Origin of the sequence: Caulobacter segnis ATCC 21756 (assembly GCF_000092285.1) — a bacterium.
Lineage (GTDB): Bacteria > Pseudomonadota > Alphaproteobacteria > Caulobacterales > Caulobacteraceae > Caulobacter > Caulobacter segnis.
Genome location: NC_014100.1, coordinates 3,434,026 through 3,489,291 on the forward strand (window position 1 = coordinate 3,434,026; position 55,266 = coordinate 3,489,291).

Sequence of the window (55,266 nt, forward strand, 5' to 3'; positions counted from 1 at the left end):
GGCCTCCTGGTCGAACGGCGCGGCTTCCTGAAGGACGGCCGGGCCGTCGAAATCTCTCATTCCTACTATCGCGGCGACGCCTACGACTTCGTCGCCGAACTGAACGACGCATCCTGATCAGCGCTCGCGCGCTGGCATGTTTCAAAGGACCACGAGCTTGGAGGCGACTGTCTTGAACCGTCCTGAAGGCCCCGCGACGGGGCGGCTGTCGCCGGAAAGCACGAAGATGTTCGCCGAGGCCAGCCAAGGCGCGGCCGTGGCCAAGGCGCTGCTGGCGGCCAACGCCGAGCGCGTCGCGGCCCTGGCCGAGCGCCTGCGCGCCAACCCGCCTCGCGTGGTGGTGACCTGCGCGCGCGGCAGCAGCGATCACGCGGCGACCTTCGCTCGCTATCTGATCGAGACCAAGGCCGGGGTGCTGACCTCGTCGGTCGGCCTGTCGGTCAGCTCGGTCTATGACGCCTCGCCAAACCTGGAAGGCGCGCTGTGCCTGGCGGTCTCGCAGTCGGGCAAGAGCCCCGACCTGTTGGCGGCGGTGACGGCCGCCAAGGCCGCCGGCGCCTACGCCGTGGCCCTGGTCAATGTCGAGGACTCGCCCCTGGCCCAGCTGGCCGACGCGGTGATCCCGCTGCACGCGGGTCCGGAGCTGTCGGTGGCGGCCACCAAGTCCTATATCGCCGCCCTGGTGGCGGTGACCCAGCTGATCGCCGCCTGGACGGAGGACGCCGAGCTGACGGCGGCGCTGTCGGGCCTGCCCGCCGCGCTGGAACAGGCCTGGAACCTGGACTGGTCGGCGGCCGGCAAGCGCCTCGAGACGGCGACCAACCTCTACGTGCTGGGCCGCGGCGTGGGCTTCGGCGTCGCGCTGGAAGCCGCCCTGAAGTTCAAGGAGACCTGCGGCCTTCACGCCGAGGCCTTCAGCGCCGCCGAGGTGCTGCATGGGCCGATGGCGCTGGTGAAGGACGGTTTCCCGGCCCTGGTCTTCGCGCAGAACGATGAGAGCCGCCAGAGCGTCGAGGACATGGCCGAAGGCCTGCGCGCTCGGGGGGCGGACGTTTTCCTGGCCGCGCCCGGCAAGACGGGCGACGACCTGCTGCCGACCCTCAAGGCGCATCCGATGCTGGAGCCGATCCTGATGGTCCAGAGCTTCTACCGCATGGCCAACGCCCTGTCGGTGGCGCGCGGCTACGATCCCGACAGTCCGCCCCACCTCAACAAGGTCACCGAAACCGTCTGATGCTGGTCGCGCTTATCAACGGCCGGGTGCTGACACCGGCCGGTCTTGTCGAAGACCAGGCCGTCCTCGTCGAGGGCGGCAAGGTGGCCGCCGTGGTTGCGATGGCCGAGGTCCCCGCCGGGGCCGAGCGCCAGGATCTGGCCGGCGGCCTGCTGGTCCCGGGCTATATCGACACCCAGGTCAATGGCGGCGGCGGCGTTCTCTTCAACGACGCCCCGACCGTCGAGACCATCGCCGCCATCGGCGCGGCCCACCGGGCCTATGGCACGACCGGCTTCCTGCCGACCCTGATCAGCGACGATCTGGATGTGGTCGACAGGGCCCTGCGCGCCACCGAGGCCGCCATCGAAGCAGGCGCGCCCGGCGTGCTGGGCGTCCACATCGAGGGGCCGTTCCTCAATCCCAAGCGCAAGGGCATCCACGACGAGGCCAAGTTCCGGGTCATCGACGAGGACGCCATCGCCCTGCTCTCGTCGCTGAAGCGCGGCAAGCTGCTGCTGACCCTGGCCCCCGAGCGCACCACGCCCGAGATCATCGCGCGCCTCTCGAAGGCCGGCGTGATCGTCGCGGCCGGACACACCAACGCCCGCTACGAGACCATGCGCCAGGCCATCGACCAGGGCCTCTCGGGCGTCACCCATCTCTTCAACGCCATGTCGCCGCTGACCAGCCGCGAGCCCGGCGTCGTCGGCGCGGTGCTGGAGGACCAGAGCGTCTGGGCCGGGATCATCGTCGATGGCCGCCACGTCGATCCGGTGACCTTGAAGATCGCCCTGCGCGCCCGGCCGCTGGACCGGTTCATGCTGGTCACCGACGCCATGCCGACCGTGGGCATGGCCGACAAGCGCTTCACCCTGCAGGGTCGCCAGATCACCGTCCGCGACGGCGTCTGCGTCGACGATCACGGCACCCTGGCGGGCTCGGATCTCGACATGGCGGCCGCCGTCCGCAACGCCGTTTCGATGCTGGGCCTGTCCTTGGCCGACGCCGTCATGATGGCCTCGGCCGCCCCCGCCGCGTTCCTGGGCCTTGGCCGCCAACGCGGCCAGATCGTCCCCGGCTTCGCCGCCGACTTCTGCCTGCTAGACGACGACCTCAACGTCGCGAAAACCTGGATCGACGGGAAGGAAAACCATGTCCGGAAAAAGCCTCTCCCCGTCTAGGCGAGTTCTCGCCCTCGCGGTCGCGCTGAGCCTGGGTTCGGTCGGCCTCGCCCGAGCCCAGTCGGCGCCGGAACTGCTGGCCAAGGTCGATCCGTTCGTCGGCGTCGATGGCGGTGGCGTCACCGGCGGCAACACCGTGCCCGGCGCCGGCGCGCCGTTCGGTTTCGTGTCGCTGAGCCCCGACACCACCAACGCCGACACCAACGGCTATGACTCCAAGAGCCCGATCATGGGCTTTAGCTATACGCACGTCAGCGGCACGGGCGGCTCGGGCAAGTACGGCAACTTCCGGGTCACCCCGACGGTCGGCCCGCTGCGCGTCAACCACCTGCACTACGGCAAGACCAACGAGCGCGCCTCGCCCGGCTACTACGCCGTGGGTCTGGGCAACACCGACGCCGAGCGGATCCAGGTCGAGCTGACGGCCTCGCGCCGCGTCGGCTTCCAGCGCCTGACCTATCCGGCGCTCGCCGAGAGCAACCTGATCTTCGACGTCAGCTCGGTGATCGCCATGCGCGGCCGCGGCCAGCGCGTACGCCTGGCCAAGGTCGAGCTGATCGACGACCACACCCTGGCCGGCGAGGTCACGGTCGAGGGCGGCTGGAACCCGACGCCCTACACCCTCTATTTCCACGCCGTGACCGACCGTCCCGCCAAGGCCTTCGGGGCCTGGAAAGCGGGCCAGGGCTGGATGGAGACCCAGCCCGGCGTCGGCCGCGCGGAAGGCGGCGTCCAGGTCAAAAGCCTGGCCAACCGCCAGGGCCTGATGATCGAATACGACACCGAGCGCGAGTTCTCCAACCGCCTCGGCGCCTATCTCACCTTCGACACGACGACGAACCGCCAGGTGCAGATGAAGCTGGCCGTCTCGTTCGTCAGCGCCGACAAGGCCCGCGCCAACCTGGCCGAGGAGATGCCCGGCTGGGACTTCGACGCCTATCATGCGGCGACGGCGGCCCAGTGGTCGGACGCGCTAGCCAAGATCAAGGTCGAGGGCGGCAGCGAAGAGCAGCAGCGGATCTTCTATTCGGCGCTCTACCGCTCGCACACCATGCCCCACGACCTCAGCGGCGAGAACGTCTGGTGGAAGTCCGACGAGCCGCACTACGAGGACTTCTACACGCTGTGGGATACGTTCCGGACGCTGCATCCGTTGCTCACCGTGATCCAGCCGCAGCGGCAGCGCGACATGATCCGGTCGCTGGTCGACACCTACAAGCACACCGGCTGGATGCCCGACTCCCGCATCGCCGGGGCCAACGGCATGACCCAGGGCGGCTCGAACGGCGACATCCTGATCGCCGACGCGGTGACCAAGAAACTGGGCGGCTTCGACGTCAACCTGGCCTATGAGGCGATCCGCAAGAACGGCGAGGTCGACAGCGACCAGCCCTTCCTGCAGGGCCGCGTGCTGAAGGACTATCTCACGCTGGGCTACGTTCCCTTCACCGTCACCCGCTCAGCCTCGCGCACCCTGGAATACGCCTATGACGACTACGCGATCGGCGTGGTCGCCAAGGCCCTGGGCAAGACCGAGTACGCCAAGCGCTACATCGCCCGCTCGGGCAATTGGAAGAACATCTGGGACGACCGGCTCGGCTGCGTTCGCCCCCGCTATCCGAACGGCGAGTGGGTCGAGAACTATAGCTGCACCTACGAGTATCCCGACCGCTCGGGGCCCTGGTGGGACGCGGTGTTCTATGAGGGCAACTCGCTGCAGTACTCGAGCTACGTTCCGCAGGACGTGGCGGGGCTGATGGCCAAGACCGGCGGACCGGAAGGGTTCGTCAAATGGCTGGATCACCTGTTCGACGGCCACTACTCGCAGGGCAACGAGCCGGACCTGCTGGCGCCCTATCTCTACATCCACGCCGGACGCCCCGACCGCACCAACGAGATCGTGCGCGGCCTGATGGCCAAGCACTATCGCCTCAGCCGTACGGGCCTGCCCGGCAATGACGACGCCGGGGCCATGTCCAGCTGGTACGTCTGGAACGCGATGGGGCTCTATCCGAACGCCGGCCAGCCCTACTACTACATCGCCTCGCCGGTGTTCTCGCGCAGCGTGATCGCGCTGGAAGGCGGCAAGACCTTCGAGGTCCGGGCGCCGACGACGTCGGAAGCCAACCGCTACGTCACGGGGGCGAAGCTGAACGGCAAGCCGCTGGATCGCGCCTGGATCAGCCACGACGAGCTGGCCAAGGGCGGCGTGCTGGAGCTGACCTTGGGTCCGGCGCCGACCGGCTGGGCCAGCCGCTTCACACCGCCGCCCAACGGGCTCTGAGCCGCCTTCGCCCTAACGACGGAGCGCGAAACCCACGAAGACCGTCCGCGGCGCGGCGTAGCTGGTCACGCCATCGGCGGTCTGGGCCACGGCGAGGTTCGCGTCCAAGACGTTGTCGGCGGCCAGATAGACCTCGCTGGTCGGCGACAGCGCCCAGCCGGCGCGGAGGTCGAGGCTGGTCCCCGCCTTCAGCGTCCGGAGGTTCAGGTCGTCCTCGTAGCGTTTGCTCTCGTAGCGCAGGTCGGCGTCCAGGCTCAGGCGCTCGATCGGTCTCCAGCGCCCGCCCGCCGTGACCGTCAGCGCCGGCGCCTGGGCCGGGCGCTTGTCGGTCAGCTGAGGCGCGAGGCTCCCGCCATCGACCCGCGCATGCGTCGCGGAGACAGCGGCGCGAACCGTCCAGGCCGGGGAGAGATCGGCGCTCACGTCGCCCTCAAGCCCGTAGGCGTTGATCTCTCCCGCGTTGCGCCGCTGACGCAGCACGCCGCCGGCCGGAATGAAACCCGCCACGGGAAAGGTCCCCGGCCCGATCCCGACCGTGACGTTGGTGATCGGGTCCTGCACCTGATTGTAGAACAGCCCCAGGCTCCACCGGACCGCCCCCTCCCCCGTGAGCCCCGTCTCGACGCCATAAAGGGTCTCGGGCTTCAAGGCGGCGTTGGCCTCGGTCACGTCGTTGCCGACGCGGAACGGCCGATGCAGTTCGTTCAGGGTCGGCGGACGGAAGCCGGCATAGGCGGCGGCCCGGATCCAGGTGTCGCCGGCCAGGCGCTGACGAACGCCCGCGCGTGCCGTCGGCGTCGTCCCCGAGGCGTCAGCGACGGGCGCGTCGAGGGTCTGCGCTCCCGTCGCCGCGTCTCGCTCGCGCCGGACGCCGTGATAGGACCGCCAGCCGTCCAGACGCGCGCCGCCCGTCAGCGAGAAATCCGGCCGGCTATAGGCCGCCTCGGCATAGACGCCGCCGACCATAGTGCGGCCGCCCGCCGTCCGCTGCCGGGTGAAGGCGCCGTTCTGGTAGCGGAAGCGTTCGTTCGTTCGTCCCTCGGTCGCCCTAACGTCGCCGCCCAGCTCCCAGGACCAGTCGCTCGACTTGCCCTGCCACGCGGCGTTAAGGCCGTAGCCGCTGGCGGGCGTGGAGTACTGGTCGTTGGCGGGTGTCGTCCCGGTCCGGCCGGCGGCCACCGCGGCCGAGGTGTTCTCAAGATCGCTGGACCGCGCCCATCCCTGCAGGCGCCAGCGATCCGTCGCCAAGGTGACGGCCAGCGAGCTTCCGGTCGCGTTCGACTTGGCGCCGAACAGGCCCGCGCCGCGCTTTTCCTGGAACACGCCGACCCGCGCCGCCCAGCGCACGCCCCCGGCCACGCCCTGGACGCGGGCGGCGATCGAGCCGTCCTCGAGGGTGGTTGGGACATCGGCGGCGCCCGACGCCGCGCCACGCACGGGGCGATAGCCGTCGGTGCGCGAGCTGCTGGCGGTCAGCAGCAGGTGATCGGTTCCGAAGGTCCCGGCCGCGCGCCAGCTGTCGCGCTCGCCGGCCTGCACTGAAAGACTGGAAAGTCCGCCGCCGGTCGCGCGCTCACGCAAGGCCACCACGCCGGTCAGCGCACCGGCGCCATAGGGCCCCGCGCCCGCGCCGCGCACGATGGTCGCTCCTGACAAACCCTCGCCAGGAAGCGCCGTCCAGATGACCCATCCGCCGAACGGATCGTTCTGCGGCGCGCCGTCCAGCGTCACCAGCGCGCGGCCCGCGCCCGACGGCGCCACGGCGCGCAAGGACAGGCCCTGGATCGTCGGATTGGCCGCGTCGCTGCCCGTGCGCCGGAAGAGCGAGACGCCGGGAGTCGTCTTGAGCACGTCATCCAGCCGCGCCGAGGCGCCCAGCTGAGCGGCGTCGTAGCTCGCGGTGGAAAAGGCCTCCTGCCCGGCCAGCGGCGGGAGCCGGGGCGCCTCGACGACGACGGCGGAGACCGGGGGCGGCGGGACGTCCAAGGGCACGGAAACCTCTAAGCGGGGAACAGCTACGGTTTAGCCAAAGCCTTCGCCCCCGGCTATCGTTCCCAGCCCCCGCCCAAAGCCAGAAAGAGATTCACCTGATCGGCGGCGACCTGGCTGTCGGACGCGGCCAGCGCCGCCTCCGCGCCGGCCAGGGTGCGCTGGGCGTCGAGGCCCGCGAGGTAGGGGCTGCGGCCAGCCTGATAGAGCCTGCGCGCCTGATCCTCGGCCAGGGCGGCCTGATCGCGCGCGGCCTTCAAGGCGGCCTGGCGCCGCAGGTCGTGAGCATAGGCGTCGAGGCTGGTCTCGGTCTCCCGCAACGCGGTGAGCACGACGCCATCGAACCGGGCCAGGGCGGCGTCCGCGCCGGCCTCGGCCTGGCGGATCCGTGACCGCTCGCCTTCGCCCGGCAGGGTCCAGGAGATCAGCGACGTCAGCCCCCAGCGGTTGGCGGCGGGCTGGCCGATGTCGGCCAGAAGGCCCGTCGAACCCGCGCCCGCGCCCAGGGTAATGCTGGGATAGAGCGCTGCGGTCGCCACGCCGATGCGGGCGGTCGCGCCGGCCAGGGTTCGCTCGGCTTGCCGCACGTCCGGACGGCGCTTCAGAAGGGCCGCGCCGTCGCCGACCGGGATGGGCCGCTTGAGCGCGGGCGGCGTCACGCAGGCCTCCACCGCCTTCGGAAACTCGGCGGGCGGCTTGCCGGTCAGCGTCGCCAGACGATAGAGCGCGGCGCGGCGGCGGCTCTGAAAAGTCGGCAGGGCCGCGCGCGACTGGTCCAGCAAGGCCTGGGCGCGGGTCAGGTCAACGGCCGTCCCCTTGCCGGCCCCGACCAGCCGGCGCGTCACCTCCAGGTTGCGGCTTTGCAGATCGACCGTGCGCTGCGCCACCGCCAACTCGTGCCCATTGGCGCAGGCCTCGACATAGGCTCGGGCGACGTCGGCGGCGACGCTGACCCGGGCGAGGTCAAGCGCCGCCTGGGACGCGTCGGCGTCGGCGTGCGCCGCTTCGGAAGCGCGCTTCAGCCGGCCGACCAGGTCCACCTGGTAGGAGACCTTCACGCCCGCGTCCGCCAGGTTCTCGACGGGCAGAGGTTCGGAGAGCAGGAACTGCTCGCCCGACTCCCGCGCGTGCATGGCGGAGGCCGAAGCCCCAACCTTGAAGCCCCCGGCGTCGTCGGCTTCGCCAGCCACCGCGCGGGCCCGGGCCAGGTTGGCGGCGGCGACCCGGAGGTCGGTGTTGGCCTTCAGCCCTTCCTCGACCAGAGCGTTGAGCACGGCGTCGTCGTAGAGTTTCCACCAGCCGGCCGGGACGGGATCCTGGCGGACGGCGGCGGACTGGGCGCCAAGGAACGCCCCCTGGGCCGTGGGCGCGTTCAGCTTGGCCTCGTCGGGCGGCTTGTAGTTCGGGCCGACGGTCGTGCAGGCCGCCAGGGCCAGCAGCGAGCCGGCCAGAGCAAGCGCTCTCACCGGGTTCATCGACGGGCTCCCGTCAGCACCGACACCGTCGCGGTCCGGCCGGCGATCAGGCGCAGGTCGCGCGGCGTCTGGTCCAGGGCGACCCGCACGGGCACCCTCTGAGCCAGTCGCACCCAACTGAAAGTCGGATTGACGTTGGGCAGCAGGTTGTCGCTGGCGGCGCGGTCACGGTCCTCGATCCCGGCCGCGATCGACTGGATGTGGCCCTTGAGGGTTCTATCCTCGCCCATGATCTTGACGCTCACCGGTTGGCCGATCCGCAAGCCCGAGAGCTTGGTCTCCTCGAAATAGCCCTCGACCCGGAACGAGTGGGAATCGATCAGCGCCAGGACCGGCTTGCCCGCGGTGACGTAGTCGCCGGTGCGCAGCGTCAGGTCCGACAGGAAGCCGTCGGTCGGCGCCAGGACCTCGGTTCGCTTTAGGTTCAAAGCGGCCACGTCGCGGCTCGCCACCGCCTGGGCCAGGGCGGCCTGGACCTGCTCGACCTTGGACTGGCTCTGTTCGGTCACTTCGGCGGCGACGAGGTCGCCGAGCGCGCGGTTGCGCGAGAGCTCGCGGCGCGCCTGGATCAGGCTGGCGCGTTGGGCCTCGACGGCGGCGTCGGCTTGGCGAAGCGCCAGGGCGTAGCGCTCGCGATCCACATAGAACAGGGGCTGGCCGGCCTTGACGGCTTCATCGTTGGCGGCGGCGACCCGGGTGACGAGACCGGACACGTCTGGCGCCACCTTCACGACGTCGGCGCGGACGCGACCATCCCGGGTCCACGGATCGACCTGGTAGTGGGTCCACAGCGCCTTGCCGCCGACGGCGGCGGTGACGAGGACGGCGCCGGTGACGGCCATGCGGCCGGCATAGGGTAGAAAGGTCTTCAAGGGGGGCATGATCAGAACTTCAGGGGAGACGGGACCGTCACGACGGCGGCCCAGAGGATGACGAACAGGGCGGCGTCGAACAGCGCCGGATGCCAGACGAGGCGATAGGCGCCGAACCGGGCCAGCAGGCGTCGCAGAACGAACGCCGCGATCAGGGCGATCACCGCCGAGACCAGGACGGACGATAGGAAGACGCCGTCGATAGCGATTTCGCCGGTCATCGGGCGACCTCCGGAACGAAGGCCGGAGCCTTCGGGAACAGGTTGCGGCGCAGGCCCACCAGGCCTGAGACGCCCTGCACGGCCGAAGCGGCGGGCGCTTCGGCCAGGTCGCGCAGGGCGGTGTCGATGCGAGCTAGAAGCTCAGCGCCGGGCGCGGCGCGGGCGCCGGCGGCCAAGGCGGCGAAGTGGTCGCCGACGCCATCCAAGGCGGCGTCGACGTGCGCCTTCCCATCGCGCGGCAGGTCCGGGCGCGCGGCCTGCACGGCGACCAGGTTCATGCCCACCCGCAGGTCGCGCAGCGCGTCGACGCCGACCAGGTCATGCGCGTGACCGACTTCGGCCAGCTTGGGCGTCAGAATGCCCAGGCGATCCACCAGCACGGCGGCGAAGGCGGCGGGTTCCGGCGCTTGGCGCGCGCGGGCCAGGCGCGCCAGATTGCGCCAGGTGCGTGTCAGCAGCCGCCGGGCGCTGGCGTCCGTCCCCATCGATCGCAGGGCGGCCGTCACGGTGATGGCCAGCAGCAAGCCCACGAACTGGCCAAGGTTGCCATTGAGGAAGCCGGCGAAGTCGGCGCTGAACGTCTCCTGCAGGGCCAGGGCGTTGCAAAAGCCCATCAGCACGGCCAGGGCCGCCCCCATGCGGCGCGGATCGGGGATGTAGAGGCCCAGGAACAGCAGCGGCGGCCCCATGGCGGCGACGAGCATCGGAAAGCCGTCGATCGCCGGCAGGATGGCGAACATGTAGAGCGCCGCCAGCGGCAGCGAGAGCAGCGAGAACAGGCCAAAGTCCTTGATGGCGGGCACGGGATCGTCCAGCGCGGCGAAGAAGCAGCAGAACACGGCGGCCATGACCGGCGCGGCGATCCCGTCGCCCCAGCCGAATTGAATCCAGGCCGCGCAGGACAGCATCACCGCGATCGCGGCGGCCCCGCCCGACAGAAGGGCCAGCGGCAGGTCGGCGTGCATCCTGTGGCGGGCGCTCTCCCGCGTCGCGGCGTCCAGCGCCGACGACAGCGGCGCATCGGGATCGTCGATGCGGGCCATCAGGGCGTGCCCCTCGGCCAGCGCCCGCACGGCCTCCGATAGCCGCACCAGCAGGCTTTCGACCAGCAAGCTCGACCAATTGGCGTCTGACCGGAGGGCGGCGAGGGTCCGGAGCTCGTCGACCAGGTCGAGTCCCGCTTCGCGTGGCGCGCCGGCCTCGATCCAGCCGATCACCGCATTCAGGGCCTCGCGCACCCGCGGTTCGCGAACATCTCGGAGGGCCTCCATGCGATCGCCGAGGCCGGACAGCAGGGGAATCAGCAGCAGCATCCGCTCCTGCAGCGCGCGCACGACGCCAGTGGTCTCACGCAGGCGCGAGGTGTCGAACGGGAGGTGGACGGCCAGCATGCGGATCTCGCTGGCGGCGGCGGCGAGATGGCGGCGATCGCGCGCGATCGTCGCCGGATCGGCCTCCTCGCGCAGGACGTCCAGCGCCCAGCGATCGGCCTCGCCCAGCCAGTTGGCGAGGCGGGTCTTCAGCACGCGCCCGACGGGACGGGGAAACACGAGGCTGTGGACCATCGTCGCGCACAGGATGCCAAGGCCGATCTCGATCACGCGCGAGGCGGCGACGTCGAAGATCGCGCCGGGCTGCGAGACGCTGGGAAAGCCAATGATCGCGGCGGTGTAACCGGCCAGCATCATCACATAACTGCGCGGCGTGCGGTCCAGCAGCGAGATGGTCAGGCAGCCGCCAACCCATAGGGCCAAGGCCAGCGACAGCAGCCAGGGGGCGTTCACGAGGTTAGGGACCAAGGCCACGGCGGCGGCGGCGCCCAGGATGGTGCCGAGCACACGGTAGACGGCCTTGGAGCGCACGGCTCCGGCCAGGGGCTGGCTGACGATATAGGCGGTGGTCATCGCCCAGTATGGGCGCGGCAGGCCCAGGGCGAACCCGATATAGAGGGCCAGCATCGCCGCCGCGAAGCTGTTCGCCGAGAACAGCAGCGTATGCCGATCGAACTTGGGCAGCATGGCGAGGGTCTCAGATCCCCTGCCCGGCCGCGAGCTCCAGCGCAGCCTCGAAGGCGGCGAAGGTGCGCAGGGCGGCCGCCAGATCGTCGTCCCCGACACCCGTTAGCATCTGGGCGCGCACGACCTGCACCGCGTCCTCGACAACGGCGGCCAGGGCTTGGCCCTCGGCGGTCAAGTGCAAGGTCTTGGCGCGCTTGTCGGTCGGATCGTCGCGCCGCTCGACGAGGTTGGCATGGCAGAGCTGGTCCAGGATCCGAACCAGCGACGGCCCCTCGACCCCGATCTCTTCCGCCAACGCGCCCTGGCGAAGCCCGCCGCCGGCGCGGGCGATGTGCAGCACGGGCATGGCCTTCGCATCCGAAATACCGTGGGCGGCCAGGGCGCGATTGACCTCCCGCCGGTAGACCCGCGCCAGGCGCAACAGCGATTGGGCGAAGGCGCGTTCGTTCAGGATGCGAGCAGAGGTCATGGAACAACGATCTACTAAATAGGTAGCTTCCTATTTAAATTAGATAGCATCCTACCTTTTTCCTCGCAAGATCGGCCGCCCTAGAAATTTGACACAGCGCAAAAAGCAAAAGGGCCCGGCGCCTAGCCGAGCCCTTCGCGATCGCGCTACCCCAAGGCCTGCTTGTAGAGCGCCAGCAGGTTGCTCCATGCCCGCTCGGCGGCTTCCTCGTTGTAGACTTGGCTGCCCTTCACGGTCCAACCGTGGTTGGCGCCCTCGAAGACCTCGACCTGGGCCGGAAGCTTGGCCTCGGCGAAGGCGACCTTCAGCTTGTCCTTCACCGTTGGGTCCTGCTTGTCGTCGTTGTCGGCGATCTCGATCAGGTACGACGCCTTGGTCTTGGGCAGCAGCAGGTGCGGGCTGTCGGGCTTGGCGGTCAGCAGCCCGCCGCCATGGAACGAAGCCACGGCCGCGATGCGCCCCGGCACGGCCGCCGCGGTCTGGAACGACAGCGGTCCGCCCATGCAGTAGCCCTGCACGCCGGCCTTCTTGGCCTTGTTGGTCTGCGGCTGGGCGTCGAGGAACGCGATGTAGGCGACCGCGTCCTTGGCCGTGCCCTCGGGCGTGACCGTGGCGCGCATCGGCATCAGCTTGGCGCGGTCCTCGGGGTTGGCGAAGTTGAAGCTGCCCTGGATCACCGGCGCCTTCTGGACACGGTAATAGAGGTTGGGGACCAGCACGACATAACCAGCCGCGGCGAGGCGACGGCCCATGTCGCGGAACACCGGCCGCAGGCTCATCACGTCGGGCCACAGCAGCACGGCCGGGAACTTGCCCTTGGCCTTCGGATAGAACAGCGCCGCGTCGGCGGTCCCGTCCGGCGTCTTGATCTCGACATCCTTCTCCACGACCGTGTCGTCCGCGCGGGCGACGGTCGCGACACCGGTCAAGGCGACCGTCATCAGGCCGAAGGCGCGGCGGGAAACGCTGGGATCGTGCACGAGGCCTTGGTGGATATCGTCATCGCACATGGCGGTCTCCTCCGGATGATTGGGCGGGCACGCTATAACCGCGTTATCCGTTCGCCTATCCACTTTACGTCGTAGGTCAGGTTCCGGACGTGTAGGTCGCCTTGCCCGGCAGCAGCAGGTCCTGCTTTCGACCGTCGCACAGCGCGTAGCTGAAGCCCGACTGGATCGCCCAGGCGCCGACCTCGCCCTTCTTGTTGATGGCCAGGAAGCCGACCTGGATGTCCTTGGCCTGGGGCTTCTTCTTCAGGATGCGCTCGACAGCCTCGCGACACGCCGCCTCGGGCGAGCGACCTTGGCGCATCAGTTCGACCACGAGAAAGCTGCCGACATTACGGATCACTTCCTCGCCGACGCCGGTCGAGGTCGCGCCGCCGACCTCGTTGTCGACATAGAGGCCCGCGCCGATGATCGGGCTGTCCCCCACTCGGCCGCGCATCTTCCAGGCCATGCCGCTGGTGGTGCAAGCGCCGGCGATGTTCCCTTTGGCGTCGATCGCCAGCATGCCGATGGTGTCGTGGTTGTTCGCGCCGCCCGGCGTGCCCAGCTGGCCCGTGGTCTTGCCGTAGTCGCCGACCTCGCTGTTGGCCTTGGGCCGGTACTTGGCCTCTTTCTTCCAGGCCTCCCAGGCGGCCTTGGATTCGGGAGTCAGCAGCTCTTCGCGCGGGAAGCCCTGCTCCAGGGCGAATTGCAGCGCGCCCGCGCCGACCAGCATCACGTGGGGGGTCTTCTCCATGACCCGGCGGGCGACCGAGATCGGGTGGGCGATGTGCTCCAGCGCCGCGACCGAGCCGCAGTTGCCCAGCTCGTCCATGATGCAGGCGTCCAGTGAGACATGGCCGTCGCGGTCAGGATAGCCAGCGCGGCCAACGCTGTGGTTCTTGAGATCCTGCTCGGGCACGCGGGCCCCGGCCTCGACGGCGTCCAATGCCCGGCCGCCCTTCGAGAGCACCGCCCAGGCGGCCTGGTTCGCCGGCACGCCGAAATCCCAGGTCGAGATCACGCAGGGCCCTTGCAGTTGAACGCTCTCGCCCGCCGCCGCGGCTGCCCGCCCACTGATCATCGCCGATCCAGCGAGGGTCGCGCCAATCAGGCCTCTACGATTCATCATGCCGGTGTGCTCCAAGAAGACCGCCGAATCCGTAGCACGGCAGGAGAGAGACGATGATCGCTGACCGCGTCCTGCTGGAAGTCTGTGTCGATACGCCCGCCGGATTGGCGGCGGCGATCGCTGGCGGGGCGGATCGGGTCGAACTTTGCGCGGCCCTGACCCTGCAGGGCCTCACGCCCGCTCCCGGCCTGATGGCGCTGGCGGCCGCCTCGCCCATCCCGGTCTATCCGATGATCCGGCCACGCAACGGCGACTTTTGCTACGACGGCCGCGACCTGGACACCATGAAGCGCGACGTCGACGCGGTTCGCGCCTACGGCCTCGCGGGGGTCAGCATCGGCGCCAGCCGCCCCGACGGCGAGCTGGACCTCGAGGTGCTCCACGCCCTTGTCGAACATTCCACGGGCCTGGGCATGACCCTGCACCGCGCCTTCGATCTCGTGGCGGATCAATCGGCGGCGTTGGAGATCGCCGTCGAGATGGGCTTCGAGCGCGTGCTGACCTCGGGCGGGGCGATCAGCGCGCTGGTCGGCGCCGAGCGGATCGCCGCCCTGGTCGACCAGGCGAGCGGCCGCATCGGCATCCTCGCCGGCGCTGGGGTGCGCGTATCAAACGTGGCGGACCTCGTTAGAAGCACGGGCGTGCGCGAGGTGCACGGCTCGTTCGGCGGCGCGCGACCGGGCGCGGACCCGGCGTCGAAGCTGGGCGCCATGGGATTTGTTCCGCCGACGTTGCAGGACACCGACCAGGCGACGGTGGCCGAGGTGGTTCGGATCCTGCGCGGCCTGCCCTAGCCCTCGATGATGTGCGGCACGAACCGCGAGCGGTCGCGCGTCACGCGACCCCGGTCCTCGCGCACGCCGATCCCGGCCGGCTGGTCCCCGATCACCCAGGAGCCGACGACCGGATAGTTCGCGCCGAAGCGCGGCGGCGGCTTCAGTTCCTGGCGGATCCAGCCTTCGGCGCCATAGCCCTGGTCCAGCACCCGACCCTTGCGACCGTTGGTCCAGAGCTCGACGTTCGCGCCTTCACGGCTGAACAGCGGCTTGCGGGCGTAGCTTGATCCCAGGCGCTCGACCTTGGGATCGTCATCGAAATAGGTCTCGAGCAGATTGGGGTGCCCCGGATGCCGCTCCCACAGCAGCGGCAGCAGCGCCTTGTTGGACAGCAGCGCCTTCCAGGGCGGCTCGATGAACAGGGTCTTGGAGCCGGCGATGTTGGCCGCGTACGGCTCGCGCAGCATGTCCTCCCACGGGTACAGCTTGAACATCGCGCCGATGAGGTAGTTGTCCTGGTCGACGAAGCGGCCGTCGGCGTCGAGGCCGATCTCCGTCGTCGGCACGAACTTGGGCTCCAGCCCCGCCAGCCGCGCCATGTCCTCAAGGAACCGCACCGTCTGGCGGTCCTCCACGAAGTCCGGGTCGCTGGCGAAATGGACGAAGCCGCCATTCGGGAAGATCTCGCGGAAGCGTTCGGCCAGCCGGTCGTGCAGGCTGTTGAACTGGTCCGTGCTCTCGGGCAGCGCGCCGCGCTGGATCAGGTCTTCCAGCCACAGCCACTGGAACACCGCCGCTTCATAGATGCTGGTCGGCGTGTCGGCGTTGTACTCGTAGAGCTTGGGTGGCCCCGCCCCGTCGTAGAAGAAATCGAAGCGGCCATAGAGCGATGGATCGCGCGCCTTCCACGAGGCGGCCACGACGTCGCGCGAGGCCTCGGGGATCTGGAGCTTCGCCATCAAGGCGTCGCTGCCCACGGCCTCCTCGACGACGTCCAGACACAGCTTGTGCAGGGCCTCGGTCGCCGGCTCCAGATGACCCTCGACCTCCTCCAGCGTGAAGGCGTAGGCCGCCCGCTCGTCCCAGTAGCGACGGCCATCGGCGTGATGCCAGGTGAAGCCGACGGCCTCGGCCTTGGACTTCCAGCCCGGCCGAGGCGTCAGGGAAAGACGGCGCATCAGGCGTCCTTGGACCCGGCCTTCACCTTGTCCTCGATGGCCAGCATCGGCGCGGGCAGAGCCTCGTCCTTGGGCGCCATCAGGCGGGCCAGCACGTCCTCGGCCCCGCCGCCGCCCGGCAGGATGCCCGCCGCGGCCAGCTTGGCGTCGAGATCGGCGCCGGTCTTGCGGTCCTCGGTCTCGCCGTGCAGGCGGAACTGCTCCTCGCGCACCGCCTGACGCTCCTTGATGCGCTTGAGGCTGTCGGCGGCCGAGCCGACGACGCCACTGGCCGAGCCCGAGCGCGAGATCACGGCGGCCTGGGCCTTCTGAACGCTCTCGTTGACCTTGACGATCTCGATCTCGCGGCGCAGCGCCTCGACCTTGGTGTCGGTCTGGGCGATGATCGTGCGCAGCTTTTCCTCGGCGGCGCGAAGCTCGGTCATCTGGGTCGACTTCTGCGTCGCGTCCTTCTCCAGATCGGCGATGCGCTGGGCCACTTCCAGGGCCAGGGCCTGGTCGCCCTTGCCCATGGCCGCGCGGGCCGAGGCCTCGTACTTGCGGATCTGGTCCGTCAGGCCGGCGACCTCGGTCTCCAGCGACCGGCGGCGGGCCACCAGCTTGGCCAGTTCGTCCCGGGCCTTGCCCTGGGCGTTGTCGGCGTCGCGGATTTCCTGGTCCAGGATCCGCAAGGCGTTGGCGTCCACGATGGTCTGCGCCCCGTCGTGCGCGGTCCCGCGGAACAGGGCCGAGAGCTTGCTCCAGATCGACATTAGAAGGTCTCCAGGTCTTGTTCGTTAGGCGGCCGCGCCGCGGCTCTTTTCGAAACTGTCGCGCAGATCGCTGGCGGCGGCGATGGCGTTGTCGGCCAGGGTGCGCAGCTCGATCAACAGGGTCTGCAGGGTCGTCTTGGACGAGATCTCGCCCATCAGCTCGTAATAGTCCCGGCCTTCGATGGTCGTGATGCCGAAATTCGACAGCGGCACGATCTTCTGGGCCTTGAGCAGGAATTCATTGAAGGCCGCGCGGTCGTTCTGCTCGTCGCAGGGCCAAAGCAGGGTTGAAACCACCAGCTGCAAACCGCCGCCGCTGACATAGATCGGCAGGTCGCCGAACTCGTGCATCACGACCAGCAGCACGGGCTCGACGCCCTCGACGACGGTGACGGTCATTTCGCCCTCACGGACGAGCGAACTCTCCACCAGCCCGTCACGCAGGGTGTGGATCGTCCAGGCGGTGTCGATAACGGAATCCATGTGTCTGACGCCCTTGGGAGGGTTGGGGTTGGTCTTCAGCGCCGGCCCGCGGGCCGACTCCACGACGATGGCTTGGACAGCCGAAAGGATGTCGGGCTTGCACGCCGCCGGCGCCCACACTTCGATCTTCACGAAGCCGGCTTGCCGACGGGCTTCACGCCACGCGCGGGTTCTTTCGGCGGCCTGGGCGCCTCTCGTCGGTTTGGCAGGCATGCGTTACATGTACGCATAACATGTACGCTTGACAAGACGCCGTCCGGCGCCATCCTGCGCTCGACTTCACCAAGGGACAAGCGCGTCCGGCGGTAGAGCTGGCTTGGTCGCTTAGATGGGCTCGCCGGCCAGGTATTCGAGGGCTCGCGAACGGCGATGTTCGGAAAGCTTTTCGGCAGAAAGGACGCCCAGCGTCCCGCCCTGCCCGTCATCCGCAACGTGACCATCGGCCGGACCGTGGTTCTGGACCCTCTAGCCTGGCGGCGCTTCAGCGGCGAAGCGAAGTTCGCCCTGGATCGCGACACTCTGGAGATCACGGCCCAAGGCCTGATCCACCTGAACGACGGCGCGTTCGTGCACCGCTTCTATACGGACGACGAAATCCTGTTCCAGGTGGTCTCAGACGACCGCGAGGGCCAGCGCGCCAATGACTTCACGGTCTTCGTTCCGTGGTCCAGCGCGTACCCGGCCGATCGCGCCGATCGCGACCTGTGGGCCGAGCGGCTCCGGGCCCGCGCGTTCCAGGCCGAGGGCCTGCCCGAGTACCGCCGCTTCTGGTTCGGCGAGGACGCCGAGCGGCAGGATCCCGTGACGCTGTGGGAAGACGTCTATTATGACCGCGAGGGCGCGGCGCCCGACCGGCGGCTCTTCCAGACCACCATGCTGTTCCACCGCGAGCTTTCGGGCGGCGAAGGCCGCGAGCTTTTGCTGGCGTTGACCGCCGAGCCCGAGGATGGCGACGTGACACACGAGACGATGATCGGCCTGCCGCTGTCGGTAGGCGAGTTCAAGGCTTAGGGAGAGGCCGATGTTCGACTTCACGGCGTTCCAGGACGGGGCGATCGCGTTCCTGGTGGCCTTCGTGGCCGCCGGCCTGTTCACCATCGCCTTCAAGTACATCTATCAGTGGGTGACGCCCTACAACGAGAAGGCGCTGATCCGGCAGGGCAACCTGGCTGCCGCCATCGCCCTGGCCGGCGCCTTGATCGGCTACGTCCTGCCGCTGGCCTCGGCGCTGAGCCACACGGTCAGCCTGCCGGAGTTCGCCGCCTGGGCGACCCTGGCCGGCGTCATCCAGATCGCCGCCTTCACCGGCGTGCGCCTGGTCGCCCTGCCCGACGTCAAGGCGCGGATCGAGAATGGCGAGACCTCGATCGGCGTCTATCTGGCGGGCGTCTCCATCGCCGTCGGCGTGCTGAACGCCGCCTGCATGACGACCTGAGGAGCGGAGCCATGAGCACCCGTAAGCGCTCCACATCGCTGCGACTGACGACCATGCTGGCCGGCGCGGCCAGCCTGACTCTGGCGGGCTGCGACGATCCTGGCGCCGGCGCTCAGGCCGGCTGGGATCCCAATCGCGGAGAACAGGTCGAAGCCTTCAGCTACAAGTCCCTCGAAGAGTGCAAGGCCGCCAACGAGGTCTCGGACCAGCAATGCGACACGTCCTGGGCGACCGCCCAGAAGGACGACCAGAAGAACGCGCCGCGCTATGAGGCCCGCGCCTCCTGCGAGGACGTCTATGGCGCCGGCAACTGCGTGCCGCGCAGCGAGCAAGGCGGCGGCAGCTTCTTCACGCCCCTGCTCACCGGTTTCGTGATCGGCCGGATGCTGGACGGTGGAGGCTACCGCGGAACAGGGCTCTATCGTGGGAACGACGGCTACTACTCCACCTGGGGCGGACGCCTGGGACGGGACTACGGCACGGGCCGGACGGTCATCACCCGCGAGAGCATCGACCCGCCGGACGTCATCCGCAACGCGCCCCCCAAGGTCCAGACCCGCACCTCCGTCGTGTCGCGTGGGGGCTTTGGCGGCGGCCGCAGCTACGCGCATAGCGGCGGCTTCAAGGGCGGTTTCGGCGGTTAGATCGCCGACGCATTTTTGCGATTGACTCGCAACTAGACATCCCGTTTAGTTGAGAAGTGTTCGCAAGAACGCGTCGGGCCGCTCACCGAAGTCGGTTCGCCAGGGCGGGTGTCGGCCCCCTGCTCGGCGAGGAGATTTCCGGCGTGCGGTCCGACCTTTTCCCCGATCTCTTCCACGGCGCTTGCGTCGACGATTGCGGCCCGATGGAGCTGACGCGCGGCGAGCGCGTGCTGCTTTGGATGCTGCGTCAGTGGGTGACGGCGCGCGTGCTGGACCAAGAACCTGGCGCGCGCCTCTCGCGAGAGGCCGGCGCCCTCGTCTCCCCGCGCGTGGCGTCGGCCTTCATCCTGATGATGACGACCATCGAAGGCCAAGTGCGCCGCCCCCTGTGCGTCGCCGCCCCCTGCCGCCAGGGTTACGCCGAGGACGAGCAGCGGCTGATCACCGCCTGCGGGGTCTGTCCGGCCTCGCCGGAGATCGCCGGCTGGCTATTGGAGGACATGGTGACGACGCCGGAGCCGGTGATCGTCGCCGCGCGTTTTCTGAACATGGCCCTGGCTCATGAAGCGCTAGCCCTGCCGCTGCGGTTCGACGAGCCGGCGCGCGCGCCGACGGCGCGGCCGACCTTGCACTGACCTATCGATACCCTTGATGAGCCAGGCGCTGGGCCAAGGCCCGCGCCGCCATCTCGACGTCGCGCCAGGTCACGTCGAAATCGCTGGCGTCGCCGTAATAGGGATCGGCCACCGCCTTGCCCTCATAACCGGGCACAAGATCCAGCAACAAACCCAGCTCAGCCGTCGCGTTCTGCGGCGCCAGGGCCCTCAGGCCGTTCAGGTTGGCCTCGTCCAACGCGTAGATATGGGTGAAGACGCGGAAGTCGTCCTTGGTCACTTTGCGTGCCCGCTGACGGGCGATGTCAACGCCGTTGCGGCGCGCGGCGGCGATCGCGCGAGGATCGGGCGGCTCGCCCGCGTGCCAACCGCCGGTGCCGGCGGAGTCGATGAGGACGTCCAGTTGCATCCGCTGGGCCTCGGCCCGGAACGCGCCTTCGGCCAGGGGAGAGCGACAGATGTTGCCCAGGCAAACGAACAGAACCGAAGCCTTCGCCATCAAGCCCTTCCCCAACCACCGCCGCCCGGCGTCTCGATCACGATAGCGTCGCCTGCGCCGACTCGCACCAGATCCGTGGCCGCCAAGGATTGAACCTCGCCGTCGGCGCGTTCGATACGCGCCGCGCCCAGCGCACCGGGCTGGCCGCCTTCCATGCCGAAGGGCGGGACGCGACGACGGTTTGAGAGCAGGGTGACGGTCATCGGTTCTCGGAAGCCGATCTTGCGCACGACCCCGTCCCCGCCGCGATGCGTCCCTTCGCCGCCGGAGCCGCGCCGGATCGAGAAGGCTTCGACCAGCACTGGATAGCGCGCCTCCAACACCTCGGGGTCGGTCAGGCGGCTGTTGGTCATGTGGGTCTGGACCGCGTCGGTCCCGTCGAAGTCAGGGCCGGCGCCGGAGCCGCCGCAGATGGTTTCGTAGTACTGCCGCCGCGCGTCGCCGAAGGTGAAGTTGTTCATCGTCCCCTGCGCCGCCGCCATCACGCCCAGCGCGCCGTAAAGCGCGTCGACCACCACTTGGCTGGTCTCGACATTGCCGGCCACCACCGCCGCCGGATAACGCGGCCGCAGCATCGAGCCCTCGGGGATCACCAACTCCACCGGTCGCAGGCAGCCGTCGTTCATCGGGATCTCGTCGTCCACCAGCGTGCGGAAGACGTAGAGCGCCGCCGCCCGGCAGATCGAGGCGGGCGCGTTGAAGTTGGTCGGGACCTGGTCGCTGGTGCCGGTGAAGTCGACGCGCGCGGTGCGGGCCTGCTGGTCGACCGCGATCGCGACCTTCACGACCGACCCGTCGTCCAACTCATAGGCGAAGCTGCCGCTCTTCATCGTCGCCAGAACCCGGCGGACAGCCTCCTCGGCGTTGTCCTGGACGTGGGCCATGTAGGCTTCGACGACGTCCTGGCCGAACTCGGCGACCATCGCTGTGAGCGCTTCGGCGCCACGCGCGCAGGCGGCGATCTGGGCCTTGAGGTCGCCGATGTTCTGGTCGGGATTGCGGGCCGGCCACGCGCCAGAGGCCAGCAGGGCCCGGGTCTCGGCTTCGCGGAACCGACCGCCCTCGACCAGCAGGAAGTTCTCGATCAGGACGCCCTCTTCCTCGACCGTGCGGCTGTTCGGCGGCATCGAGCCCGGCGTGATCCCGCCGATGTCGCCTTGGTGCCCGCGCGCGGCGACGTAGAACAGCAGCGCGCCCTCAGCATCGAAGACAGGCATGACGACGGTCACGTCCGGCAGGTGGGTGCCGCCGTTGTAAGGCGCGTTCAGCATGTAGACGTCGCCGGGCTTCATGCCGCGACCGTCCGAGAGGCGCGCGTCGCGGATCGCCCGCACGCTGTCGCCCATCGAGCCCAGGTGCACCGGCATGTGCGGGGCGTTGGCGATCAGGGCGCCGTCCCGGTCGAACAGGGCGCAGGAGAAGTCCAGCCGCTCCTTGATGTTGACCGAATAGGCGGTGTTCTGCAGGGCGAAGCCCATCTCCTCGGCCACGGCCATGAAGAGGTTGTTGAAGACCTCCAACATGACCGGATCGGCATCCGTCCCGATCGCCTTGCGGCTCGGCAGGGCGACGACGCGGTCGAGGATCAGGTTCAGGCGCGCGTCGACCGTCGCGCGCCAGCCGGGCTCGACGACCGTGGTGCCGGTGGCCTCGCGTATGATCGCGGGCCCCACGACCTCCGCGCCGACGGCGAGAACTTCGCGGTCGAACACGGGCGCCTCATGAGACACGCCCGCCATCCAGGCTTGGACGGTGGCGATCGCCTGGGGAGCTCCAGATGTCTTGGTCTCGCCGAAGCTTGGTTCTGCGCCGGCGTCCGCGTGGCCGATCGCCTCTACCGACAAGGTCTCGGCGACCAGCGGCGTCGTCGGCGAGACGAAGCCGAACCGCCGTTGATGTTGCTCCTCGAACGCGGCGCGGACTTCGGCCGGCTCGCCGAATGGCACGACCAGCGGCGTGTCCGTGCCCGCGTACTTCACGCGCAAGCTGGCGACCGTCTCGACCGACACCAGGGGGATGTCCTGAGCGCGCAACGCGGTCGCCGCCTCGCCGGCCAGCGCCGCCGCGCGGGCCGCCAGATCGCCCGCATCGTCCAGAGCCCGCTCGACCGTCTCCTCACGGATCAGGCGTAGGTCCGCCAACCCCATGCCATAGGCCGACAGCACGCCCGCGAACGGGTGGATCATCACCTTGGTCATGCCCAGCGCGTCGGCGACTAGGCAGGCGTGCTGGCCGCCAGCGCCGCCGAAGCACGCCAGGACATAGCGCGTGACGTCATAGCCGCGCTGGATCGAGATCTGCCGCACGGCCTTGGCCATGTTCTCGACCGCGATGGTGACGAAGCCCTCGGCGACCGCCTGAGGAGTCATGGCCTTGCCGGTCGCCGACGCGACCTCCGCCGCCATCGCCTCGAAGCCGCGCGTCACGGCCTCGACGTCCAGCGGCTGATCGGCGTTGGGGCCGAACACCTTGGGGAAGAACTCCGGACGCAGCTTGCCCAGCATGACGTTGCAGTCGGTGACCGTCAGCGGCCCGCCTCGGCGATAGGCCGCCGGTCCGGGAACCGCGCCGGCAGAGGCCGGACCGACGCGCAGGCGCGCGCCGTCGAAGCTGCAGATCGAGCCGCCGCCGGCCGCCACGGTATGGATGTTCATCATCGGCGCGCGCATCCGCACGCCCGCCACCACCGTCTCAAAGGCCCGCTCGTACGTTCCCGCGTAGTGGCAGACGTCGGTCGAGGTGCCGCCCATATCGAAGCCGATCACGCGCTCGAACCCAGCCTCGCCCGCCGTCCGCGCCATGCCGACCACGCCGCCGGCGGGCCCCGACAGGATGGCGTCCTTGCCCCGGAAGGCTCGCGCGTCGGTCAGGCCGCCGTTCGACTGCATGAACAGCAGCCGCGTGTCGTGGCCCCCTCTTTCCTTTGCTTGAAGGGCGCCGGCGACCTGGTCCACGTAGCGGCGCAGGATCGGCGAGAGGTAGGCGTCGACCACCGTCGTATCGCCGCGCCCGACCAGCTTCATCAGCGGGCTGACCTCATGGCTGACCGAGACCTGTGTGAAGCCGATCTCGCGGGCGATGGCGGCGACGCGCGCCTCGTGATCCGTGAATCGGAAGCCGTGCAGCAGCACGATCGCCACGGCGCGGAAGCCGGCGTCGTAGGCGGCTTGCAGTCCGGCGCGCGCGGCGGCTTCGTCGAGCGGCCTCAGCACCTCGCCCTCGACACTCATGCGCTCGTCGATCTCGACGACGCGGTCATAGAGCGCCTCGGGCTTGACGATATGGCGCTCGAACAGTTTGGGCCGCGCCTGGTAGCCGATGCGCAAGGCGTCGGCGTGGCCCCGGGTGATCGCCAGCACCGTCGGCTCGCCCTTGCGCTCGAGCAGGGCGTTGGTCGCCACCGTGGTGCCCATCTTGACCGCGTCGATGGTCGCGCCTTCGGGAAGCAGAGCCCGGACGCCCGCCACGGCGGCGTCGGCGTAGTGCTCGGGATTTTCCGACAGCAGCTTGTGGGTGACCAGCGACCCGTCCGGCCGCCGCGCGACGATGTCGGTGAAGGTGCCGCCGCGATCGATCCAGAACTCCCAGCCGCGCGGTTCTTGGGTCATGAGGGGCGGAACTCCTTGCTCCGCCACCTCATAGCGGTTGAAGCCCCTACTTCAACAGCCCCAGCAACTCCGCCGCCTGCCACAGGCCCAGCAAAACGAAGATCACCGCCGCGCCGACGCGCACATACTTCAGCGGCACCACCTTGGTCGCCGCTTCACCCAGATACACGGCCGGGACGTTGGCCAGCATCATGCCCAGGGTGGTGCCGGCGGCGACCCAGGCGATCGAGTGGAACTTGGCGCCCAGGGCGACGGTGGCGATCTGGGTCTTGTCGCCCATCTCGACCAGGAAGAAGGCGATCGTAGTGGTCAGAAACACGCCATAGCGGCCTGCGTTCTGGCCTTCCTCGTCATCGGCCTTGTCGGGGATCAGGGCCCAGCCCGCCATGGCGATGAAGGAGATGGCGATCGCCCACTTGAACCCGTCGCCGCTCAGGAAGTCCGACACCCAGTAGCCCGCCGTGGCGGCCAGGGCGTGGTTGGCCAGGGTGGCGACCAGGATGCCGAGGATGATCGGGACAGGCTTCTTGAACCGCGTGGCCAGGATGATGGCCAAAAGCTGAGTCTTGTCGCCGATCTCGGCGATGGCCACGACCAGGGTCGAGACGAGCAGGGCTTCCACTGAAACAAATCCTCCGGGCCGGGCGCATGCCAATAGCGTCGACGCCCACCCGGCCCGGATGGAAATCGGCGCCATTGGTCTCGCCAAGGAAGCTTCACGTCCGCTTCCCTTCCCCGCGCCATGCTTCCGGAGAAGCAAGTGTGTTGACGGCGGGGCCCGCTGATAGGCGCGGGCGGCTACTCCCCAAAGGTGGGGCGCGTGTAGCGGTTGAGGGGATCCGGGTCAATCTCCCTTCCCCATCAAGGGGGAGGGATTAGACGGAGGCCGGCGCGTCGAAGCGCATCACGTGGATCGCCACCCTCACCTTGCCGCCGACGAAGTTCCCCCCGATCGCCGTCAGCACAACCGGCGTATCGGCGTAGTAGGCTGTCGGTCCGACCACGCCGATGTTGCTGGAATTCTTGGCCACGCCCAGCGAGCCGCCGAACTTGCTGGCCTCGCCCGCGACGCCGCAGTTATAGGCGGTGGCGCCGGTGACCGCCGCCGTGGTCCGGGTCGAGACCGCCAGGACGATCGCGCGGTTCGGGATGACGATGCTGGTCGCGGTCGAGGCGCCCGACAGGGTCACCTCCTGCTCCAGAATCTCGAGCCGCGTCGTGGCGAGGTTCGGCGAGGCGGCGGCGGTCAGGCTTCGGAAGGTTGTCGACAGCGGCGTCCAGGCCGCGCCGTCGAAGGCGACCATCTGGTTCTCGTCCTTGACCCACGCGAGCACGCCCTCGGCGGGCGCGAGCGCCTCCCAGGCGCCGGCCTCGAAGCGCATCAGGGTCCCGGCCGGCTGGCCGCCCCAGGCCGCGCCCGTGGCGCCCGTCGGCAGGATCCAGACGCCGCCGGCGACAGGACTGGCGGGCTGGACCCCGAGGCTACGGCTCTCGACGGCCAGCTGGACGAGGCCGTCGAGCCGGGCGAGGCTTTCGTTGATCGGGATATGTTTCTGCGCCTGGGCGGCGACCACATAGGGCAGGCCAAGGCGGGGCGTGACGTCGTCGAACATGGAGCGGCTCCGGGAGCGATGGAAGACGCTCCCAGCATCATGCCGCTGACGACGCCGGGGACGGCGCGGTCTCCGTCCCCGTCGAACGCCCGTCTACTCGGCGGCGAAAGCCAAATGATTTCCGGAGGTAAGCGCCGTCTTGGCCGCGAGTTCGGCCTTGGCTTGCTCGTACTCGGCCGCGAAACGCGCGATGAGTTCGGCGGCGGGCAGCACTTCCTTGATCGCGCCGATGCCCTGACCCGAGCCCCAGATGTCGCGCCAGGCCTTGGCTTCCTGGTTGCCGCCGGAGCCGAAGCTCATCTTCGACGGATCGCTTTGCGGCAGGTTGTCGGGATCGAGGCCCGCGGCGACGATCGACGAGCGCAGGTAGTTGCCGTGCACGCCGGTGAACAGGTTCGAATAGACGATGCCGTCGGCCTGCCCTTCCACGATGGCGCGCTTGTAACCTTCCACCGCGTTGGCCTCCTCGGTCGCGATGAAGGCCGAGCCGATATAGGCCAGGTCCGCGCCCATGGCCTGGGCGGCCAGGATCGAGCGACCGCAAGCGATCGAGCCCGACAACGCCACCGGGCCGTCGAACCATTGGCGGATTTCCTGGATCAGGGCGAACGGCGACAGCGTGCCGGCGTGGCCGCCGGCCCCGGCCGCCACTGGAATCAGGCCGTCCGCGCCTTTTTCGATCGCCTTACGGGCGAAGCGGTCGGTGATCACGTCATGGAGCGTAATGCCGCCGTAAGAATGGATCGCCTGGTTCAGGTCCTCGCGCGCGCCCAGCGAGGTGATGACGACCGGGACCTTGTACTTCACGCACATGGCGATGTCGTCTTCGAGCCGATTGTTCGTCTTGTGGACGATCTGGTTGACGGCGAACGGCGCCGAGGGCGCGTCCGGATTGGCCTTGTCGTAGGCGGCCAGCTCCTCGGTGATCCGCGCCAGCCACTCGTCCAGCTGCGACAGCGGGCGTGCGTTCAGCGACGGGAACGAGCCCACGATGCCCGCCTTGCACTGGGCGATCACCAGGTCGGGATTGCTGATGATGAACAGCGGCGAGGCGATGACGGGAAGGCGCAGGCGGTCACGCAGGATCGGCGGCAGGGCCATGGGCGAAGGTTCTCCCCTTTGGAGATCGGCTTGAGCGCCGAATATATGATCACCGTTCAGCTTAAACGCTCGTTTGGCGCTCGCGCAAGGCTTGACGGCCGTAGCGGCAGGGGCGCATCACGATCAAAAATAATAATGCTGCAGTGCAGGAGAGAGACGCTTTGACCGAGGCGACCACGCCCCTTGCCGAGGATTTTGGTCCCCAAGGCGACGACGCCACGCGCGCGCGCTGGATGGCCCTGGTCGAGAAGACCCTGAAAGGTCAGAGCTTCGGGGACGCCCTCACCACCGCCACGCCGGACGGCGTGACGATCCAGCCTCTCTATACCGCCAAGGACGGGGTCGCCGTCGCCCGCGACCTACGTCTCCGCGACGCCGAGCGGCCGTGGGACCTGCGGGTCCGCGCCGCCCATCCCGATCCCGCCCGCGTCGCCAAGGACGTGTTGACCGACCTCGAAGGCGGCGCGGCCTCGGTGCTCCTGCAGATCGATCCCACGGGCAAGAACGGCGTCGCCGTCGGATCGGCCGACGATCTGGCCAAAGCGCTCTCGGGCGTGCTTTTGGACCTGGCCCCCGTGGCGCTGGACGCCGGTTTCCTGGGTCCGAAGGCGGCCGACTGGCTGGGCGCTCTGGCCAAGGCCGCGCCCAACGCGCCGCTGGCCTTCCACCTCGATCCGCTGACCGCCTTCATGCGGGCCGGCGAGAGCCCCGGTCCGATCGAGAGCCACGTCTTCAACGCCGCCACGGTGGCGACGCGCCTGGCTTCGACCTACGCCAAGGCCAGCCTGTTCCTGGCGACCGGACGCGCCGTCCACGAAGCTGGCGGCTCGAACGTCGAGGAGCTGGCCGCCATGACCGCCGCCGCTCTCGCCTACGCCAAGGCTCTGACGCGCTCGGGCCTGTCCACGCAGGAGGCTTTCGACCGCATCGTGCTGGGCGTCAGCCTGGACGGCGAGTACTTCACCGGCGTCGCCAAGCTGCGCGCCGCCAAGGCGCTGTGGGCGCGGCTGACGGAGGCCTGTGGGGTCTCCGTCCCCGCGCGGATCGAGGCGCGCTCGTCGCGGCGGATGCTGGCCAAGGCCGACGCCTGGACGAACCTGTTGCGGCTGACCTCGGCCGGGTTCGCCGGGGCTGTGGGCGGCGCCGACGCCATTGTCCTGGACGCCTTCACCGACGCCATCGGCCTGCCCACCGCCTTCGCCCGCCGCCAAGCCCGCAACACCCAGCTGGTGCTGATGGAAGAGAGCAATCTGGGGCGCGTCGCCGATCCGGCCGGCGGGTCCTGGTACCTCGACAGCCTGACCGACCAGCTGGCCCGCGCCGCCTGGAACAACTTCCAGGCCATCGAGGCCGCCGGCGGGATCATCAAGGCGCTGGAGAGCGGCTTCGTCGCCAGCAGCGTCGCCAAGACGCGCATGGCTCAGGAAGCCGCGTTCGCCGACAAGACCCGCAAGATCCTGGGCGTCACCGTCTTCCCCAACGCCGACGACAAGCCGCCGGAGGTCGAAGCGCCCGATCCGGCCGCCTTCGCCGTTGCGGGGCCAGACGTCCGCTTGCCCGGGCCGGACAGCAAGTGCGCCGCGCTGACGCCCATCCGCTTCGCCGCCGCCTTCGAGGGAGCCTGAGCCGTGAGCAAGTTCCCCGACTTCACCCAGATCGACTTCGCCGAGGTCGCCCCCGGCGCCGCGCCGGACGGCAAGGCGTGGAGCACGCCCGAGGGAGTCGACGTCGCCCCGGCCTTCGACGCCAGCGACATCCAGGGCCTGGACTTCCTGGGCGGATTTCCAGGTGTCGCGCCCTATGTGCGCGGCCCCTACCCGACCATGTACGTGACCAACCCGTGGACCGTGCGCCAGTACGCGGGCTTCTCGACGGCCGAGGACTCCAACGCCTTCTATCGCCGCAACCTGGCGGCCGGTCAGATGGGCCTGTCGGTAGCCTTCGATCTGGCCACCCACCGCGGCTATGACAGCGACCACGAGCGGGTGAAGGGCGACGTCGGCATGGCGGGCGTGGCCATCGACTCGATCCTGGACATGCGCACGCTCTTCTCAGGCATCCCGCTCGACAAGATGAGCGTGTCGATGACCATGAACGGCGCGGTGCTCCCGATCCTGGCGCTCTACATCGTCGCGGCCGAGGAACAGGGCGTCAGCCCCGACAAGCTGTCGGGGACGATCCAGAACGACATCCTCAAAGAGTTCATGGTGCGGAACACCTACATCTATCCGCCCGCGCCCTCGATGCGGATCATCTCGGACATCTTCGCCTTCACCTCGGCGAACATGCCCAAGTTCAACTCGATCTCGATCAGCGGCTATCACATGCAGGAGGCCGGCGCGACGGCCGACCTGGAGCTGGCCTACACCCTGGCCGACGGCGTCGAATACGCCCGCGCCGGCGTCGCGGCCGGCATGAGCATCGACGTCTTCGCCCCACGCCTGTCGTTCTTCTGGGCGATCGGCATGAACTACTTCATGGAAGTGGCCAAGATGCGCGCCGCGCGCCTCTTGTGGGCCCGCCTGATGAAGCGCGAGTTCGATCCCAAGGACGACCGCTCGCTGTCCCTGCGCACCCACAGCCAGACCTCCGGCTGGTCGCTGGCGGCCCAGGACGTGTTCAACAACGTCGCCCGCACCTGCGTCGAGGCCATGGCGGCCGTGAACGGCCAGACCCAGAGCCTGCACACCAACAGCCTGGACGAGGCCCTGGCCCTGCCGACGGACTTCTCGGCCCGGATCAGCCGCAACACCCAGCTCTTCCTGCAGATGGAAAGCGGCACGACCCGCGTCGCCGACCCGTGGGGCGGCAGCTACTACGTCGAGCGCCTGACCTACGAGCTGGCCCAGAAGGCGCTCGCCCACATCGAGGAGGTCGAGGCGCTGGGCGGCATGGCCAAGGCCATCGAGCAGGGTCTGCCCAAGCTGCGCATCGAGGAAGCCGCCGCCCGCACCCAGGCCCGCATCGACAGCGGCAAGCAGAGCGTCGTGGGCGTCAACCGCTACAAGCCCGAGGTCGCCGACGACATCCCGGTGCTGAAGGTCGACAACGGGTCGGTCCGCGCCCAGCAACTGGAGAAGCTGGCGCGCCTGAAGGCCGAGCGCGATCCGGCCGCGACGGAGGCCGCCCTGAAGGCGCTGGAGGAAGGCGCGCGGGGGAACGGCAACCTGCTGGCCCTGGCCGTCGACGCCGCCCGCGCCAAGGCCACCGTGGGCGAGATCAGCTATGCGCTGGAGAAGGTGTTCGGCCGCCACCGCGCCGAGATCAAGTCGATCCAGGGGGTCTACATGAAGGAGGCCGGCAACGATCCGAAGACGGCGCGCGCCAAGGCCATGGTCGAGGCGTTCGAGCAGGCCGACGGCCGACGGCCGCGTATCCTGATCGCCAAGATGGGCCAGGACGGCCACGACCGGGGCCAGAAGGTGATCGCCACGGCCTTCGCCGACCTCGGCTTCGACGTCGACATCGGCCCGCTGTTCCAGACGCCCGCCGAGGCCGCGCGCCAGGCCGTGGAGAACGACGTCCACGTGGTCGGCGCCAGCTCTCTGGCCGCCGGACACCTGACGCTCGCTCCGGAGCTGAAGGCCGAGCTGGCCAAGCAGGGACGCGACGACATCCTGATGGTCGTGGGCGGGGTCATCCCGCCTCAGGACTTCCAAGCTCTGCGCGACGCCGGCGCGGTGGCGATCTTCCCGCCCGGTACGGTCATCGCCGAGGCGGCGATCGAGCTGCTGGATCAGTTGAACCGGCAGCTGGGCTATACGCAGGAAGCGGCCTAGGCCTGCTTGCGCCGAAACAGACCGCGCTTCTTCTGGCTCCGCTCGAAGGCCACTTCCTCGGGCAGCCCGTGACGCGCTTCGATGTCCCTCTGCAGCGCCTTGGCCGCCATCAGGTGACCTGGGAATATCGTGTCGACGGCCCAGCCCAGCACGGGCACGGTGTCGGACAGGTTGTCGGCGGCGAGATAGGCGGTCATGCGCCCCATCGTGGCGGGCGAGGCCTTTGCGTGGACGGCATGGAACAACAACAGCGCGCCCGCGCCGAGCCCGTAGGCGAGACCCACGCCCGGAACCCAGGCCAGCACGCCGTCCAGGCCGATGCCGATCGGGCCTACGCCGATCAAACGGTCAGAGAGACGCTTGATCGTCTCCGCGGCGCGCCATGCGCGATGCGCCTTGAACCGCGCGTCATCCACCGGGCCCGTTTGCGGGCCGGCGTAGGCGGCAGCCATGGAGACATCCTCGGTCATGCTCGCAGAACGCTCCGTCTCACACCTCGTTGCATCGGACTCAGATCGTGCGGCGCCGGCGCGACGACAAGTCCCAGGCCTTTCACATCCTCTACCCGGTTGGGTTTCGCGATCAGCCGACGTCGGCTAAGCGAGGACGCGTGAACCCCGGTCTCGACATCGACGTCCTCGAGCAGCGCCTGGTCGCCGGCGACCGCGCCGCCCTGGCCCGCGCCATCACCTTGGTCGAGAGCCGCCGCGCCGATCACCAGGTCGCGGCGCGGACCCTGCTGTCCCGGCTCATGCCGCTGACCGGCCGCGCCCAGCGGATCGGGATCACCGGCGTGCCCGGCGCGGGCAAGTCCACGACGATCGAACGGTTCGGCTGCGACCTGATCGAGGCCGGCCACAAGGTCGCGGTGCTGGCCGTCGATCCGTCCTCAGGCCGACACGGGGGCTCGATCCTGGGCGACAAGACCCGGATGGAGCGGCTCAGTGTCCAGCCGAACGCCTACATCCGCCCCTCCCCCTCCGGCGGCGCTCTAGGCGGCGTGGCGCGCAAGACCCGCGAGGCCATGCTGCTGTGCGAGGCGGCAGGGTTCGACGTGGTCATTGTCGAGACCGTCGGCGTCGGCCAGTCCGAGACGGTCGTCGCCGACATGGTCGACATCTTCCTGGCTCTGCTGATCCCCGGGGGCGGAGACGAACTGCAGGGCATCAAGAAGGGCCTGATCGAGCTGGCCGACCTGCTGGTGATCAACAAGGCCGACGCCGATCCCGCCAAGGCCGAGCGCTCGGCGCGCGACTATCGCAACGCCCTCCACATCCTGAACCCCGCCCATCCTGACTGGACGCCGCCCGTGCTGACCGCCTCGGGCCTGACCGGACAAGGATTGGACATGCTGTGGGTTCAGATCCAACGCCACCGCGAGATCATGACCGCCAACGGCGCACGCGCGGCCCGGCGCGCGGATCAGGACGCGCGGTGGATGTGGGCGATGGTCGAGGATCGTCTGCGCGACGCCTTCAGAACCGCGCCGGCCGTGGCGGCTCTGGCGCCCGATCTCGAAGCCGCCGTGCGGGCGGGACAAGTCCCCGCATCGGCGGCCGCCGACAGATTGCTGGCGGCTTTCGGATTGGATTGAGACCTAGCGCTCGGCCAGGCCAAGGCTCTCAATCACCGCGGAGATCGTCGCGCCACGCGGCACGACCGCCCAATCCCCCGGCGCAGACGCTCGCACGGCCACCACCGCGCCCTTGGGGCAGACATCCAGGCAATCGACTTCGATCACCCCCGACGCCGCCTTTCGCCCCGCGCCCTTAGCCCCCAAGGCCCTCCGCAGGGCCTTCGCCAGCTTCTGGTCGCCATTCTCGCCAAAGCCGCCCTTGAGCTTCTTCGAACATTTTCGGCACACCAGAACCACTTCGGCCCAATCCGCCTTCACTCGCTTGATCGGCTTTTCACTCATGTCTCGCAGATGGGAACGGCGGGCCAACGGTGCTAGGACGGGCCATGGTTCGCAAAGTCACCGCCAAGATCGTCCCCGCCAAGGACCCCGCCGCCGAGGCTGACCGCGCCTGGTTCGCGGCCAACGCCGAAAGGCGTTTCCGCCTTCGTGATCCGGCGCCCCTGGAGTTCAAGGACCCGTTGGGCGATCCAGGCGACGGCTTCTCATGGCGCGTGCTGGTCGCCCTGCTGCCCGACGGCGGCCGCCTGCGACTACCGGTCTCGCTGTCGTGGGAGCTCCACAACGATCACGCCAAGGATCAGCACCTGAGGATCCTGTTCGACCAGATCGCCCCCGCCGAGGCCAAGGCGCGCCTGGGCTGACTCCCATTGACGCGACGCGGCGATCGCGCACCCTCGCCGCATGACCCGTACGATCCTCGTTTGGGCCCTGGTCCTCGCGATCGGCGCTTTCGCCCTGCAGTGGCTTGAACAGCAGTTCGTGCTGCGCGTGCTGTCCTGGAAGATCTATGCCGGCCTGATCGGAACGACCTTCGCGGCCGCCGGCGTCTGGATAGGGTGGAAGCTGGCCGCGCGCGCACGTCCCGAGACGTTCCAGCGCAACGACGCCGCCCTTCGCGCCCTGGGCCTCACCGGCCAGGAAGTCCGGGTTCTGGAGCGCCTGGCCGCCGGCCGCTCGAACAAGGAGATGGCCCGCGACCTCGGCCTCTCGCCCAACACCGTCAAGACGCATGTGGCCAATCTCTACGGCAAGCTCGAGGTCAGCCGACGCACCCAGGCGATCGGCAAGGCGCGGGACCTCGCGCTCATCCCTTGACTGACCGCCGAGGGGGCGAAACCGTCGAATTCACCCTTTCGGGCGATACCGTCTCGGCCGCGTCGACGGCAAGCCTCGGGGTGCGCCGCAGGGGGCGGCGCGGAGGAGGAAAACATGTCCCGCACCATTCTGACCTACGGCCTGATGTCCGGCGCCGTGATCATCCTGGGCATCATCATCAGCATCGTGATCCAGGGCGACGCGCCGCATTCCAGCGTCTGGCTGGGCTATCTGATCATGCTGGTCGGCCTGTCCTCGATCCTGCTGGCCATAAAGCAGCATCGCGACAAGGTCCTGGGCGGCGTTATCAAGTTCTGGCCCGCCTTCCTGATTGGCCTCGGCGTCGCGGTGGTGGCGTCCCTGGCCTACGTGCTGATCTGGGAGATCTACCTGGCCGTGACCCACTACCGTTTCATGGACCAGTACGCCGCCCAGGTCCTGGCGGCCAAGAAGGCCGCGGGCGTCAGCGGCGCGGCCTACGCCAAGCTGGCGGCCGAGATGGAGGCGATGAAGCGTGACTACGCCAATCCGCTCTATCGCCTACCGATGACCTTCGCCGAGATCTTTCCGGTGGGTCTGCTGGTCGCCTTGGTCAGCGCCGCGTTGCTGCGGAACCCGCGGTTCCTGCCCGCGAAGGCCTGAGCCCGTAAGCAGGCGGCCTTTAGGCCGCCTGCAGCTGCTGCTTGACCCGCTCGGCGAGAGTCTTGATGTCGATCGGCTTGGGCAGGAAGGTCACGCCGGTCTCGCCTTCCAGCAAGTCGCTGAACTCGGCCTCGGCGTAGCCCGAGATGAACATCACCGGCGCCGTTCCGAGATAGCCCCGCGCTTTCTTGAGCAAGGTGGGACCGTCGATGCCGGGCATGATGACGTCGCTGATCAAGAGGTCGATCGTGCCGGCGTGTTCCTCGGCGATCAGCAGCGCTTCCTCGCCGTCGGCCGCCTCCAGCACCTCATACCCGCGAGCTCGGAGCAGTCGGGCGGCGACGCTGCGGACGGCGTCCTCGTCCTCGACGAACAGGATGCGGCCGGCGCCGGAGAGGTCGCGCGCCGCGCGCGGCTTCACCGGCTCGGCGGCGGCGGCCTGGGCCGCCACCACGCCGACGGGAGCGTCGTAGACGGGCAGGAAGATGCGGAACGCCGCGCCCTCGCCCGGGCGGCTATGAACGTGGATCCAGCCGTCGCTTTGCTTGACGATGCCGTAGACGGTGGCCAGGCCCAGGCCCGTGCCCTCGCCCACCGGCTTGGTGGTGAAGAACGGGTCGAAGATCTTGCCCATCACGTCAGGCGGGATGCCGGGGCCGTCGTCGCTGACCTCGATGAAGGCGCAGTCGCCGTCGGCGGCCGGGAAGCCCAGCTGGATCGCCTCGTCGCGGTTCAGCCGCGCGGTGCGGATGCGTACGACGCCGCCGCCCTTGGCCGCGCGGACGGCGTCGCGGGCGTTGACGGCCAGGTTCATGACCGCCGTCTCGAGCTGGCTCTTGTCGGCCCGCACCTGCGGCAGGTCGCGGCCGTAGTCCGTGATCAGCTTGACGTCCTCGCGCAGCAGGCGGCGCAGCAGGACCTCGAACTCGGAAATCAGCTCGCCCAGGTCCAGCACCTCGCGCTGGACGGTCTGCTTGCGCGAGAAGGCCAGCAGCTTGCGCACCAGGTCAGCCGCGCGCACGCCAGTCTGACGGATCTCGTTGAGGCCCTCGTACGAAGGGTCGCCGACCGGGTGGCGGTGCAGCAGTTCGTCCAGGCGCAGTTGGATGGCGGTCAGCAGGTTGTTGAAGTCGTGCGCCACGCCGCCGGCCAGCTGGCCGATCGCTTGCATCTTCTGGGCCTGGGCCAGCTGCAGCTCGATCTGCTTCTGCTCGGACACGTCGATCATGTAGGCCACGAGGCGGCCTTCGGCGCGATAGAGATAGAGATGGGCGATGCGGGTGGCGTCGCGGGCCAGGCGCACCTCGTAGGGACCGGCCCGCCCTTCGGCCAGGCGCGTCTCCGTGTCGGCGCGCGAAGCCGCGTCGATCAGGTCGCCGAACACCACCCCGGTCTTGGCTCCGGTCATGGTGGTCAGGGCCGGATTGGCCTCCAGCACGCGAGACTTGAAGGGCTCGAGGCCTTCCAGTAGGGCGGCGCCAAACGGCGATGCGCCCGCGAAGGCGTCCAGCGAGTTGGGCGGCGGCGCGGCGCGCTCGGCGACCGGCGCGGGCGCGAGCGTCTCGACCACGGGGTCGGGCTTGGCGACCGCGGACAGGCGGATCAGGAGGCGGCCGCCCGGCAGGCTGGAGACCTTGGCGACGTGATCGACCTCGGCCGCGCGCAGCGCGCCCTCGGCCATCTGGCCGTTGCGGGCCTGGATCATGGCCGCGAAGAGATCGGCGCCGGCCGCGCCCTTGGGCAAACGACGCTGCGAGCCCATCAAGGCGCGCCAGGCGGCGTTGGCGGCCAGCACCCGGCCATCCGGCGCCGCCAGGCTGGCCGGCTCGCTCAAGGCGACGATGAAGGTCTCGGCCTGATCAGAGTCGTCACCGCTGGCGGCGGTGCCGCGGATGGCCAGCAGGCCCAGCACGGCGACGCCCGCCACGCCCAGCAGCAACAGCAGGCCCGCCAGGGTGGCCGGGCCGGCCTTCAGCGCCGGCGCGGCCGAAAATCCGGCTGCGGCCAGGAAGAAGATCGCCGCGCCCGCCAGCCACGGATCGAAGCGCCGACGCGCCACGCCGGCCAAGGCTTTGTCCTGGAGGTGAAGATCGGCCATCGGCGGCATGAGTACCTTGTTTACGGTGAGGCTGCGACTCACCGGAGATCGTTGAAACGATAACCTTTCCCGAGGGCTAGGTCATTTTTACGGAAATGGGGCCTACAGCGGGCGAGCCCGGGACTGGGGCTTCTTGCCGTTGAGGATGAAACTGATGACCTTGGCCACGGCTTCGAAGTGCTCGACGGGGATCTCTTCGTCGACCTCGACGCTGGCGTAGAGGGCCCGCGCCAGGGGCGGATCCTCCAGCACGGGCACGCCATGCTCCTCGGCGATGGCGCGGATTTTCAAGGCCAGTTCGTCGACACCCTTGGCCACGCAGAGCGGCGCGGGCGTCTCGCCGGCCTCGTATTTCAGCGCCACGGCGTAGTGGGTCGGGTTCATGACGACCACGGTCGCCTTGGGCACCGCCTGCATCATCCGTTGGCGCGAGCGCTGCATCTGGATCTGGCGACGCTTGCCCTTGACGTGCGGGTCACCGTCCGACTGCTTGAACTCGTCCTTGACCTCTTGGAGCGTCATCCGCATCCGGTTCATGAAGCGCTGGCGTTGCCAGAACCAGTCGAAGGCGGCGGTGGCGGTCAGGAAGATGATCACCGCCATCAGCAGCGATTTCGACAGCTTCAGCGCCTCCGGCAGCATCGCCGCGGGGTCCATTCCAACCAGGTTGCGCACCTCGCCGACATGCGGCTTGAGCACCATCCAGGCGATCAGGCCCGTGACCAGGAACTTCACCGCCGACTTGGCGAACTGGACGAAGCCGTCGATCCCGAAGATGCGGCCCAGGCCCTTGATCAGGTCAAGCTTGCTGAAGTCGGGCTTCAGCTTCGAGGGCGTCAGCAGGAAGCCGGACTGGGCGATGTGGGCGATGGCGCCGGCGAAGGCGGAGACCAGCATCACCAGGATCAGCGGCGGCAGGGCGGCCATGGTCGCCTGCTTCATCACCACCATCGCGCCGGCGCTCGACAGGTCGATCGTTCCGGCGTGGGCGATGAACGGATAGAGGGCCGCGGACAGATCGCGCGTCAGCCAGCCGCCGGCCAGGATCACCACCGAGACGGCGCCAGCCAGCGAGGCCAGTTGCGGGATGTCGGCCGACTTGACGACGTCGCCCTTGGCGCGGGCGTCCGCTAACCGTTTCGCCGACGGTTCTTCTGTTTTCGACTCGGGATCCGTATCGTCCGCCATGCGCGCCTCCTAGGCGAAGACCTGCAGGAGCGCGCGGTAGCGGTCGGTCCAGACCATGGCGATGCCGCCCAGGGACAGGGCCAGCAGCGACAGGCCCAGGATCACGCTGAGCGGCGATGTCACGAAGAAGATCTGGAAGGAGGGCATGACCCGTCCGACCAGGCCGGTGGCCAGGTTGAAGACCAGCGAAAAGACGATCACGGGCGCGGCCAACTGGACGCCCAGCGAAAACGACTCCGCCACCGTGCGTACGGCCAGGGTGACGGCGTCGTTGACCGGCACGGCGCGGGTGAACGGGAACAGGGTGTAGGACTTGACGATCGCGCCGATGAACAGGTGATGCAGGCCGGTAGCCATGATCAAGGTCAGGCCCAGCATTGACAGGAACGTCGCCACGGCGGTGCTCGACCCCTGCATCGATGGATTGGTCGTCTGGGCGAAGGAAAGCGTGGTCTGAAGCGATATGATTTCGCCGGCCGTGGTCAGCGAGATCATGAACAGCCGCAGCACCGAACCGATCATCAGGCCGATCAGAATCTCATGGATGACCGCGCCCACCAACCCGCCCAGCGTGGTCGGGATCGGCGGGACTGTGTCCTGCACCAGAGGGCCCAGCAGCAGCGCCATCAGAAGGGCGAAGGACAGGCGGATGCGCGGCGGGACGGACTGATCGCCAACGCCGGGCATGGTCATGACCATGGCGCCCACTCGCGAGAACACGAGGGCGGCGACATAGACCTGAAACGCCGTGGCGAAGGAATTCACGCTGCCCGCCCCTTCGCTACAGGCCCGCGATGCGGGCGGCGATCTGGCGCATGAAGGCGCTCATCAGCGCGCCCATCATCGGCAGGAAGATCAGCAGCGACACGAAGATCGCGACGATCTTCGGCGCATAGACCAGGGTCTGCTCCTGGATCTGGGTCAGGGCCTGAAAAAGGCCGATCGCGACGCCGACGACCAAGCCGACGATCAGCACGGGCGCGCACAGTTTGAGCGTCAGCCAGATCGCGTCCCGGCCGACATCAAGAACCTCGGCGCCCGTCATCGAAAAGCCTCGTGGGAATCGGCCGCCAAGGCCGTGGAATCGACGGCTTCAGCTTGGGTGGAATATGGTTAACGAGGCGTTAGGAGTTGCTCCTCCGCGGGGGCGATCGGGCCGAGCGCGACGGTGCGTCGCGGCGCGAGCCTTGGGCCACAACACCGGCGGCCGTCATTGGACCATCGCATATTTCCCTTTTCCAAGATCGTCGCGACGTTCGCCTGATCGCGAGGTCCTGAGGATCGTGCGCTTCCATCCGGACAGCACACCGATGGCGGTGGGCCTTTACATCACCGCCGCCTGCTGGTTCACCGCCTCGACATCCTTCGCCAAATCCGGCGGTGACGCTCGCGCGGAGCCTGTCGGACACCTTCGCCGGCGTCGCGCCAGTCGCCGGCGTGTTCGACTGGCTTCTCCAGACGGAGCGCACCGCATGACGACGACCGACTTCCCGATCACGATCTTCCACAACCCCGCCTGCGGCACGTCGCGCAACGTCGTGGCGATGGTTCGGGCGGCCGGCTACGAGCCGGAGATCGTCGAGTACCTCAAGGCCGGCTGGACGCGTGACCAACTGAAGGATCTCGCCGCCAAGAGCGGCCTGTCGGTCCGCCAGCTCTTGCGCGAAAAGGGCACGCCCGCCGAGGCGCTGGGCCTGCTGGCGGACGGCGTGGCGGAGGACCGCATCCTCGACGCCATGATCGAACAGCCGATCCTGGTGAACCGGCCGATCGTCGTGAGCCCGAAGGGCGCGAATCTGTGCCGCCCCTCGGAGCTCGTGCTCGACCTGCTCGATCAGCGCCCCGCCAGCTTCACCAAGGAAGACGGCGAGGTCGTGAAGCTCTAGCGGATGCGGATGCGCACCGGGACCTGGATATAGGAGCCCGCGCGGCTCTTGCCGTCCGGACCCAGCAGGTCGACCTGGAACTGGGAAGCCATCGACAGAGCCGCTTGGCCCACGCCCAGCTCGCTCGGGGTCTCGTCCTGGACCGTGCAGGCCGTCAGGCGGCCATCGCTCTTGACCAGGCAATTCAGCAGGGCGACGGCCTCGCGCGGCTGCGACGCGGGGACGAGCATGTCCGAAGCGGTCTTGGCCGGAACGGGGGTGGCGACCACGGCGGCGGCCAAGGCGAGCGAAGCAATCACGAGTTCATCCCTTTACTTGTCGTTCTTTGCGGCGGGCCCCTCTTCCGCCGCGTCCCGTTTCGGGTCAGACGGCCGGAGCCCGCTGAAGACGTTGCAGGCCTTGTGCCGCCAGGTCGGTCAGCGACCGCAGGCCAAGCTCCGAGAAGATGTCGAAGGCCGCGGCCAGGGCGACGCCCGCCCGCGCCAAGCGGCCGTCGTCACGCCCCGTGATCTCGACCCGCGCTTCGTAGAGGCGCGCCAGATTCATCTGAGCGACCGCCCAGGTCGCGGGATCGCGTGCGCCCCGCACTTCGGCCAGCTCGGCCTTGAAGGCCAGTTCGGCGGCGTCCAGCACCGCCAGATCGGCGGTCAGTTCGGCGCAGCGCGCCAGGCACAGGGCGCGGTTGTTGGCGACGTGGGCGCGCAGCGCGAGGGCGGGCTGGACTCTCAGAATCTGCGTGGCGCGGTCATAGGCCGAGACCGCCTGTTCGAAGACCCGCTCGCTGGTGGTGGCCTCGCCCATCGTCTGGAGGGTCGCGCCCAGCAGGGCCTGGGCCCGAGCCCAGTCCATGGGGCTGTGATCGAGCGAGAGAACCTGACCGGCGTCGGTCACCGCGTTCACGCCCTCGCCGATGCGCGCGATCTCGCCGTCGAGGTCGCCCAGTTGCACCAGCGCGGCGCCGCGGAGGCACTCGAGTCGGGCCCACGCCTGCGGCTCGAAATCGGAGTCCAGGCCTTCCAGGGCGGCCTTGGCCTCGGATGCGGCGAGTTGCGCGAGCGCGCGGTCCTTCAGGCGCGCCGCGCAGGTGAGGATCAGATCGATGCGGTTGGCGCGCTGGTCGGCCAGCAGCAGCCGCGCCCCGCCGCCCTTGGCGCGCTTGGCGGCCGCGAGGGCGCGCAGCGGCGCCTCGAAGGCTTGGACAGCGGCCAGGGCTCGATCCATATCGCCGTCGGCCAGGGCCGCCCGCCCTTCCAGTGAAGCCGACAAGGCGCCGCAAAGCGCGGTGCGGTGGTTCGCGGGGGTCCGCGCCAAGGTCGACGTGGCCGCGGCCACCAGACCTTCGTCGCCGAACAGGTCCGCGCCCTGCAGCGCCAGCATGACCTGCTCGCAACGCGCCCGCGGCCAAGCCGTCCTGGCGTCGCTCGGTCTCGAAAACCTTCACGGCGGCTTCGGCCTGAGCCGCGCCCTTGCGCAGGGCCGTGGCGTCGCCCGTGCGACGCGCCAGCTCACGCCAGATCACGGCGGCTTCCAGCAATCGCGTTCCGCGATCCTTGGTCCCAAGGCGGCTGGCGGCGACGTCGGCGGAGCGGGCCTCGTTGTTCAACAGGCTCACGTCCAGCAGTTCCAGCAGCGACGTGTCGCCGCCGGTCAGGCCCTCGCGCCAAACGCTCTTGGCGTCGGCCTCGACACCAAACAGTCGCTTCAGATCTCGTCCGAATTCGAACATGGCCAGCGCACTCCACTTTGAGCGTCCCAAGCCGGGACAGCCGTCGAAGGTTCAACGCTCAAGGAGCAAAACCGGAGCCAGCAGCTTTAACAAGTGGTTAATAGGTCTTTACGGCGCGTTAACCATAAATATTTCCGAAGCCTTCACACCCCACCCACAACATCGCCCAAAATGGAGGAGGCTGGACGGATTTGGCACAGTTTTTGCTTAACCCGACGCGCCCACGGCATCCCACCCAACGAATTTATTAGAACGCCGTTCATCGAACTTAAAATGACGTTAACTATAAGTTTTAGGGCTCCGTTTACCTTCTGTTCGCACCCCTCCCCGAGCTTGAGCAAAGCAGGTTAGAACCGGCCAGGAATTGATTGGGAGCCCGCCATGGTCGCCGTCACACTCTGGATCGCCAGCCTCTGCCGCCAAGACCCGAGCTATGGCGGCTGGTCCTATGTACGCCGGATCGAAGGCGAGACCGGCGCCGCGGCGATCAAGGGCGCGGCCGGGGGCGAGCGCCGCACGACGGGCGCCAAGATGAGCCTGACCGCGCTGACCGAAGCGCTCGAAGGTCTTTCTGACCTGCCCGCCGACGCCGCCGTGACCCTGCGCTTTTCGGATCTGGAGCTTGCGGGCCAGCTTGTCGCCCCGGACGGTGAGTACGCGACGACTGAGCCCGACGCCTGGGCGGCCGCGCGCGCCGCCGTAGCCGCTCGCCCGGTGCTGGAAATGGTCCCCGCCTCAGCTGGCGACGGGACCAATGGCTTCCTGGCGGCCTGGGCGGAGTTTGGCCTAGACACCAGCAAGTCCCGCGGCAGCTTCAAGGCCGCGATCCCCAAGCCGAACCTGATGAAGTTCCCGGGCTAGCTAGTCGCGGCAAGCGACGATCAGGTTCGCCGTCGCCGGATTGCAGGCGAACGGGATATCCGCCAGCGTCGCCATCCGGATCAGCGCCTTGACGTCCACGTCGTGCGGCTGCGGCGACAGCGGATCGACGAAGAAGATCAGCACGTCCAGCCGCCCCTCGGCGATCATCGCGCCCAGTTGCTGGTCACCGCCCAGCGGGCCGCTCTTCAGCCGCACCAGATCGAGGCCAGGCAGCGCCTCCAGGATCCTGCCGCCGGTCGTGCCGGTGGCGAACAGCGCCTTGTCCCTCAGAAAGTCGACGTGCGCCTCGGCCCAGTCGACAAGAGCGGCCTTCTTGTCGTCGTGGGCCACCAATCCAATCGAGATGGGGCCGATGGCGAGGGGAGCGGGCATGGCGCGATTCCTGGCGGCTTGGAGGCGCACTCATTTCGCGCCTCGGGCGCTATGGCAAGACGGCCTCTGCTCGCGACTTGGGCAGGAGGCGCGCGATCGCCACCCGACCTCTTGCGTGATCGCGGGCGAAGGTTCGTCCTGAAGCTCTAGCCAGATGGGGAGCAGACGACGATGGTGACGCGCAATTCCGACGAGCCGGCGCTGGGACGCCGTTCCTTCCTGCGCAGCGCGGCGCTCCTCGCCGCCGCCGCGCCGATCGTGACCGAGGCCTCTCTCGCGCATGCCGCCCAGACCGCCGCCCCGCCGTCCGGCATGGCGCTGCACGGACAGAGCCCCAACGCCCCGCCCTCCGGCGCGGTGCTGATCAACGCCAATGAAAACCCTCTCGGCCCCAGCAAGGCGGCTTGCGACGCCATCGCTCGCGTCGCGCCGCTGGGCGGGCGTTACGACCTCAACGGGGAGACCGACCTGCTGACCCGCACCTTCGCGGCGCAGAACGGGCTGAAGCCTGAATATGTCGAGGTCTACGCCGGCTCGTCCGAGCCCCTGCACTACAGCGTGCTGGCCTTCACCTCGCCGGCCAAGAGCTTCGTCACCGCCGACCCGTCGTATGAGGCCGGCATGTACGCCGCCAAGACCAGCCAGGCCAAGGTGGTCAAGGTTCCGCTGACCAAGGACTACGCCCACGACGTCAAGGCCATGGTGGCCGCCGACGCCCAGGCCGGCGTGATCTATATCTGCAATCCCAACAACCCGACCGGCACGGTCACCACCAAGCAGGACATCATCTGGGCGCTGGAGAACAAGCCAGCCGGCTCCATCCTGCTTGTCGACGAAGCCTATATCCACCTCACGGACGAGCCAGACACGCTGGATCTCGTGGCCCAGGGCAAGGACCTGATCGTCCTGCGCACCTTCTCCAAGATCTATGGCATGGCCGGCATTCGCTGCGGGTTCGCGGTCGGGCGTCCCGACCTTCTGGCCAAGCTCAAGCCCTTCGGCCAGAACGCCATGCCGATCACCGGCTCGGCGGCCGCCCGCGCTTCCCTCGAGGACGCCAGCCTCGTGCCGACGCGGCGCAAGATCATCGGCGACACCCGCCGCGATACGATCGCCTGGCTGAAGGCCGGCGGCTATAAGGTCATCGGCGATCCGCAGACCAACTGCTTCATGATCGACACGGGCCGCAACGGCAAAGCCGTGTTCGCGGCGATGAAGGCCAAGAACGTCCTAATCGGCCGCACTTGGCCCATCTGGCCCAACGCCGTCCGCGTCTCGGTCGGCACGCCGGAAGAGATGGCCAAGTTCAAGATCGCCTTCAAGGAGGTCATGGACGCCAAGCCGACGGCCATCGGCGACCATGTCCAGCACGCGGAACTCGACTATTATGCAATCCTATAGCCGCCGCACCGTGCGCACCCGATAGAGAGGGCCGCCCCCAAGCGAGGGCGGCCTTCGCGTATCCGCTACGGACAGGGCGTTACGTATCGATCCTTGATGTCAGTGCGAGAACCCCAGCTATAACCGGCTCCATCGCAGCCTCTGTAGCTTTCGCCGACCTGGATCGTCTTGGCTTCGTTGGCATAGTACATGACCAGGATCTCCTGATCGAAAGGTCCCGACGAAGCCGGCCCGGCTACGGCCATGGCGGTCAACACGGCCGCTACGGCCGCCTTCATGATCAACGTCCTCATAGCGCTCTCCTTGCCCAGCGACAGTCGGAGCAAAGCTGACACAACCCCAGGATAAGAAAAGTCTAAACTCGCGCCAAAGCTACACTCGCTCGCAGGCCTTCCGATCACGCCACCTTGAACCTTGGCGGCGGCAGGCTCAGACGCGTGTCGGCCACGGCTTCACCGCGGAAGAACCGCACCAACAGGCCCTGCACGTCGGGATGGGCCTCGAAGACGTTGTGGCCGGCGTTCTCGACGATCACGCGGGACTTGCGCGTGAACTGGGCCGCCACCTCGTCCTGCTCGGACATCGGCGTGCGGCCGTCCAGCGTGCCGGCGAGCAGAAGGGCCGGATGGCCGATCCGGAGCGGCGTCCGAAAGGTTTCGCCCAGGTCCACGCCTGGGACCGCCCCCAGCAGTTGCGGCATCGGAAAGTTCAGCGCCTCGCCCAGCACGGCGGTCTTCGCCTCGCGTCGCACCTGGGCCAGCCGGCCCGGCGAGACGCCCGATGCAAGGTCGGTCGCCTCGGGCATGCCGGCGATGCCGAGCTGGCTCGCGAACTCGCCCACAAACGGCTTGAGCACATCGGTGTTTCCAGCGTCCAGCGCCAGATAGAGCCCCGGCAGCATGACCAGGGTCTGTGGATTGGCGATCAGCCCGCCCGCCATCAACTGGATGGCGAAGCCGCCCAGCTTCAGCTCGACCGGCGCGCCGTTCAGCGTCGCGGCCATGCTGACCGGCGCGGCCTCCATCCTCGCGTGCACGCGCCGCATCAAAGCCGGCAAGTCGGGGATCGCCGCGCGGACGGCGGGGTCGGCGGCCAGGAGGCTGTCCACCTGTCGCAGCATGGCGTCGACCGCGGCGGGCCGCTTCACGGTCTGGTCCTGACCTTCCAGGCTGGCCAGGGCCACGCGGTTCACGCGATCGCCGTGCCGCTTGAGCATGCTGAGCGCCAGGTGGGTGCCATAGCTGATGCCCCACAGGTCGACCTTCTCGGCGCCCAGATGGCGGCGCAGGTCGTCGATGTCGTCGGCGTTCTGTTCGGTGTTGTAGCCGGTCATGGCCACCCCGGCCTTGGTCCAGTCGGCCCACGCCTCCTGGAAGTCCCGCCGGAAATAGGACGTCAGCCCCACCTCGGTGAACGGCGGCGGCGGACGTGTCGAGGGCGGCCGCTCGGGGATATGGTTGGACAGGCCCGTGCCTCGCTGGTCGAAGGCGATGACGTCCGCCACCTCGCGCAGCGCCATGAAGATCGGATAGCGCGGTCCGCCCGCCGCCCGTGTCGCCAGGCCGCCCGGCCCCCCAGCCAGATAGACGATCGGCGGACCCGGCTTGGCCGCCGTCGAGGCGAACCGCACATAGCTCAGCCTGATCTTCCGGGAGCGTGGATCGCGGCGGTCCTCGGGAACCTCGAAGAAGCCGCGTTCGGCGTCCGTCTCCTGCCCCTTCCAGCCCTTGAAGCGGAAGGGACCGGCGGGCGGCGAGGGCGGCGCGGCGGCCTGGGCCAGCGCCAGGCCAGGAACGGCGAGACCAGGGAGAGCGAGGCCGGCGGCGAGCACGGCGCGGCGGTTGAGCGATGCATGGGTCATGGCGGCAAGTGAGCCGGTCGGCGGCCCGCCCGCCACATCGCTTCGGCCAACGGCGCCCTGCGATCGGTGAACGGTGGCGCGCCTCGGCGAACGGCGCTCTACAGTGACGCCATGTGGCGAACCCTGCTTCTGATCCTCTTTTTGACAAGCCTCGCGACTCTGGCGCGGGCCCAGGACACCACGTGGGAGGCTTGCCATGGCGCGCCCGGCGTGACGGGCCCCGTGCTGAGCGATTGCCGTCCGATCGGGGACTTCGTCGATCCCCAAGGCCAGGAGCTCTGGATCCGCGCGACGATCCCCGCCCCGAGCGACACCCAGCCGCGCGCCCTTTACGTGGCGGGCGTCGCCTCGTCCGAAGCCTGGCTCAATGGCGAGCGGCTGGGGTCCAACGGCCGCCCTGGAGCGTCGGCGCGGGACGAGATCCCAGGACGCTATCAGGCGACCTTTCCGATCCGCGAGGCCGCCTGGCGCCCCGACGCGAACACCCTGGTGGTGCGCCTGTCGTCCTTCCACGGCGGCCTGCGCTTCGCCGGCCCCATGACCGCCATCACCGTTCTGCCCTTCCCCTACCCGCAACGCACCGCCTTGTTGGCCGTGACCTTCGTGGCGGCCGGCGCGCTGCTCGCGGCGACGTTCGGCTTCGGCGTCATCCACGCCCTGAGACGGACAGGCTCCAGCCTCGTCTTGGCCGGCATGGCGGGCGTCGCGGCCCTGCAGTCCGTGGTCGAGAGCCTGCGGCCGTTGTTCAACTATCCCTATCCGCTCCACGCTTGGCGGATGAGCGCCATCTGGGCGCTCGCGGCCGGCTTCGCGATCCTGTTGGTGGTCTACGTCGCCAGCCGGTTCCTGCCCAAGGCGCGCGGCCTGATGATCGGCCTGGCCGTGGGCGGGATCGGCGCCACGGCCCTGCTCCCGGGTTTCGACAACAAGACGGTCTGGGCGCTGGTCCTGGGCGTCGCGCTGGCTATTCCACCGGCCGCGGTCGGCGTGCGTCGACGTATCCCTGGCGCCCGGCCTGTCCTGGCCTATCTGGCGCTCTTCCTCGCCGTGGCCGTCGGCTTTCCCGAATGGCTGGCCGACTTCTCCTACTTCCTGCTCGTCGCCAGCCTGGTGCTGCCGCTGCTGATGGTCGAGGTGGTGCGGCTGGGCCGCGAGGACCGCGGCCGGGAAGCGGCCCTGACCCGCGCCGTCAGCCTGCCCGACCGGCTCACGGTGGCTTCGGCCCGGGGCGTCGAGCTGGCGCCCATCGCCGAGATCCTGGCCGTGGTCGGGGCCGACGACTATGTCGAGCTGCGGCTGGTCGGCGGACGTAGCCTGCTACACGCGGCGCGCCTGGACGCTCTGACGACCCAACTGCCAGCGAACTTCCTGCGGGTCCACCGGTCGGTGATCGCCAACCTGGCGCACGTCCGCCGGCTGGAGCGCGACGGCGACCGCTGGCGGCTGCATCTGAGCGAGGGCGCGCCCCTGCCCGTCAGCCGCTCTCGCCAGAGGGCTCTGCGCGAGGCGCTGGAAGACACGCCCGTCGCCGAGGCGATATCGGCCTGAAGTCGGCTTCGGCCGACGCCGGGCCGCCCCGCCCTACGCCCGTTCCTTGGTCCGCTCGAAGCGCACCTTCGGATAGCGCTCGGCGACATAGCCGATCTCCCAGGAGGACTTGCCCAGGAAGACCGGGGCCTCGTCGATGTCCTGGCCCATGGCCGACTTGTGCTTGTTCACGAAGTCCTCGACGTCGACGCGGTCGCCGCCCAGCCAGCGGGCTTCGGCGTAGGGGCTGGCCTCGAAGATCACTTCCAGCTGGTACTCGTTGGCCAGACGGTCGGCCATGACCTCGAATTGCAGCTGGCCCACGGCGCCGACGATGAAGTCGCTGCCGATCATCGGGCGGAACAGCTGGGTGACGCCCTCCTCGGCCAGACCTTCCAGCGCCTTCTTCAGGTGCTTGGCCTTCAGCGGATCCTTGACGCGCACGCGGCGCAGGATTTCCGGGGCGAAGTTGGGCAGGCCGGCGAACCGCAGCGTCCCGGTTTCGGACAGGCTGTCGCCCACCCGCAAGACACCATGGTTTGGAATCCCAATGACGTCGCCGGCGAAGGCGTCCTCGGCCAGCTCGCGGTCGCTGGCGAAGAACATGATCGGGGCGTTGACGCTCATGGCCTTGCCAGTGTTCTGGGCCTTTAGCTTCATGCCGCGCGTGAAGCGGCCGCTGGTCAGGCGCAGGAAGGCGATCCGGTCGCGGTGGTTGGGGTCCATGTTCGCCTGGACCTTGAACACGAAGCCCGACACCTCGCTGTCGCCCGGCGCGACATGGGTCTCCGCGCCGTTCTTACTGGCCGGCATGGGCTTGGGCGGCGGGGCGTAGGCGCCAATGCCGCCCAGCAGTTCGGAAACGCCGAAGTGGCGCAGGGCCGAGCCGAAGAACACCGGCGTCATGTGGCCTTCCAGGAACGACTGGACGTCGAACGGCTTGCCGGCCTCGGTGACCAGCATGGCGTTGTCTTCCAGCTCGGCCTTTTCCTCGGGGTCCAGATACTGGACCACCGCGTTGCCCTTGAAGGCGATCGGGTCGGGATGGCCCTCGTCGTCGGTCGAGCTCTTCTTGGCGTAGGGAATGAACTTGTCGTTGCGCAGGTCCAGCATGCCCTTGAAGCGGCCGCCGGAACCGGCCGGCCAGAAGAGCGGCGCCGGATCGAGAGCCAGCTTCGACGAGACCTCGTCCAGCAGCTCGAACGGATCCTGGGCCTCGCGGTCCATCTTGTTGATGAAGGTGATGATCGGGATGTCGCGCAGGCGGCAGACCTCGAACAGCTTCAGGGTCTGGGGCTCGATACCCTTGGCCGCGTCCAGCACCATGATCGCCGCGTCGGCGGCCGTCAGGGTGCGGTAGGTGTCTTCCGAGAAGTCCTCGTGGCCCGGCGTGTCCAGCAGGTTGAACATCAGGCCGTCGTGGTCGAACGTCATGACTGAGGCGCTGACCGAGATGCCGCGCTCGCGCTCGATCTTCATCCAGTCCGATTGGGTGCGCCGCGTCTGGCCGCGCGCCCGCACGGCGCCAGCCGCCCGGATCGCCCCGCCGGCCAGCAGCAGGTTTTCGGTCAGGGTCGTCTTGCCGGCGTCGGGGTGACTGATGATGGCGAAGGTGCGCCGACGGGCGGCTTCAGCGGCGGGGGAAGAGCTCATGGGCGGGGACTAGCCTCCTCCGCCCTTTTTGTCACCTTCCCTCGCCGCCGCACCGACCGCGCGGCGCCTAGAACTTCGCCGACAGACGCGCGTACCAGAGGCCGCCGTCGGTGTCGTAGGGGGCGTTACGCGAGTAGATCAGGCCGCGCGAGGCCTGGAACGTCGCCTCGTCCGGATAGGTGTCGAACAGGTTCTCGGCCCCGACCGTCAGCTTGAGCGCGTCGGTCAGTTGCGCGCTGACCGACAGGTCGACCAGCGCCTTGCCAGAGAACTTCTGGATCAGGTCGGCGGTCCCGTTGGCCTGGGCGTCGGTCCACTCGCCCGACCAGCGGGCGCGGATCAGGCCGCTGAAGCGCCCCTTGGCGTAGTCGAACGACACGTTGGCGGCGTTCTGCGGCAGGCCATCTTCGAGGTTGATCCGCGATAGGCGCGAGACCTCGGTCAGCTTGGAGCGGGTGACCTTGGTGTCGTTCCAGTTCCAGGCGGCCGTGACGCCGGCGCGCCCGCCGAGAACCTGACCTCGCCAGGAGCCGACGACGTCCACGCCTTGCGTGCGGGTGTCGAACGAGTTGGTGAAGTAGCTGACCGTCGTCAGGCTGTCGGCGCCGGGGACGCCCGCGGCGACCAGTTGGGCGCGCAGGGCCGGCGTCACCGTGAAGTTCGGCGAGACGGCGAAACGGTTGTCGACCTCGATGCGGTAGTAGTCGACGGACGCCGTGAAGCCGCCCTGGCGGAACACCGCGCCCAGCGACAGGTTCTTCGACTCCTCCGGCTCCAGCGGCTTGCCGCCCAGCGCCACCGAGATCGGATTGACCGGCGACAGGCGGCCCGAGGTGAACAGCAGGAGGGTCGTGGTGTTCAGGCCCTGCGAGGTGCGGGTGTTGTTGATCTGGCCCGCGGTCGGGGCGCGGAAGCCGGTCGAGACCGCGCCGCGGAGGGCGAAGTTCGGCGTGAACTCGTAGCGGACCGCGATCTTGCCGTCGGTGGTTTGGCCGAACTCGGAGAAGTCCTCGTGGCGAATGGCGATGTCGGCGCCGAACTTGTCGGTGATCGGCAGGTCAAGGTCGGCATAGGCGGCGTAGCTGGTCTGGTCCCACGACCCGGCCTGGCTGGGCGCGTAGCCGGGGAAACCGTTCGAGCCGCTGGGCAGACCCGCCGCCGCGCCGGGACCGACATCCCAGGAGTAGCGATCGCCCGCCTCGATCTTGTACGTTTCCTTGCGAGCTTCCACGCCCAGCGCCAGGTTCGCCGGCTTGGCCAGGAACGACCACTCAAGCGGCCGCGAGGCGTCCAGATTCAGCGTCGCTTCTTCCTGGATCAGCGAGCCGGCGTCGAAGCTGGTCGGCGATTGCGGGCCGAACGAGGCGTTGATGCTGTTGTTCAGGAAGTAGTCGACCTTGTCGCGGCCCCAGCCGGCCGACACGTCCCACGACCAGCCCTTGGCGTCGCCGCGCAGGCCGCCATTGACCGAGGCGTTGGTCTCGTCCTGGCCGAACTTGGGCGAGAAGCCGGCCGGATAGATCTGGTTCAGCGACCACCCCGGGAACACGGTGCTGGTGCGGTAGGAGCTGTCGGTAGACGGGTTACGCCAGTTAAAGTCGGTGACGCCGTGCAGATCGCTGTAGGTGGCGAAGCCATAGGCCTCAACCGCATCACCGACTGGCAGGACCAGGTTCAGCGAGCCGCGCCAGACTTCGCGGTCAGGCTGGCCCCAGCGTTGGACGGGACTGGGCACCTTGATGTTCGGGTTCGCCGCCTGGAAGGCGATGGCGTCGGGACGCTGGCGCGTCCGCGAGGTGGCCTCGGCGTTGGTGTAGTCCAGCGCGCCCACCAGACTACCGCCGTTGCCGATGGCGAGGCCGTAGCGTGCGCCGATCTCGGTCTTGTCGCCGTCGCCGGCGTAGTAGCGGCCCGTCTGGGCGTAGCCGTCGAAGCCCGTCTTGTCGCTGAGGATGATGTTGATCACGCCGGCGATCGCGTCGGAGCCGTATTGGGCCGAGGCGCCGTCGCGCAACACCTCGATGCGCTCAAGGCCGCTGGTCCCGAGGGCCGCCAGATCGACGCCCTGTTGACCGCGACCACCCAGCACCGCCGAGCGGTGGCGACGCTTGCCGTTGACCAGCACCAGGGTCTGGTCGGGCGAAAGGCCGCGCAGGGTGGCCGGGCGGACAAAGGCTTGGCCGTCGGCGGCCGGCAGGCGCTGAACGTTGAACGACGGCGTCGTGGCCGCCAGCTTGTCCATGATCTCGTCGGAGACGACGCTCTTCAGCGCCTCCTGGCTGACGACGTCCACCGGCGCGGCGGACTCGAAAGCCGTGCGGTCGACGCGGCGGGTGCCGGTGACGACAAGGGTGTCCACCTCCGCAGCCTCGGGGGCCGGCGCCGCCTGCTGGGCGTGGGCTTGGCTGGAAAGAACCAGGGCGAGCACGCCCCAGGCGGCCGTCGTCATGAGTTTCATCGGGAACCTGCGCTGTTTACTGCGGCGCGGGGTAACGGCGGGTCTTGTCAGGTGGACGACAGACGCGTGTTGGTTCGATGAAGGCTCCGAACAGCGTTCGCGCGATATTATACCGAGAGTTGCAGCGCTCGCCCCAGGCGAGACAAAGTCAGTTAAAGCCGCGTCACCATGTCTCGCGAAATGATCGCCAGGCGACCAAAATACCCCTATTCGAATAATGGGTTTGGAGTCATGCTTGCGCCTTCACCAACGACGACTTCAGATCGTCGGGTGTCTGGAGGAAATCGAACGATGGCCCTGCTCGACCACCACCGTTCTCAAGGCCGGCAACATCCCGCCGGCAGCGCACTGTGCTTCGGCGTCACGATCGCTGGCCTTGTCGGCTTGGCGGTGACGATTAGCTGGCTGATGACGCTGGTGAAGTTCTAGGCGGCCAAGCGCTGCCAGACTTGCCGGTCGGCTTCAGCGTTGGTGAGAGCGCCGGCGTTCTGGCGATGCAGCAACGCGCCCATGACTTCCACGCCCAGCTGGACATAGCGAGCCTGCACATCCTCGACGTTGCAGCCGCGCGTGGGCGCCACGAACAGAGCCGCATTGATATCCGGCGCCTTGGCGATGATCAGCGCGGCGAGGCGCTGAGCCCGCTCCACGTCCTTGTGCTGCAGGATCGGCTCTTCTGAAAACAGCTCTTTCCCCAACTCCAGCACGCTGTTCAGCGACAGCTTCGCAAAGCGATCACGCGTCACGGGCGGCGTCACTTCGCTCGGGTCGAAGCTGAGGATGACGTCATTCATCAAGAAAAGCATGGGCGTCACGGGCTGAGCGGCTACGAGCCGGACAGATACCCGATCCGGGCTTTCAGCCGGGTTTAGGATCACGGTTAATGGGGCGCCGGCCTGGTTCGCCACCGATCAACGGCCGTCTCGCGCTGAGTTTGTCCCGTCAGGCCGGATCGGGTTCGACCGGCTCGGTCAGGAAATGCCGCCCCTCGCGGTCCTCGATCTCCACGAGCCACACATCAGGGTCGATGCGCGCCGCGCGCTCGACATAGGCGTCCAGATCAGGCTCGAACGCGGAGCGGACCGGCTGCATCCAGAAGCGCTCGCCGTCGCCCCGCGTCGCCTCGCTGTAGAGCCGAGCGGTTCCGGCCCGGCGATCCACCACCTTGACCAGGACCGCGCCGGCGCGGGTGTCGCCCTTGCGGCCCACGGTGGCGAACGCCCCGCCCAGCTCCGCGCGACGGATCAGCGCGCCCACCCAGATGTCTGTCGAAAGTAGCATGCTAACCGAACCGCAACCCAAGCTGGGCTAGAACCCGCCCTTCGAATGTCTCACCCATAGGCCAATGACGTCCGCAGAGCATCATAAAGGTCGCGCCCGCCACCGTATGGCGGCGGTGGCGCTCGCGGGGATTCTCGCCGCGCCCACGGGACTTTGCGCCGCCGAAGCCGCCGATCAGCTTTACGAACGCACGTTGATGACGACGGCGAACGCGCGATGCGGCCTTTTCGCGCCTCCGATCTCGGCGGCGCTGGACGCCGCCCGCGCCCAGGCCAGGGGCGCCACCCTCCGCTCGGGCGTCAGCGAGCAGCAGGTCTTCGCGCTGGAGCAACGGGCGCGCGCCAAGGCCGGCGCCGCGGCCTGCAACTCCAAGGACCTCACCTTGGCGGCCTCACGGGTCAAAGCCGCTTTCGACGGCTACGCCCAGATGCAGACGATGACCTATCCGGGCGACGTCGCGTCGTGGAAGGCCGATCGGTCTTCGTCGGCGACCATTCCGTTCTGGCGTCTGTCGCAGATGTCGGCGTTCGGCGGCGACCGACTGATGTTCGGCCTGGCCGGACGCAACAAAGCCGTCACCGCCGTCGCCACTTTCGAAAACGGCCAGCGGCCCTACGCCGCCCGGGTGATCTTGCGCGACACCCGCCGCACCTTGGGTCCCTATATCGATCAGCGCTTGGGTCGCGCCTTGAACGGCAAGGTCGCGCCGCGGAACGCCAGCCTGGTGTTCAACGCCGAGACCCGGGAGGAAGCCCCGCCGACCTTGCTGCCCACGGGCGCCAAGACCGGCCTGGCCTTCCGCTTCCCCCTTGCCCTGGCCGACGCCATGTCGCAACTGGATCCGCGCGAGGCGGTGACGATCGAGTTCGTCTTTACCGGCCGTGGGGACGAGATGACCCGCAAAGCCTATGTCGAGGTGGGCGATTTCGCGGCTGGGCGAGCGTTCCTGCATTAGGCCCGCTCGCTTCCGACGGAGGCGTCGGCGGCAGAAAAGTCAGCGCGGGGCGAACGCGATGACGTTGTCGCCCAGACTGGCCGGCGGGGACCTGTCCTCGACCGGCGCTTCCGGCTCCGGCGTCTTGGCGGGTGGCAGCACGGCCAGCAGCACCGGCAGCCGAACCGAGACCGTCGTTCCGGCCCCGAGGCGGCTTTCGATAGCCATCTCACCGCCGTGAAGCTTGGCGAAGGCGCGAACGAGGGACAGCCCAAGACCCGTGCCACGCGCGCGCTGTTCGGCCCCGCCCGCCTGTTCATAAGGCCGGCCCAGCCGCTCCAGGTCCTCGGGGCTGATGCCTACGCCGGTGTCGGCCACGACGATCTCCAGGACGCCGTCATAGCCATCCAGCGTCACGGTCACTTGGCCGCCGCGCGGCGTGAACTTCAGGGCGTTGGAAACCAGGTTGAGGACGATCTGCTTCAGGGCGCGACGATCGGCGTCGACTTCCAGCTCGCCGGGCGGCAGAACGCCGCGGAGCTGGACGCCGGCGCTGTCCGACTGGACCCGCAGCAGGCGCATCGCCGCCTGGATGGCCTCGCGGGCGTCAAAGACGCCGCGCTGCAATTCGAACCGCTCGGCCTCGATCTTGGACATGTCCAGCACGTCGTTGATCAGATCCAGCAGGTGCCCGCCGCTTTCGTGGATCAACTCGGCGTATTCGGCATAGCGATCGCTGAGAGGACCGAACATCCGCGCGCGCATGATGTCGGAGAAGCCCATGATGGCGTTCAGCGGCGTGCGAAGCTCGTGGCTCATATTGGCCAGGAAGCGGGCGCGGCCCGCGGCAAGGCCCTCGGCGTCGGCCCGCGCCTGCTCCAGGGCGGCCGCCCGGTCGCGCTCCGCCGTCACGTCACGCAGTACGCCGACCAGCTGGTTGGGAGCCACGCGCTGAAGGTCCAGCGCCAACAGACGCTCGGCACCCAGCGCCGGAACGAAGTCGAGGCTGGCGGCCCCGTCGCGATGGGCCTGAGCGATGGCTGCGGCGAGCCTCGCCCGATCCGCCGGCGCGGCGGCGTCGGCCAGACCGCGCGTCATCAACTGCTCGGTCGACACCCCCAGCGGCGCCGATCCGCGCACGGTGGTGACCTGTTCATGCCCGCGGACGGCGATCGCCAGGTAAGGCAGGCCGTCCAGAAGGGTCTCGAGCCAACCGATCTCCAAGGCGTCGCGGTCCTCGCGTAGCGCCTGGCGACGGCGACCGATGAGAAGCCCGGCGGCGAGACCCAGCCCCATGGTGACGAGCGCCAAGAAACCCAGAAGGAAGGCCAGCGGCCCGGTCGGAGCCGCCGGCGCCAGGCCGGAAAGCTGGATCAGGGCCGCCACGCAGCCGCCGATCAGGGCCAGAGCGGCGCCTTCGGCCAAGCGCTTGGAGCGACCCATGGTCGAGGCGGCCGCGACCGGCGCCAGACACCAAGCGGCCATCGCGCCGGACACGCCGCCGGTCAGGGCGGCCGCCGAGGCTCCGCCCACGGCCCAAAGCACCAGCAACAAGGATTCGGTCCGCTCGCCCCCGCGCGTCGCCACCAGGGCGGCCAAGGCGGGAACCGCGCCGGCGGCCAAGGCGCTCCAAACCGGCCAAGCGCGGGCGTCGACAATGAACAGCGCCGCGGCGGCCGCCAGGCAGACAGCCCCCAGCCACCCCAGGCGCCAGGCAAGCGCGGGATCGAAGCCCGCCTGCGGGGCGGGACGCCTGATCGAGTCTGGTCGCGCTTCGAGTTCCAAGGCCGGCCGGTTTCGACTGCGGCGGGAGTCGCCGTTCAGGAAGCCTAACGCGAGCGGAAGGTTTCGGCAAAGCGCGCACAATCGTTAAGCGAGGTTAACGGCGGACTTCGCTGTGGACGGAAACGGAATCGTAAGCGCCGTGAGTCATTGTCCAGCTCCAATCGGTACGGACAGAAGGTCCGGGAGTTCGTAATGCCAGAACCGGCGTCCCTGGACGCATCGCTTATCGTACCCTTCGCGGACGCTGCTCCGACCGAGCGTCGGACAGCCGCGGAGGAGCGTCGCCGCGCGGCGCTGGACGATCGCAAGCGGTCCTTCCTGCGTATGGTCAGCCACGAGCTGCGCACCCCTCTGAACGCCGTGATCGGCTTTTCGGAGATTTTGTCGCATGAGCTGTACGGCCCGCTCGGCGCGCCGCAGTATCGCGAATACGCCCAGATCGTCCACGAAAGCGGCGTGAAGCTGCTGAAGCTGGTCAACCAGATCGTCGAGATCGCGCGCCTGGAAGGCCAC

At 68.7% G+C, this 55,266-nt stretch carries 53 protein-coding genes and 2 pseudogenes (2 of these 55 cut by a window edge); 23 read left to right on the forward strand and 32 right to left on the reverse strand.

Annotated elements, in window-relative coordinates; translation table 11 throughout:
- The 4 genes in view from CSEG_RS15770 to CSEG_RS15785 are tightly spaced (at most 40 nt apart) and all read left to right on the forward strand, a layout consistent with a single transcriptional unit that may run on beyond the window.
- Window positions 1-117, forward strand: partial view of a GntR family transcriptional regulator gene (locus CSEG_RS15770; protein WP_227878933.1) — the 3' portion only. The gene continues 681 nt to the left of window position 1, outside the view; 117 of the gene's 798 nt are visible here — the last part of the coding sequence; its start codon lies beyond the left edge, outside the window; its stop codon occupies window positions 115-117.
- 40 nt (window positions 118-157) lie between these two features.
- Entirely contained in the window at window positions 158-1,234 is a 1,077-nt protein-coding gene (locus CSEG_RS15775; RefSeq protein WP_041538338.1) for an SIS domain-containing protein, read from the forward strand.
- Entirely contained in the window at window positions 1,234-2,397 is a 1,164-nt protein-coding gene (nagA, locus tag CSEG_RS15780; RefSeq protein ID WP_013080231.1) for an N-acetylglucosamine-6-phosphate deacetylase, read from the forward strand. Before CSEG_RS15775 ends, nagA begins: the two co-directional genes overlap by 1 nt.
- Window positions 2,369-4,681 carry a GH92 family glycosyl hydrolase gene (locus CSEG_RS15785; RefSeq protein WP_013080232.1) on the forward strand — a complete coding sequence of 771 codons (2,313 nt, stop codon included), beginning with the start codon at window positions 2,369-2,371 and terminating at the stop codon, window positions 4,679-4,681. The genes nagA and CSEG_RS15785 overlap by 29 nt, the downstream gene beginning before the upstream one ends.
- Window positions 4,682-4,693: 12 nt before the next feature.
- On the opposite strand, the gene CSEG_RS15790 is transcribed toward CSEG_RS15785, so the two are convergent.
- The 8 genes from CSEG_RS15790 to CSEG_RS15825 form a co-directional block, all read right to left on the reverse strand.
- Window positions 4,694-6,673, reverse strand: a complete 1,980-nt coding sequence (locus CSEG_RS15790; protein ID WP_013080233.1) for a TonB-dependent receptor — start codon at window positions 6,671-6,673, stop codon at window positions 4,694-4,696.
- A 53-nt stretch (window positions 6,674-6,726) separates the two neighbouring features.
- Window positions 6,727-8,145: an efflux transporter outer membrane subunit gene (locus CSEG_RS15795; protein WP_013080234.1), complete on the reverse strand. Its 1,419-nt coding sequence runs from the start codon at window positions 8,143-8,145 to the stop codon at window positions 6,727-6,729.
- Complete coding sequence (locus CSEG_RS15800) at window positions 8,142-9,026, reverse strand: efflux RND transporter periplasmic adaptor subunit (RefSeq protein WP_013080235.1); 885 nt, start codon at window positions 9,024-9,026, stop codon at window positions 8,142-8,144. Before CSEG_RS15800 ends, CSEG_RS15795 begins: the two co-directional genes overlap by 4 nt.
- A 2-nt stretch (window positions 9,027-9,028) precedes the next feature.
- The gene (locus tag CSEG_RS15805; RefSeq protein WP_013080236.1) at window positions 9,029-9,238 is read right to left on the reverse strand and encodes a DUF1656 domain-containing protein; all 210 of its coding nucleotides are present in this window, start codon (window positions 9,236-9,238) and stop codon (window positions 9,029-9,031) included.
- Entirely contained in the window at window positions 9,235-11,256 is a 2,022-nt protein-coding gene (locus CSEG_RS15810) for an FUSC family protein (protein ID WP_013080237.1), read from the reverse strand. The genes CSEG_RS15805 and CSEG_RS15810 overlap by 4 nt, the downstream gene beginning before the upstream one ends.
- Before the next feature lie 10 nt (window positions 11,257-11,266).
- Window positions 11,267-11,725 (reverse strand): MarR family winged helix-turn-helix transcriptional regulator, encoded by a 459-nt coding sequence (locus CSEG_RS15815; RefSeq protein ID WP_013080238.1) that lies wholly within the window; start codon window positions 11,723-11,725, stop codon window positions 11,267-11,269.
- Window positions 11,726-11,871: 146 nt separating this feature from the next.
- On the reverse strand, window positions 11,872-12,735 hold the full coding sequence (locus CSEG_RS15820; protein WP_013080239.1) for a dienelactone hydrolase family protein: 864 nt from the start codon (window positions 12,733-12,735) through the stop codon (window positions 11,872-11,874).
- Window positions 12,736-12,811: 76 nt separating this feature from the next.
- Window positions 12,812-13,843: a N(4)-(beta-N-acetylglucosaminyl)-L-asparaginase gene (locus tag CSEG_RS15825; protein WP_013080240.1), complete on the reverse strand. Its 1,032-nt coding sequence runs from the start codon at window positions 13,841-13,843 to the stop codon at window positions 12,812-12,814.
- 53 nt (window positions 13,844-13,896) lie between these two features.
- On the opposite strand from CSEG_RS15825, the gene CSEG_RS15830 reads away from it, so the two are divergent.
- Entirely contained in the window at window positions 13,897-14,637 is a 741-nt protein-coding gene (locus CSEG_RS15830; RefSeq protein WP_013080241.1) for a copper homeostasis protein CutC, read from the forward strand.
- On the opposite strand, the gene CSEG_RS15835 is transcribed toward CSEG_RS15830, so the two are convergent.
- The 3 genes from CSEG_RS15835 to CSEG_RS15845 are packed head-to-tail and all read right to left on the reverse strand — an operon-like array spanning window position 14,634 to window position 17,245.
- Window positions 14,634-15,797 carry a glutathionylspermidine synthase family protein gene (locus CSEG_RS15835; protein ID WP_013080242.1) on the reverse strand — a complete coding sequence of 388 codons (1,164 nt, stop codon included), beginning with the start codon at window positions 15,795-15,797 and terminating at the stop codon, window positions 14,634-14,636. The genes CSEG_RS15830 and CSEG_RS15835 overlap by 4 nt on opposite strands.
- Entirely contained in the window at window positions 15,797-16,549 is a 753-nt protein-coding gene (locus CSEG_RS15840; RefSeq protein WP_013080243.1) for a PspA/IM30 family protein, read from the reverse strand. Before CSEG_RS15840 ends, CSEG_RS15835 begins: the two co-directional genes overlap by 1 nt.
- Before the next feature lie 24 nt (window positions 16,550-16,573).
- Window positions 16,574-17,245, reverse strand: a complete 672-nt coding sequence (locus tag CSEG_RS15845) for a YjfI family protein (RefSeq protein WP_013080244.1) — start codon at window positions 17,243-17,245, stop codon at window positions 16,574-16,576.
- A 156-nt stretch (window positions 17,246-17,401) separates the two neighbouring features.
- Between CSEG_RS15845 and CSEG_RS15850 the strand changes: the two genes are divergently transcribed.
- The 4 genes from CSEG_RS15850 (at window position 17,402) to CSEG_RS15865 (ending at window position 19,746) form a co-directional block, all read left to right on the forward strand.
- A complete protein-coding gene (locus CSEG_RS15850; protein ID WP_013080245.1) occupies window positions 17,402-18,043 on the forward strand; it encodes a YjfK family protein in 642 nt (213 codons plus the stop codon).
- 10 nt (window positions 18,044-18,053) lie between these two features.
- Window positions 18,054-18,467 (forward strand): DUF350 domain-containing protein, encoded by a 414-nt coding sequence (locus CSEG_RS15855; RefSeq protein WP_013080246.1) that lies wholly within the window; start codon window positions 18,054-18,056, stop codon window positions 18,465-18,467.
- An 11-nt stretch (window positions 18,468-18,478) separates the two neighbouring features.
- Window positions 18,479-19,111 carry a DUF1190 domain-containing protein gene (locus CSEG_RS15860; protein ID WP_013080247.1) on the forward strand — a complete coding sequence of 211 codons (633 nt, stop codon included), beginning with the start codon at window positions 18,479-18,481 and terminating at the stop codon, window positions 19,109-19,111.
- A gap of 143 nt (window positions 19,112-19,254) precedes the next feature.
- A complete protein-coding gene (locus tag CSEG_RS15865) occupies window positions 19,255-19,746 on the forward strand; it encodes a hypothetical protein (RefSeq protein ID WP_013080248.1) in 492 nt (163 codons plus the stop codon).
- A 1-nt stretch (window position 19,747) separates the two neighbouring features.
- Here CSEG_RS15865 and CSEG_RS15870 read toward each other — a convergent pair whose 3' ends face one another.
- The 5 genes from CSEG_RS15870 to CSEG_RS15890 form a co-directional block, all read right to left on the reverse strand.
- Window positions 19,748-20,224 (reverse strand): low molecular weight protein-tyrosine-phosphatase, encoded by a 477-nt coding sequence (locus tag CSEG_RS15870; RefSeq protein WP_013080249.1) that lies wholly within the window; start codon window positions 20,222-20,224, stop codon window positions 19,748-19,750.
- Window positions 20,224-23,832, reverse strand: coding sequence for a hydantoinase B/oxoprolinase family protein (locus CSEG_RS15875; protein ID WP_013080250.1), 3,609 nt, complete (start codon window positions 23,830-23,832; stop codon window positions 20,224-20,226). The genes CSEG_RS15870 and CSEG_RS15875 overlap by 1 nt, the downstream gene beginning before the upstream one ends.
- Before the next feature lie 46 nt (window positions 23,833-23,878).
- Window positions 23,879-24,454: a TMEM165/GDT1 family protein gene (locus tag CSEG_RS15880; RefSeq protein ID WP_013080251.1), complete on the reverse strand. Its 576-nt coding sequence runs from the start codon at window positions 24,452-24,454 to the stop codon at window positions 23,879-23,881.
- Between the two features lie 253 nt (window positions 24,455-24,707).
- Complete coding sequence (locus CSEG_RS15885) at window positions 24,708-25,445, reverse strand: DUF2793 domain-containing protein (RefSeq protein WP_013080252.1); 738 nt, start codon at window positions 25,443-25,445, stop codon at window positions 24,708-24,710.
- 93 nt (window positions 25,446-25,538) lie between these two features.
- Window positions 25,539-26,546 (reverse strand): NAD(P)H-dependent flavin oxidoreductase, encoded by a 1,008-nt coding sequence (locus CSEG_RS15890; RefSeq protein WP_013080253.1) that lies wholly within the window; start codon window positions 26,544-26,546, stop codon window positions 25,539-25,541.
- A gap of 233 nt (window positions 26,547-26,779) precedes the next feature.
- Between CSEG_RS15890 and CSEG_RS15895 the strand changes: the two genes are divergently transcribed.
- Together CSEG_RS15895 and scpA are read left to right on the forward strand one after the other, a co-directional pair.
- Window positions 26,780-28,171, forward strand: coding sequence for a methylmalonyl-CoA mutase family protein (locus tag CSEG_RS15895; protein ID WP_053463828.1), 1,392 nt, complete (start codon window positions 26,780-26,782; stop codon window positions 28,169-28,171).
- A 3-nt stretch (window positions 28,172-28,174) separates the two neighbouring features.
- Window positions 28,175-30,325 carry a methylmalonyl-CoA mutase gene (scpA, locus tag CSEG_RS15900; protein ID WP_013080255.1) on the forward strand — a complete coding sequence of 717 codons (2,151 nt, stop codon included), beginning with the start codon at window positions 28,175-28,177 and terminating at the stop codon, window positions 30,323-30,325.
- On the opposite strand, the gene CSEG_RS15905 is transcribed toward scpA, so the two are convergent.
- Window positions 30,322-30,777: a DUF4112 domain-containing protein gene (locus CSEG_RS15905; protein WP_013080256.1), complete on the reverse strand. Its 456-nt coding sequence runs from the start codon at window positions 30,775-30,777 to the stop codon at window positions 30,322-30,324. The two genes, scpA and CSEG_RS15905, sit on opposite strands and share 4 nt — an antisense overlap.
- Before the next feature lie 158 nt (window positions 30,778-30,935).
- Between CSEG_RS15905 and meaB the strand changes: the two genes are divergently transcribed.
- Complete coding sequence (meaB, locus tag CSEG_RS15910; protein WP_041538341.1) at window positions 30,936-31,919, forward strand: methylmalonyl Co-A mutase-associated GTPase MeaB; 984 nt, start codon at window positions 30,936-30,938, stop codon at window positions 31,917-31,919.
- Between the two features lie 3 nt (window positions 31,920-31,922).
- Here meaB and CSEG_RS15915 read toward each other — a convergent pair whose 3' ends face one another.
- The gene (locus tag CSEG_RS15915; RefSeq protein ID WP_013080258.1) at window positions 31,923-32,243 is read right to left on the reverse strand and encodes a thioredoxin domain-containing protein; all 321 of its coding nucleotides are present in this window, start codon (window positions 32,241-32,243) and stop codon (window positions 31,923-31,925) included.
- A gap of 44 nt (window positions 32,244-32,287) precedes the next feature.
- Here CSEG_RS15915 and CSEG_RS15920 point away from each other — a divergent pair, with 44 nt between their 5' ends.
- The 3 genes from CSEG_RS15920 (at window position 32,288) to CSEG_RS15930 (ending at window position 33,701) form a co-directional block, all read left to right on the forward strand.
- Window positions 32,288-32,605 (forward strand): hypothetical protein, encoded by a 318-nt coding sequence (locus tag CSEG_RS15920; protein ID WP_013080259.1) that lies wholly within the window; start codon window positions 32,288-32,290, stop codon window positions 32,603-32,605.
- A 40-nt stretch (window positions 32,606-32,645) separates the two neighbouring features.
- Window positions 32,646-33,059, forward strand: coding sequence for a response regulator transcription factor (locus CSEG_RS15925; protein ID WP_013080260.1), 414 nt, complete (start codon window positions 32,646-32,648; stop codon window positions 33,057-33,059).
- A 114-nt stretch (window positions 33,060-33,173) separates the two neighbouring features.
- The gene (locus tag CSEG_RS15930; RefSeq protein ID WP_013080261.1) at window positions 33,174-33,701 is read left to right on the forward strand and encodes a DUF4199 domain-containing protein; all 528 of its coding nucleotides are present in this window, start codon (window positions 33,174-33,176) and stop codon (window positions 33,699-33,701) included.
- Window positions 33,702-33,720: 19 nt separating this feature from the next.
- Here CSEG_RS15930 and cckA read toward each other — a convergent pair whose 3' ends face one another.
- The 4 genes from cckA to fliQ form a co-directional block, all read right to left on the reverse strand.
- Window positions 33,721-35,799, reverse strand: coding sequence for a cell cycle histidine kinase CckA (gene cckA, locus CSEG_RS15935; RefSeq protein WP_041538697.1), 2,079 nt, complete (start codon window positions 35,797-35,799; stop codon window positions 33,721-33,723).
- Window positions 35,800-35,901: 102 nt separating this feature from the next.
- The gene (flhB, locus tag CSEG_RS15940) at window positions 35,902-36,987 is read right to left on the reverse strand and encodes a flagellar biosynthesis protein FlhB (RefSeq protein ID WP_013080263.1); all 1,086 of its coding nucleotides are present in this window, start codon (window positions 36,985-36,987) and stop codon (window positions 35,902-35,904) included.
- A 9-nt stretch (window positions 36,988-36,996) separates the two neighbouring features.
- The gene (gene fliR / locus CSEG_RS15945) at window positions 36,997-37,752 is read right to left on the reverse strand and encodes a flagellar biosynthetic protein FliR (RefSeq protein WP_013080264.1); all 756 of its coding nucleotides are present in this window, start codon (window positions 37,750-37,752) and stop codon (window positions 36,997-36,999) included.
- A gap of 16 nt (window positions 37,753-37,768) precedes the next feature.
- Window positions 37,769-38,032 carry a flagellar biosynthesis protein FliQ gene (gene fliQ / locus CSEG_RS15950; protein WP_013080265.1) on the reverse strand — a complete coding sequence of 88 codons (264 nt, stop codon included), beginning with the start codon at window positions 38,030-38,032 and terminating at the stop codon, window positions 37,769-37,771.
- A gap of 189 nt (window positions 38,033-38,221) precedes the next feature.
- Between fliQ and CSEG_RS23795 the strand changes: the two are divergent.
- Window positions 38,222-38,463: pseudogene (locus CSEG_RS23795) on the forward strand (aquaporin family protein); the annotation flags it as partial.
- Window positions 38,460-38,873: an arsenate reductase (glutaredoxin) gene (gene arsC / locus CSEG_RS15955; RefSeq protein WP_013080266.1), complete on the forward strand. Its 414-nt coding sequence runs from the start codon at window positions 38,460-38,462 to the stop codon at window positions 38,871-38,873. The pseudogene CSEG_RS23795 and the gene arsC, both read left to right, overlap by 4 nt.
- On the opposite strand, the gene CSEG_RS15960 is transcribed toward arsC, so the two are convergent.
- A complete protein-coding gene (locus CSEG_RS15960) occupies window positions 38,870-39,172 on the reverse strand; it encodes an energy transducer TonB (RefSeq protein ID WP_013080267.1) in 303 nt (100 codons plus the stop codon). The two genes, arsC and CSEG_RS15960, sit on opposite strands and share 4 nt — an antisense overlap.
- Window positions 39,173-39,236: 64 nt before the next feature.
- Window positions 39,237-40,599 (reverse strand): annotated as a pseudogene (locus CSEG_RS22105) (hypothetical protein).
- A gap of 381 nt (window positions 40,600-40,980) precedes the next feature.
- Here CSEG_RS22105 and CSEG_RS15970 point away from each other — a divergent pair.
- Entirely contained in the window at window positions 40,981-41,460 is a 480-nt protein-coding gene (locus tag CSEG_RS15970) for a ribonuclease H family protein (protein ID WP_013080268.1), read from the forward strand.
- Here the strand turns inward: CSEG_RS15970 and CSEG_RS15975 are convergent, their stop codons facing one another.
- Window positions 41,461-41,853, reverse strand: a complete 393-nt coding sequence (locus CSEG_RS15975) for a methylglyoxal synthase (RefSeq protein WP_013080269.1) — start codon at window positions 41,851-41,853, stop codon at window positions 41,461-41,463.
- 171 nt (window positions 41,854-42,024) lie between these two features.
- On the opposite strand from CSEG_RS15975, the gene CSEG_RS15980 reads away from it, so the two are divergent.
- A complete protein-coding gene (locus CSEG_RS15980; protein WP_013080270.1) occupies window positions 42,025-43,254 on the forward strand; it encodes a pyridoxal phosphate-dependent aminotransferase in 1,230 nt (409 codons plus the stop codon).
- Window positions 43,255-43,319: 65 nt separating this feature from the next.
- Here CSEG_RS15980 and CSEG_RS15985 read toward each other — a convergent pair whose 3' ends face one another.
- Window positions 43,320-43,547, reverse strand: a complete 228-nt coding sequence (locus CSEG_RS15985; protein ID WP_013080271.1) for a DUF6289 family protein — start codon at window positions 43,545-43,547, stop codon at window positions 43,320-43,322.
- Window positions 43,548-43,651: 104 nt separating this feature from the next.
- Window positions 43,652-45,115 (reverse strand): alpha/beta hydrolase, encoded by a 1,464-nt coding sequence (locus CSEG_RS15990; protein ID WP_013080272.1) that lies wholly within the window; start codon window positions 45,113-45,115, stop codon window positions 43,652-43,654.
- A 141-nt stretch (window positions 45,116-45,256) separates the two neighbouring features.
- Here CSEG_RS15990 and CSEG_RS15995 point away from each other — a divergent pair, with 141 nt between their 5' ends.
- Window positions 45,257-46,663 carry a LytTR family DNA-binding domain-containing protein gene (locus CSEG_RS15995; RefSeq protein ID WP_227878850.1) on the forward strand — a complete coding sequence of 469 codons (1,407 nt, stop codon included), beginning with the start codon at window positions 45,257-45,259 and terminating at the stop codon, window positions 46,661-46,663.
- A gap of 33 nt (window positions 46,664-46,696) precedes the next feature.
- Here CSEG_RS15995 and CSEG_RS16000 read toward each other — a convergent pair whose 3' ends face one another.
- Both CSEG_RS16000 and CSEG_RS16005 read right to left on the reverse strand, forming a co-directional pair.
- Window positions 46,697-48,295: a peptide chain release factor 3 gene (locus tag CSEG_RS16000; RefSeq protein WP_013080274.1), complete on the reverse strand. Its 1,599-nt coding sequence runs from the start codon at window positions 48,293-48,295 to the stop codon at window positions 46,697-46,699.
- A gap of 67 nt (window positions 48,296-48,362) precedes the next feature.
- Window positions 48,363-50,744 carry a TonB-dependent receptor plug domain-containing protein gene (locus CSEG_RS16005; RefSeq protein ID WP_227878851.1) on the reverse strand — a complete coding sequence of 794 codons (2,382 nt, stop codon included), beginning with the start codon at window positions 50,742-50,744 and terminating at the stop codon, window positions 48,363-48,365.
- 300 nt (window positions 50,745-51,044) lie between these two features.
- Here CSEG_RS16005 and CSEG_RS22910 point away from each other — a divergent pair, with 300 nt between their 5' ends.
- Window positions 51,045-51,182, forward strand: coding sequence for a hypothetical protein (locus CSEG_RS22910; protein WP_013080276.1), 138 nt, complete (start codon window positions 51,045-51,047; stop codon window positions 51,180-51,182).
- On the opposite strand, the gene CSEG_RS16010 is transcribed toward CSEG_RS22910, so the two are convergent.
- Complete coding sequence (locus CSEG_RS16010; protein WP_013080277.1) at window positions 51,179-51,559, reverse strand: hypothetical protein; 381 nt, start codon at window positions 51,557-51,559, stop codon at window positions 51,179-51,181. The genes CSEG_RS22910 and CSEG_RS16010 overlap by 4 nt on opposite strands.
- Before the next feature lie 136 nt (window positions 51,560-51,695).
- Complete coding sequence (locus tag CSEG_RS16015) at window positions 51,696-52,034, reverse strand: DUF1491 family protein (RefSeq protein ID WP_013080278.1); 339 nt, start codon at window positions 52,032-52,034, stop codon at window positions 51,696-51,698.
- A 64-nt stretch (window positions 52,035-52,098) separates the two neighbouring features.
- On the opposite strand from CSEG_RS16015, the gene CSEG_RS16020 reads away from it, so the two are divergent.
- The gene (locus CSEG_RS16020; RefSeq protein ID WP_041538342.1) at window positions 52,099-52,989 is read left to right on the forward strand and encodes a hypothetical protein; all 891 of its coding nucleotides are present in this window, start codon (window positions 52,099-52,101) and stop codon (window positions 52,987-52,989) included.
- Window positions 52,990-53,028: 39 nt separating this feature from the next.
- On the opposite strand, the gene CSEG_RS16025 is transcribed toward CSEG_RS16020, so the two are convergent.
- Window positions 53,029-54,753 (reverse strand): sensor histidine kinase, encoded by a 1,725-nt coding sequence (locus CSEG_RS16025; protein WP_013080280.1) that lies wholly within the window; start codon window positions 54,751-54,753, stop codon window positions 53,029-53,031.
- Window positions 54,754-54,945: 192 nt separating this feature from the next.
- On the opposite strand from CSEG_RS16025, the gene CSEG_RS16030 reads away from it, so the two are divergent.
- Window positions 54,946-55,266 carry the beginning of a sensor histidine kinase gene (locus CSEG_RS16030; protein ID WP_013080281.1) on the forward strand. 474 nt of this gene lie beyond the right edge of the window, so only the first 321 of its 795 coding nucleotides appear in the window; the start codon lies at window positions 54,946-54,948; the stop codon falls past the right edge of the window.

Excerpts from the sequence above, each read along its gene's own strand:
- CSEG_RS16010 (WP_013080277.1), bottom strand. The coding sequence starts at position 51,559 with ATGCTTTTCTTGATGAATGACGTCATCCTCAGCTTCGACCCGAGCGAA.
- CSEG_RS15980 (WP_013080270.1), top strand. The coding sequence starts at position 42,025 with ATGGTGACGCGCAATTCCGACGAGCCGGCGCTGGGACGCCGTTCCTTC.
- flhB (WP_013080263.1), bottom strand. The coding sequence starts at position 36,987 with ATGGCGGACGATACGGATCCCGAGTCGAAAACAGAAGAACCGTCGGCG.
- CSEG_RS15795 (WP_013080234.1), bottom strand. The coding sequence starts at position 8,145 with ATGAACCCGGTGAGAGCGCTTGCTCTGGCCGGCTCGCTGCTGGCCCTG.
- CSEG_RS15785 (WP_013080232.1), top strand. The coding sequence starts at position 2,369 with ATGTCCGGAAAAAGCCTCTCCCCGTCTAGGCGAGTTCTCGCCCTCGCG.
- CSEG_RS15990 (WP_013080272.1), bottom strand. The coding sequence starts at position 45,115 with ATGACCCATGCATCGCTCAACCGCCGCGCCGTGCTCGCCGCCGGCCTC.
- arsC (WP_013080266.1), top strand. The coding sequence starts at position 38,460 with ATGACGACGACCGACTTCCCGATCACGATCTTCCACAACCCCGCCTGC.
- CSEG_RS15850 (WP_013080245.1), top strand. The coding sequence starts at position 17,402 with ATGTTCGGAAAGCTTTTCGGCAGAAAGGACGCCCAGCGTCCCGCCCTG.
- CSEG_RS15915 (WP_013080258.1), bottom strand. The coding sequence starts at position 32,243 with ATGAGTGAAAAGCCGATCAAGCGAGTGAAGGCGGATTGGGCCGAAGTG.
- CSEG_RS15840 (WP_013080243.1), bottom strand. The coding sequence starts at position 16,549 with ATGTCGATCTGGAGCAAGCTCTCGGCCCTGTTCCGCGGGACCGCGCAC.
- fliQ (WP_013080265.1), bottom strand. The coding sequence starts at position 38,032 with ATGACGGGCGCCGAGGTTCTTGATGTCGGCCGGGACGCGATCTGGCTG.
- CSEG_RS15970 (WP_013080268.1), top strand. The coding sequence starts at position 40,981 with ATGGTCGCCGTCACACTCTGGATCGCCAGCCTCTGCCGCCAAGACCCG.
- CSEG_RS15815 (WP_013080238.1), bottom strand. The coding sequence starts at position 11,725 with ATGACCTCTGCTCGCATCCTGAACGAACGCGCCTTCGCCCAATCGCTG.
- CSEG_RS15835 (WP_013080242.1), bottom strand. The coding sequence starts at position 15,797 with ATGCGCCGTCTTTCCCTGACGCCTCGGCCGGGCTGGAAGTCCAAGGCC.
- CSEG_RS15870 (WP_013080249.1), bottom strand. The coding sequence starts at position 20,224 with ATGGCGAAGGCTTCGGTTCTGTTCGTTTGCCTGGGCAACATCTGTCGC.
- CSEG_RS15800 (WP_013080235.1), bottom strand. The coding sequence starts at position 9,026 with ATGCCCCCCTTGAAGACCTTTCTACCCTATGCCGGCCGCATGGCCGTC.
- CSEG_RS15845 (WP_013080244.1), bottom strand. The coding sequence starts at position 17,245 with ATGCCTGCCAAACCGACGAGAGGCGCCCAGGCCGCCGAAAGAACCCGC.
- CSEG_RS16000 (WP_013080274.1), bottom strand. The coding sequence starts at position 48,295 with ATGAGCTCTTCCCCCGCCGCTGAAGCCGCCCGTCGGCGCACCTTCGCC.
- cckA (WP_041538697.1), bottom strand. The coding sequence starts at position 35,799 with ATGGCCGATCTTCACCTCCAGGACAAAGCCTTGGCCGGCGTGGCGCGT.
- CSEG_RS15855 (WP_013080246.1), top strand. The coding sequence starts at position 18,054 with ATGTTCGACTTCACGGCGTTCCAGGACGGGGCGATCGCGTTCCTGGTG.
- CSEG_RS15985 (WP_013080271.1), bottom strand. The coding sequence starts at position 43,547 with ATGAGGACGTTGATCATGAAGGCGGCCGTAGCGGCCGTGTTGACCGCC.
- CSEG_RS15895 (WP_053463828.1), top strand. The coding sequence starts at position 26,780 with ATGGCCCTGGTCGAGAAGACCCTGAAAGGTCAGAGCTTCGGGGACGCC.
- CSEG_RS15810 (WP_013080237.1), bottom strand. The coding sequence starts at position 11,256 with ATGCTGCCCAAGTTCGATCGGCATACGCTGCTGTTCTCGGCGAACAGC.
- CSEG_RS15925 (WP_013080260.1), top strand. The coding sequence starts at position 32,646 with ATGACCCGTACGATCCTCGTTTGGGCCCTGGTCCTCGCGATCGGCGCT.
- CSEG_RS15860 (WP_013080247.1), top strand. The coding sequence starts at position 18,479 with ATGAGCACCCGTAAGCGCTCCACATCGCTGCGACTGACGACCATGCTG.
- CSEG_RS15890 (WP_013080253.1), bottom strand. The coding sequence starts at position 26,546 with ATGGCCCTGCCGCCGATCCTGCGTGACCGCCTGCGCCTTCCCGTCATC.
- CSEG_RS16015 (WP_013080278.1), bottom strand. The coding sequence starts at position 52,034 with ATGCTACTTTCGACAGACATCTGGGTGGGCGCGCTGATCCGTCGCGCG.
- CSEG_RS15820 (WP_013080239.1), bottom strand. The coding sequence starts at position 12,735 with ATGTGCGATGACGATATCCACCAAGGCCTCGTGCACGATCCCAGCGTT.
- nagA (WP_013080231.1), top strand. The coding sequence starts at position 1,234 with ATGCTGGTCGCGCTTATCAACGGCCGGGTGCTGACACCGGCCGGTCTT.
- CSEG_RS15920 (WP_013080259.1), top strand. The coding sequence starts at position 32,288 with ATGGTTCGCAAAGTCACCGCCAAGATCGTCCCCGCCAAGGACCCCGCC.
- CSEG_RS15905 (WP_013080256.1), bottom strand. The coding sequence starts at position 30,777 with ATGGCTGCCGCCTACGCCGGCCCGCAAACGGGCCCGGTGGATGACGCG.
- CSEG_RS16005 (WP_227878851.1), bottom strand. The coding sequence starts at position 50,744 with ATGACGACGGCCGCCTGGGGCGTGCTCGCCCTGGTTCTTTCCAGCCAA.
- CSEG_RS15830 (WP_013080241.1), top strand. The coding sequence starts at position 13,897 with ATGATCGCTGACCGCGTCCTGCTGGAAGTCTGTGTCGATACGCCCGCC.
- CSEG_RS16020 (WP_041538342.1), top strand. The coding sequence starts at position 52,099 with ATGACGTCCGCAGAGCATCATAAAGGTCGCGCCCGCCACCGTATGGCG.
- CSEG_RS15885 (WP_013080252.1), bottom strand. The coding sequence starts at position 25,445 with ATGTTCGACGACGTCACGCCCCGCCTTGGCCTGCCCTATGTGGTCGCC.
- CSEG_RS22910 (WP_013080276.1), top strand. The coding sequence starts at position 51,045 with ATGGCCCTGCTCGACCACCACCGTTCTCAAGGCCGGCAACATCCCGCC.
- CSEG_RS15805 (WP_013080236.1), bottom strand. The coding sequence starts at position 9,238 with ATGACCGGCGAAATCGCTATCGACGGCGTCTTCCTATCGTCCGTCCTG.
- CSEG_RS15930 (WP_013080261.1), top strand. The coding sequence starts at position 33,174 with ATGTCCCGCACCATTCTGACCTACGGCCTGATGTCCGGCGCCGTGATC.
- CSEG_RS15875 (WP_013080250.1), bottom strand. The coding sequence starts at position 23,832 with ATGACCCAAGAACCGCGCGGCTGGGAGTTCTGGATCGATCGCGGCGGC.
- CSEG_RS15825 (WP_013080240.1), bottom strand. The coding sequence starts at position 13,843 with ATGATGAATCGTAGAGGCCTGATTGGCGCGACCCTCGCTGGATCGGCG.
- CSEG_RS15975 (WP_013080269.1), bottom strand. The coding sequence starts at position 41,853 with ATGCCCGCTCCCCTCGCCATCGGCCCCATCTCGATTGGATTGGTGGCC.